This window comes from Shewanella sp. MF05960, assembly GCF_050849305.1.
In the GTDB taxonomy this organism is placed as follows: Bacteria; Pseudomonadota; Gammaproteobacteria; order Enterobacterales; family Shewanellaceae; genus Shewanella.
In genome coordinates this window covers 1-50,324 of the sequence record NZ_JBOZPS010000025.1, presented here as the reverse complement: position 1 = coordinate 50,324, position 50,324 = coordinate 1, and the positions used below count along the sequence as shown (strand labels likewise).

General features: G+C 40.8%; 40 protein-coding genes, 1 other RNA gene and 1 pseudogene. 17 read left to right on the top strand and 25 right to left on the bottom strand.

Translation table 11 applies throughout. From position 1 onward, the window contains the following. Window positions 1–120 precede the first annotated feature (120 nt). Window positions 121–393, bottom strand: a complete 273-nt coding sequence (locus tag ACROAE_RS18905; protein WP_432405166.1) for a hypothetical protein — start codon at window positions 391–393, stop codon at window positions 121–123. A gap of 440 nt (window positions 394–833) precedes the next feature. On the opposite strand from ACROAE_RS18905, the gene ACROAE_RS18900 reads away from it, so the two are divergent. Next, window positions 834–1,451, top strand: a complete 618-nt coding sequence (locus ACROAE_RS18900) for a hypothetical protein (protein WP_432405163.1) — start codon at window positions 834–836, stop codon at window positions 1,449–1,451. A gap of 21 nt (window positions 1,452–1,472) precedes the next feature. Here ACROAE_RS18900 and ACROAE_RS18895 read toward each other — a convergent pair whose 3' ends face one another. The 3 genes from ACROAE_RS18895 to miaE (ACROAE_RS18885) form a co-directional block, all read right to left on the bottom strand. Next, a complete protein-coding gene (locus ACROAE_RS18895) occupies window positions 1,473–2,084 on the bottom strand; it encodes a hypothetical protein (RefSeq protein WP_432405159.1) in 612 nt (203 codons plus the stop codon). Window positions 2,085–2,281: 197 nt separating this feature from the next. Further along, entirely contained in the window at window positions 2,282–3,046 is a 765-nt protein-coding gene (gene miaE, locus ACROAE_RS18890; protein ID WP_432405175.1) for a tRNA isopentenyl-2-thiomethyl-A-37 hydroxylase MiaE, read from the bottom strand. 228 nt (window positions 3,047–3,274) lie between these two features. Further along, window positions 3,275–3,418 carry a tRNA isopentenyl-2-thiomethyl-A-37 hydroxylase MiaE gene (miaE, locus tag ACROAE_RS18885; protein WP_432405156.1) on the bottom strand — a complete coding sequence of 48 codons (144 nt, stop codon included), beginning with the start codon at window positions 3,416–3,418 and terminating at the stop codon, window positions 3,275–3,277. A gap of 373 nt (window positions 3,419–3,791) precedes the next feature. Between miaE (ACROAE_RS18885) and ACROAE_RS18880 the strand changes: the two genes are divergently transcribed. Further along, the gene (locus tag ACROAE_RS18880; protein ID WP_432405153.1) at window positions 3,792–4,388 is read left to right on the top strand and encodes a Yip1 family protein; all 597 of its coding nucleotides are present in this window, start codon (window positions 3,792–3,794) and stop codon (window positions 4,386–4,388) included. Window positions 4,389–4,461: 73 nt separating this feature from the next. On the opposite strand, the gene glnS is transcribed toward ACROAE_RS18880, so the two are convergent. From glnS to ACROAE_RS18805, 15 genes are all read right to left on the bottom strand, one after another. Beyond that, a complete protein-coding gene (gene glnS / locus ACROAE_RS18875) occupies window positions 4,462–6,132 on the bottom strand; it encodes a glutamine--tRNA ligase (protein ID WP_432405150.1) in 1,671 nt (556 codons plus the stop codon). Window positions 6,133–6,349: 217 nt separating this feature from the next. Beyond that, window positions 6,350–8,662, bottom strand: coding sequence for a Fe(2+) transporter permease subunit FeoB (feoB, locus tag ACROAE_RS18870; protein ID WP_432405147.1), 2,313 nt, complete (start codon window positions 8,660–8,662; stop codon window positions 6,350–6,352). Beyond that, window positions 8,655–8,894: a FeoA family protein gene (locus ACROAE_RS18865; RefSeq protein ID WP_188739786.1), complete on the bottom strand. Its 240-nt coding sequence runs from the start codon at window positions 8,892–8,894 to the stop codon at window positions 8,655–8,657. Before ACROAE_RS18865 ends, feoB begins: the two co-directional genes overlap by 8 nt. 198 nt (window positions 8,895–9,092) lie before the next feature. Next, on the bottom strand, window positions 9,093–9,629 hold the full coding sequence (locus ACROAE_RS18860; protein WP_432405142.1) for a GNAT family N-acetyltransferase: 537 nt from the start codon (window positions 9,627–9,629) through the stop codon (window positions 9,093–9,095). Window positions 9,630–9,716: 87 nt separating this feature from the next. Beyond that, window positions 9,717–9,995 (bottom strand): peptidylprolyl isomerase, encoded by a 279-nt coding sequence (locus ACROAE_RS18855; protein WP_432405139.1) that lies wholly within the window; start codon window positions 9,993–9,995, stop codon window positions 9,717–9,719. A gap of 140 nt (window positions 9,996–10,135) precedes the next feature. After that, window positions 10,136–11,965, bottom strand: coding sequence for a DUF885 domain-containing protein (locus ACROAE_RS18850; RefSeq protein WP_432405137.1), 1,830 nt, complete (start codon window positions 11,963–11,965; stop codon window positions 10,136–10,138). A 254-nt stretch (window positions 11,966–12,219) separates the two neighbouring features. Continuing rightward, window positions 12,220–13,467 carry a tetratricopeptide repeat protein gene (locus ACROAE_RS18845; protein WP_432405134.1) on the bottom strand — a complete coding sequence of 416 codons (1,248 nt, stop codon included), beginning with the start codon at window positions 13,465–13,467 and terminating at the stop codon, window positions 12,220–12,222. Beyond that, window positions 13,467–14,087, bottom strand: coding sequence for an energy transducer TonB (locus ACROAE_RS18840; protein ID WP_432405129.1), 621 nt, complete (start codon window positions 14,085–14,087; stop codon window positions 13,467–13,469). The genes ACROAE_RS18845 and ACROAE_RS18840 overlap by 1 nt, the downstream gene beginning before the upstream one ends. A gap of 1 nt (window position 14,088) precedes the next feature. Next, complete coding sequence (locus tag ACROAE_RS18835) at window positions 14,089–14,493, bottom strand: ExbD/TolR family protein (protein WP_124016392.1); 405 nt, start codon at window positions 14,491–14,493, stop codon at window positions 14,089–14,091. Between the two features lie 13 nt (window positions 14,494–14,506). Next, complete coding sequence (locus ACROAE_RS18830) at window positions 14,507–15,034, bottom strand: MotA/TolQ/ExbB proton channel family protein (RefSeq protein WP_011638074.1); 528 nt, start codon at window positions 15,032–15,034, stop codon at window positions 14,507–14,509. Beyond that, complete coding sequence (locus ACROAE_RS18825; RefSeq protein WP_432405125.1) at window positions 15,034–16,389, bottom strand: MotA/TolQ/ExbB proton channel family protein; 1,356 nt, start codon at window positions 16,387–16,389, stop codon at window positions 15,034–15,036. The genes ACROAE_RS18830 and ACROAE_RS18825 overlap by 1 nt, the downstream gene beginning before the upstream one ends. Continuing rightward, complete coding sequence (locus ACROAE_RS18820; RefSeq protein WP_432405121.1) at window positions 16,389–17,171, bottom strand: DUF3450 domain-containing protein; 783 nt, start codon at window positions 17,169–17,171, stop codon at window positions 16,389–16,391. The genes ACROAE_RS18825 and ACROAE_RS18820 overlap by 1 nt, the downstream gene beginning before the upstream one ends. 391 nt (window positions 17,172–17,562) lie before the next feature. Next, a complete protein-coding gene (locus tag ACROAE_RS18815; RefSeq protein ID WP_432405119.1) occupies window positions 17,563–18,519 on the bottom strand; it encodes a class I SAM-dependent methyltransferase in 957 nt (318 codons plus the stop codon). 187 nt (window positions 18,520–18,706) lie between these two features. Further along, complete coding sequence (locus ACROAE_RS18810) at window positions 18,707–21,328, bottom strand: TonB-dependent receptor plug domain-containing protein (protein WP_432405116.1); 2,622 nt, start codon at window positions 21,326–21,328, stop codon at window positions 18,707–18,709. A 658-nt stretch (window positions 21,329–21,986) separates the two neighbouring features. Next, window positions 21,987–24,371 (bottom strand): DNA polymerase II, encoded by a 2,385-nt coding sequence (locus tag ACROAE_RS18805; RefSeq protein ID WP_432405172.1) that lies wholly within the window; start codon window positions 24,369–24,371, stop codon window positions 21,987–21,989. A 131-nt stretch (window positions 24,372–24,502) separates the two neighbouring features. Here ACROAE_RS18805 and dinG point away from each other — a divergent pair, with 131 nt between their 5' ends. The 6 genes from dinG to ACROAE_RS18775 all read left to right on the top strand — a co-directional run bounded on the left by dinG (window position 24,503) and on the right by ACROAE_RS18775 (window position 30,053). Next, window positions 24,503–26,578, top strand: coding sequence for an ATP-dependent DNA helicase DinG (gene dinG / locus ACROAE_RS18800; RefSeq protein ID WP_432405111.1), 2,076 nt, complete (start codon window positions 24,503–24,505; stop codon window positions 26,576–26,578). An 8-nt stretch (window positions 26,579–26,586) separates the two neighbouring features. Continuing rightward, window positions 26,587–27,360: a TSUP family transporter gene (locus tag ACROAE_RS18795; RefSeq protein ID WP_432405108.1), complete on the top strand. Its 774-nt coding sequence runs from the start codon at window positions 26,587–26,589 to the stop codon at window positions 27,358–27,360. Next, window positions 27,357–28,019, top strand: a complete 663-nt coding sequence (locus ACROAE_RS18790) for a primosomal replication protein (protein ID WP_432405103.1) — start codon at window positions 27,357–27,359, stop codon at window positions 28,017–28,019. The genes ACROAE_RS18795 and ACROAE_RS18790 overlap by 4 nt, the downstream gene beginning before the upstream one ends. Window positions 28,020–28,028: 9 nt before the next feature. Continuing rightward, window positions 28,029–28,739, top strand: a complete 711-nt coding sequence (locus ACROAE_RS18785; RefSeq protein ID WP_432405100.1) for a DUF2057 domain-containing protein — start codon at window positions 28,029–28,031, stop codon at window positions 28,737–28,739. Further along, window positions 28,740–29,666 carry a histone deacetylase family protein gene (locus tag ACROAE_RS18780; RefSeq protein ID WP_432405097.1) on the top strand — a complete coding sequence of 309 codons (927 nt, stop codon included), beginning with the start codon at window positions 28,740–28,742 and terminating at the stop codon, window positions 29,664–29,666. It abuts the gene before it with no gap. Window positions 29,667–29,750: 84 nt separating this feature from the next. Further along, window positions 29,751–30,053 carry a late competence development ComFB family protein gene (locus ACROAE_RS18775; RefSeq protein WP_188954750.1) on the top strand — a complete coding sequence of 101 codons (303 nt, stop codon included), beginning with the start codon at window positions 29,751–29,753 and terminating at the stop codon, window positions 30,051–30,053. A 100-nt stretch (window positions 30,054–30,153) separates the two neighbouring features. Here the strand turns inward: ACROAE_RS18775 and ffs are convergent. Beyond that, an RNA gene (ffs, locus tag ACROAE_RS18770) (signal recognition particle sRNA small type) lies at window positions 30,154–30,251 on the bottom strand. Window positions 30,252–30,728: 477 nt separating this feature from the next. On the opposite strand from ffs, the gene ACROAE_RS18765 reads away from it, so the two are divergent. The 8 genes from ACROAE_RS18765 (at window position 30,729) to panP (ending at window position 44,315) form a co-directional block, all read left to right on the top strand. Then, window positions 30,729–32,891 (top strand): OmcA/MtrC family decaheme c-type cytochrome, encoded by a 2,163-nt coding sequence (locus ACROAE_RS18765; RefSeq protein WP_432405092.1) that lies wholly within the window; start codon window positions 30,729–30,731, stop codon window positions 32,889–32,891. 281 nt (window positions 32,892–33,172) lie between these two features. Next, window positions 33,173–35,134 carry an OmcA/MtrC family decaheme c-type cytochrome gene (locus ACROAE_RS18760; RefSeq protein ID WP_432405089.1) on the top strand — a complete coding sequence of 654 codons (1,962 nt, stop codon included), beginning with the start codon at window positions 33,173–33,175 and terminating at the stop codon, window positions 35,132–35,134. Window positions 35,135–35,231: 97 nt separating this feature from the next. Then, a complete protein-coding gene (locus ACROAE_RS18755; RefSeq protein WP_432405086.1) occupies window positions 35,232–36,221 on the top strand; it encodes a DmsE family decaheme c-type cytochrome in 990 nt (329 codons plus the stop codon). Between the two features lie 12 nt (window positions 36,222–36,233). Next, on the top strand, window positions 36,234–38,321 hold the full coding sequence (locus ACROAE_RS18750; protein WP_432405083.1) for an MtrB/PioB family decaheme-associated outer membrane protein: 2,088 nt from the start codon (window positions 36,234–36,236) through the stop codon (window positions 38,319–38,321). 304 nt (window positions 38,322–38,625) lie between these two features. Then, window positions 38,626–39,780: a sugar diacid recognition domain-containing protein gene (locus ACROAE_RS18745; RefSeq protein WP_432405080.1), complete on the top strand. Its 1,155-nt coding sequence runs from the start codon at window positions 38,626–38,628 to the stop codon at window positions 39,778–39,780. A gap of 145 nt (window positions 39,781–39,925) precedes the next feature. Continuing rightward, window positions 39,926–41,284, top strand: a complete 1,359-nt coding sequence (locus ACROAE_RS18740; protein WP_432405077.1) for a GntP family permease — start codon at window positions 39,926–39,928, stop codon at window positions 41,282–41,284. Between the two features lie 16 nt (window positions 41,285–41,300). Further along, window positions 41,301–42,470 (top strand): glycerate kinase, encoded by a 1,170-nt coding sequence (locus ACROAE_RS18735; protein WP_432405074.1) that lies wholly within the window; start codon window positions 41,301–41,303, stop codon window positions 42,468–42,470. A gap of 198 nt (window positions 42,471–42,668) precedes the next feature. Beyond that, complete coding sequence (gene panP, locus ACROAE_RS18730; protein ID WP_432405071.1) at window positions 42,669–44,315, top strand: pyridoxal-dependent aspartate 1-decarboxylase PanP; 1,647 nt, start codon at window positions 42,669–42,671, stop codon at window positions 44,313–44,315. 135 nt (window positions 44,316–44,450) lie between these two features. On the opposite strand, the gene ACROAE_RS18725 is transcribed toward panP, so the two are convergent. Next, entirely contained in the window at window positions 44,451–46,328 is a 1,878-nt protein-coding gene (locus ACROAE_RS18725) for a methyl-accepting chemotaxis protein (RefSeq protein ID WP_432405068.1), read from the bottom strand. Window positions 46,329–47,387: 1,059 nt separating this feature from the next. Between ACROAE_RS18725 and ACROAE_RS18720 the strand changes: the two genes are divergently transcribed. Continuing rightward, entirely contained in the window at window positions 47,388–48,362 is a 975-nt protein-coding gene (locus ACROAE_RS18720; protein WP_432405065.1) for a GGDEF domain-containing protein, read from the top strand. 62 nt (window positions 48,363–48,424) lie between these two features. Here ACROAE_RS18720 and ACROAE_RS18715 read toward each other — a convergent pair whose 3' ends face one another. The 4 genes and pseudogenes from ACROAE_RS18715 to ACROAE_RS18700 all read right to left on the bottom strand — a co-directional run. After that, window positions 48,425–48,748, bottom strand: a complete 324-nt coding sequence (locus tag ACROAE_RS18715; RefSeq protein WP_432405059.1) for a hypothetical protein — start codon at window positions 48,746–48,748, stop codon at window positions 48,425–48,427. 274 nt (window positions 48,749–49,022) lie between these two features. Next, complete coding sequence (locus tag ACROAE_RS18710) at window positions 49,023–49,247, bottom strand: PspC domain-containing protein (RefSeq protein ID WP_432405169.1); 225 nt, start codon at window positions 49,245–49,247, stop codon at window positions 49,023–49,025. A gap of 124 nt (window positions 49,248–49,371) precedes the next feature. Next, window positions 49,372–49,623, bottom strand: a complete 252-nt coding sequence (locus ACROAE_RS18705) for a superinfection immunity protein (RefSeq protein ID WP_432405056.1) — start codon at window positions 49,621–49,623, stop codon at window positions 49,372–49,374. Window positions 49,624–49,904: 281 nt separating this feature from the next. After that, window positions 49,905–50,039 (bottom strand): annotated as a pseudogene (locus tag ACROAE_RS18700) (cobalamin-binding protein); the annotation flags it as partial. Between the last annotated feature and the right edge of the window lie 285 nt (window positions 50,040–50,324).

The window sequence follows — 50,324 nt, the reverse complement described above, 5'->3', positions numbered from 1 at the left end:
AACGATTATTCATTGCGAAGGTGAAAGTTACCGACGCAAAACAGCGCTCAATAAGAGCAAATAAAATTCGGTGTCAACCGGCCAAGATAATTGACGCGGAACCGGCCAAGTTAATTGACGCTAGATATCTTTGATTAAACGCACCATTTTCACCATTAAATCAGCACTGTTTTTTATGGCCGTATTAGCCACGAGCTCACTAGTGATGTCGTTCTTTTTAATATCACGATTTAAAAATGCCTCAACATCACGATCTTGACTGTATACAAAGTCTTCATAAGGCTTTGCCCAGGTAACGAGCACTTGCGCACTTTGTTTATCAATAGCGTATTTGCGGATCATCATCATGGCTGTTTGTGCCGCTTTAAGCTCATTAAAACAATAGGTGTGCATATTGCTACGCTTAACAGCTAACATAATGATATTAAATAATAAAATGTTAGATTCAAATTGAATAGGGAAGTTAAAAAAAATAGCTCGGTGCTTTTAAATATTACATTTTTCACGGGTTAAACTCTGTTCAACCGAATGAACAAATTTCGCATATTGGTATAATGAAATTGGCCTAATTTAAATAAAACAGCTCATAAATTAGGTCTATAGCTGTAATCCACACCCATTCAAAACGACATAAGCTATTGATAATATTTAAAATAAATTTTATCCTTATTTTTAAATAAAATTAACGAGCAACCTCAGTTTTTTGGGATTTTAAGAATACTTTATCACTTTACTCAAAAATATAGTGGATGTAGGATGATATAAATCAATAACTTGGGCAGCCGACTTTATCGGGTGAGCCTTTCATAAGCAGTTAACAATATGGTGGTTAAATGAAGATTGATGGCGTAATTGTTTCCTGCTGTTTTGCACTCGTTTTAGTCGGTGTTATCTTCGGAATTAATCTCAATGTGGAAAATGATGTATTGATAATAATCAATGGCTTTTCTACTACTCTTTCAGCCTTAGCAACTTTATTTGCAGCAATTGTAGCCTTGTATGGTCTTAATATTTGGCGAAATCAGTATGTATTTTCAGAACGATTTAAGGCATTTTATGAATTAGAAGAAATTGCTATAAATGCTCTTGATTTAGCTTCACGATATAATGGTATCTACTGGGATGAACATAGTACATTGAAAACACCACCAGTCTATAAAAACCACAAGCAAGAACGAACTTCTTTATCTCAAGAAATGCGAGAAAATATTTGTTCTTATTCACGGAAGGTAGACTATGCTAAATCATTACTCACCGAAAAAGAGCTAACCCAATTTAAGTACGATTTTATCGACTATGAGCGTAATGTATACGAATTGTTTCAAACCCTTGATAAAGCATATGAGACTGATGGGCAAGAACGAAGTAAACTAATCAGTGAATACCACAGTAATTATATTATCTTCTCTAAAGGCATAAAGAAGAACCTGAGATCAATCCGAGATTCGTAGGAAATATTATTAAAAAGAGAGTTACATATCCATCCATATTCCAGCACCTTCAGCAAAAAGTTGAATTTTGCCATTTTCACACTTGAATTGATGCACTTTACCTGAGTAGTTTGTATAACTAACTTGAACTGAGTAATTTGACTTACTCACGGTTCTGAATCTGGGTATATCATACATAGTTATTGCATTTATATTTGCTATACATGATTCTGCGGAAATGCTTGAAGTGTTTGTTGATTGCGTTGAGCTAGAATTTGGCGTTGGTGGATTATCATTTGAACCACTGAGAACATAACTAATTAAAACGAACGCACCTCCGATTGTCCAGAAAATATTCTTCTCAGACTTCCCTGTAATTGGGAGTTTAATTCTTTTACTTTTGTTACCATTTTTTACAAAAAGGGTATAAAAAAATTCGTAGGTTTTACTATCCATTGTGGCGGTTGCGTATTGACCAGTAGAAAATTTCAGCTCTATAAAGTGCTTTTTTCTTATAATCTCCAAAGTTTTTATACTAGTTATCTCTGAGATAGGAAGCTCTTCTGTTTTAAAAGTTCCGTAGACCAGCTTGTCATCTTCAATAGACCACTCTGATATTTTAAAATCACCTTTAATAAATTCCATTGATTTCATTTAAATTCCTTTTAAATCATATTGTTAAGTTCAACACAAGCTCTAGAGAGCATACTAAAAGTACTATATTTGGATGAATTTACGACCTACTACTCTTTAAAATAACGATATAAATCGATTTTAAGTCCATTGTGTCGGTTGTAGCAAAAGATTTTGCAAACTTTGTTCACTCTTTTTAACAAAAGAAACAGTTAAGATTAAATAAAAATAGGACTTCCAGAATGAAATTTAAAATCAAAGTCTGGTGATTGGATAAAATCAGCTTCAATTTCAGCGAAAAAGGCTATTCTCTCATCTATTTTTTTTCCTGCTATTTGCTCTGCCAAGTCCAGATAATCTTGAAAATGTCGGGCTTCTGAGCGTAATAAAGAAATGTAAAACTTACCAATTTTTGGCGGTAAGTTAGGTGCTATTTTCGCAAATCTCTCACAAGAACGTGCCTCTATGAATGCTCCAACAATCAATTTATCAATCAATGTTTCAGGTTCGTGATTGCGGATATGCTTGATCATAACTCTGGCATAAGAAGAAGCCGCTATGGTTTCATAAGTAAATTGATTATCTTCAATAATTTCTAAAACTTGATAAAAATGATGAAGTTCTTCCCTAATGAGTAAAACCATCTTATCAATCATATCTTGACCAAACTTGCAGTCTGGACGTGGTTCAAGGTTAATTGATAATGTATTTTTTGCCTTTAAAGTATCTAAACTGCCGACCAGCTTATAAGCATATTGATTGTAAGGGTCTATAAGCTTTGCAACTTGCCCTGCCCCATCATCATCTAATACATATCGTTTTAATAACAGAGCGGCACTTTGAGCAGCTTTTAACTCACAGATTAGGTGGTCGCGTAACAGGATTGATAAATTTTCAGGTTTTTTTGCTTCTTCAATCCAAGCTTCTGGTGTCGAACACTTTAAAAAAGCGTATATCGGTTCTAATAATTGTTGGTTTGTCATTTGTTGCATTCAGTCTCTTTGAGCATTAATAGAATTTTAACACGGAAAAAGTATAAATTTGTCGATAAAAAGTAAGGATTTTGGTTCAGATATTTTATCTTGTTATGCAGATATCAACATTATCTAACCGAGGCTGTGCAGTTAATGTGCTTTTGTATTGCACATATTGAGGTGGATAAAAAAGTCAATAGCAATCAATCGCTTACATAAACACGCTAATTATTCTGACTAAATTGAGTATTTTTTTCGCTCACAGTTGCAATGATCAATCAGTAAAGCCGTTAATTGTTCGGGCTGTTTAGCGAGCTCAATCCAACTGTTTGGGGTTTCACAGCCTAGAAATTGATTAATTGGCGCGAGTAGTTGCTGCATTTGTATATCGATCCGAGTCTAACATTGAGGTTCATTTTACCGTTTTGATGATCTTTTCTGAAGCTGAAATCGTAATACAACTTGACGAAAGTCTATTTATGTTCAATAAATAGACTTAGCATTGGGAATTTAACGAAACATTAACACTTTAATTGATGACTCCGTTAACCAATGTCTTCAATCTCCTTAAAGAGAACCTCTGGTTGGGATGAGGTGATAGCTTAGCAACAGACAGTAAACAGTTTTTATGTTTAGCTTTTATCAGTCTTTTGCAAAGTGTTGTGAGCTGATTAAGGCGATTGATAATGAGCTGTAGTCAGTTCGTCTGTAGTTTGGCGAGCTAGGTCGAAAATGCTAAACAAGGATAACTATAATGGTACTAAATCACTTAATGGGGCTTTACACTCATCCAAAACAAGAGTGGCAAACAATTGAAAAAAATCACGAAGCACTGAAAAGTAGCTTAAGTCATGTGTTACTTATCGCGCTAATTCCTGCAGTATGTTCATACTTTGCTACAGCCCATATTGGTTGGCATCCTGGTGTGGGCGAGCCACTATTTTTAACCTCTAAAAGCGCAATGTTTATGTCTATTGGGATGTACTTCGGCTTGATTGTTGGCGTATTGGCATTAGCTTATTTGGCATTTTGGATGGGAAGAACGTTTGATGCAGATCCCACATATACTCAAGCACTAGAACTTGCTGCATATACTGCTACCCCATTGTTTATGGTCGGGTTATCCGCTTTATATCCTGTTCTTTGGTTTATTATGGTGGTGGGGTTAATTGGATTGGCTTACTCGGTATACCTGCTTTACGCTGGGGTACCCATTATTATGAACATACCCGAAGAAAAAGGCTTTATTTACGCAAGCTCTGTAGTTACTGCAGGGTTGGTACTATTGGTCGCTTTAATGGCTTCAAGTATCATTTTATGGAGTGTGGGTTTTGGCCCTATGATGCAATAAAACCCTAAATTCTCGATATAAAAAAGGCGCTGCTAGCGCCTTTTTTGATCGTACTATTTATCAATTGTACTCACTATGCGAACGTATCGCGCAGTGGCACCGTTAAGTTAAAGACTAAATGTTCTGCACTTGAGTCTTTACTATCGGCGCAAAAGTAACCTTCACGTTCAAATTGATAGGCTTTTTCAGCTTCAGCGCTCACGAGGCTTGGCTCAACTAAACCATTCACAACAACTAAAGACTCTGGATTAATCACTTCATCCACTGTCTCAAATGCTGCTGGGTTTTCATTGGTGAATAAACGATCATAAAGACGGAACTCAGCAGGTTTAGCCGTGCTAGCTTCAACCCAATGGATAACACCTTTTACCTTACGGCCGTCTGCTGGGTTTTTACCTAGCGTGTCAGCATCGTAAGTACAGTAAATAGTTGTGATGTTACCTTCAGCATCTTTATCACAGCGTTCAGCTTTAATGATGTAAGCATTACGTAAGCGCACTTCTTTGCCTAAAACAAGGCGTTTGAAGTGTTTATTGGCTTCTTCTTTAAAGTCTTCAACATCAATAAACAGCTCGCGACCAAAAGACAGCTCACGCGTACCCATCGCTTCATTGTTAGGATGTGCTGGAGCCGTGATTTTTTCAGGCGAGGTATCAAGGTAGTTTTCTATAACCACTTTAACAGGTCTTAATACTGCCATTGCACGTGGCGCATGTTCGTTTAATTCTTCACGAATACATGCGTCCAACATACCGACTTCAATCAAGTTTTCTTGTTTAGTCACGCCAATGCGTAAGCAAAATTCTCGAATAGAAGCGGGTGTATAACCACGACGACGTAATCCAGCAATAGTTGGCATACGCGGGTCATCCCAGCCATCAACCAATTTGCGAGTGACTAAATCGTTTAACTTACGCTTTGACATCAAAGTGTATTCAAGATTTAAACGAGAAAACTCATATTGACGTGTGCGATTAGGCGCTTGGAAATCATCTAAATGATCGAGTACCCAGTCGTACAAACGACGGTTGTCTTGAAACTCTAATGTACAAATTGAATGAGTGATATTTTCAATCGCATCTGAAATACAATGCGTGAAGTCATACATTGGATAAATGCACCACTTGTCACCTGTTTGATGATGATGAGCAAAACGAATACGATAAATAATCGGATCGCGCATACACATAAAAGGTGATGCCATATCAATTTTGGCACGAAGCGCACACTCACCTTCTTTGAACTCACCCATGCGCATTTTTTCAAATAGCGCGAGGTTTTCTTCAGGGCTAGTGTCACGGTATGGGCTATTTTTACCCGGCTCTTTTAATGTGCCACGGTACTCACGTGTTTGTTCGCCATTTAAGAAGCAAACATAAGCCAGACCTTTTGTGATGAGCTCCACTGCATACTGATGCAATTGGTCAAAATAATTTGATGAATAACGAATATCGCCAGACCATTGAAAGCCTAACCAACGCACATCTTCCTGAATAGACTTAACATAGTTAATGTCTTCTTTTTCAGGATTAGTATCGTCAAATCGTAAGTTACATTGACCTTGGTAATCTTTTGCAATACCAAAATTTAAGCAAATAGACTTAGCGTGTCCAATATGCAAAAAGCCGTTAGGTTCTGGCGGAAAACGAGTATGAACTTGGCTGTGCTTACCGCTACTTAGGTCTTCGTCTATGATATTACGAATGAAGTTACTAGGACGTACTTCGGTGTCCACATGACTCATGGAATTCCTCTTGGCACACAATGGCAATATGAATAAAAAACAGATGATCCTACAGATCTTCAGCAGTTACAACTACTAGCGAGGAAAAAGATCGTCAGATAAACAAAAAACATCAAATCACTCCAATAGAACCTGATTAGAAGGCTGTTTTCTTTCTTGAAAAGTAAAAACCCAGCTAGGCTGGGTTTTTAGTTTAACGTTAACTGTCCGACAATGGTTATTCAGTCACAATACGGATCCCAGGAATAATCTGTTGAGCTTGTCTGCCTTTTTTACTTAACCACATGTAAAAAGCAACTAATGCCACCGCAAAGAATCCAATCCAACTGGCCGACTGTAAAGGATGCAGAGTAAACGTCGCACCCTGATAGATAACTGTAGCTGAGCCGTATGCTAATGAAAACGTCCAAATTGCTGCAAATCGAGCCCACTTAGCGCCAAACTCATTAACTAAAGCCCCCATTGCAGCCACACAAGGTGTATAAAGCAATATGAACAATAGATATGAAAAAGCGGCTAACTGGCTTTTAAAGCCACTCTGTAACGCGCTAAAGGTTGAAGTATCAACAGACAACTCTGCTGCAGCTTCATCTAAATCAGTAATACTCGCTATCGCAATAGATAATGGATCATCTGGCTCAATACCCAATAAATTGGTAGGGATTGTGGCTAGACCAACTTTAACGCTATCCCATATAGACAGCATTTCTTCTTCATCGCCATCAGCAGTGCTATATAAACTGTTTAATGTACCTACCACCGCTTCTTTGGCAAATATACCGGTAATAATACCCACAGTGGCTGCCCAGTTGTCTTGTTCAATGCCCATTGGTGCAAATAGCGGCGTAACTTGTTGGCTGGCGACACTTAATAATGATTCTTTACTGTCTTCATGGCCAAAAGAGCCATCTGTACCAATTGCATTAACGAAGTTAAGCAAGGTTACAACAATAATAATGGTTTTGCCTGCGCCCATAATAAAGCTTTTAGTGCGCTTTGTAGTGCGAGAGAACACCGCTTTGGTTTTAGGCATTTCATAACTTGGAAGTTCCATTACCACTGCGCTGCTTGTACCTGGTAATACTGTTTTACGTAATAGTAACCCAGTGCCAATAGCAGCAAAGATACCAATGATATACAGAAGGAACACTAAGTTTTGACCAGATTGCGGGAAAAACGCTGCCGCAAATAACGCATACACTGGCAAACGAGCACTACAAGACATAAACGGGGCCATCATGCCTGTCACGATGCGTTCCCGTTCACTGCCTAGGGTTCTGGTTGCCATAATTGCCGGTACTGAACAACCAAAACCGACAATCATAGGTACGAAAGCTTTGCCAGGTAAACCGATGCGACGCATTAAACCGTCCACCACAAATGCTGCTCGGGCCATGTAACCAGACGCTTCTAATACCGATAATGCTAAAAATAACGCCGCGACTACCGGAATAAACGTTGCAACAGTCTGAATACCTTGGCCAACCCCGCCAGCTAAAATGGTCACTAACCAATCAGGCGAGCCCATTGATGCTAATAACGCACCAAAGTGATCGACAAAAATTGACCCTGCTGTGATATCGAAGAAATCAATAAATGAGTTACCTACGTTAATACTGAATAAAAACATTAAGTACATAACGAACAGGAATACAGGAATACCCAAAACCGGATGCAACACCACTTTATCTAATCTATCAGAAGCACTGATGTGCTTTCCTTGGTTTACTGAAGATTCAAATACTTTTTGCACATAATCATATCGCGTCGTCGCGATCATAATTTCAATATCTTCGCCATTTTGCTCTGCACGTTGAGCACATTGCTGCACGGTCTCGTGTAGCTGTACTTCACTGGTACCACAAGCATTACCATGACAGTTAGCTAAAATAGATAAGGCTTGACCCCGGCTAAGCGTTGGTAGGTCTTGACTATCATTCTGGTTCTGTAACGCATTGATACTGGCTTCAATATCGTCAGAATATTGCAGGACTAAAGGTATTGTTGCCTCGTTGCTGTTTAATAAGGTCAATACATCTGATTGTAATTGCTCAACATCAGCTTGATTACGAGAACTGATGGCAATAACAGGACAACCTAAACGGCTAGACATATCTGCAACATTGATATTGATGCCCAGCTTTTTGGCCGCGTCAATTTTATTAATAACAACAATAATCGGAATACCGAGCTCACGCAGCTGAGTCGTTAGGTAGAGATGACGCTCTACGTTTGTGGCATCAACAAGGTTCATAATGGCATCAACTTGTTGATTGGCTAAATAGTTTTGAGCAATTTGTTCATCTAAAGAACAATCACAACTGTTGCCGGCTGGCAATAAATCATAGATGCCGGGTAAGTCGGTGAGAGAGATTTCAACGCCAGAGTAATTGAATTTACCGGTTTTCTTTTCGACGGTTACGCCAGACCAGTTACCCACTTGTTGATTGGCACCAGTGAGCGCATTAAAAAGGGTCGATTTACCCGCGTTTGGATTACCTACCGTGACGCAATGGAATTGTTTAGTCATTAGTTATTACTACCTCAATGATATCGGCTAAATCACAACGCATACATAATTTACTGCCACGTAAATCTAATTCAACCCCAGATCCCATCGGTGCTCGGCGAATAAAAGAAAAATGTGTATTGGGTGTTATGCCCATTGATAACAACTTACGCTTTACGGTTTGCGGTAACGTTAATTGACCGATTTCAGAGATAATGGCGCGGTCACCTGCTTTTAGTTCACTCAGCTTCATGTAACATATACCTTCAACAACATTATTAACGTCTGAAATTTTATCTGAGCTTAGCCGGCGAAACTCGAATCTAGATCAAAGTTTTACCTGCTAACGAGAATAGTTTTCACTTGTATTACGTATTATGTGACAAATGCCCAATAGAATACAGTGCATGATGCAATTTATTTTCTATTTATGCGTAATATGAATGCACAATTACAACCTTTGCGACGTTAATAAACCTAAGTAACAATCATCAAACCAAGTGCCATTTATGCAACTGTGTTGTCGTAATGTTCCCTCCAAAATAAACCCGACTTTCTCAAGAACGCGCTGTGATGCAATATTTTCACTGGCACAAATGCCAAAAAATTTATGCATGTTATATTGTAAAGATCCCCAATCAATAACAGCGCGTAAGCTTTCGGTGGCAAACCCCATACCTTGCTGGGATGGCGCAATCAAATACCCTACTTCTGCGCGCTTTAGCAATAAATCATCACACCTAAAACCTATTAACCCAACAAATTCGTGGGTATCAAGACGCTCAATGACTAAAGATAGCCATTCACCAGCCTCGAATGCCCAAGGCTCAATGCGCTGAGCAAAAATAGCTTTGATATTGTCTTCACTCTCTACTGGGCGAATGTATTGTTGTACTGATGTATCTAAATGCAATGATAGAAAATCATCCCAATCCGCTAAGGTCAAATTACGTAACACCACTTTATCGGCGTATAACATTGCTTGCATAGTTAGCCTTCATGATTCTAAAAACGATTTAACATCCATAAAAAATGGCAGCCTAGGCTGCCATTTCCTCAATTAATGCATTAAGCATTAACCACGACTAGTCACTTCAAGTAAGTGATAACCAAATTGAGTCTTAACTGGGCCTTGAACAACATTTAACGGGGCACTAAATACCACCTCATCAAACTCTTTGACCATCATACCTGGGCCAAAAGAACCCAAGTCGCCGCCTTGAGCGCCAGAAGGACAAGAAGAGTTTGTTTTAGCGACATCTGCAAAGTCCGCACCGGCTTCAATTTGTTGCTTTAACGATTCGCATTGCTCTTGCGTGCTAACGAGTAAATGTCTTGCTGTTGCTTGTACCATATAAAGGCTCCTAAAAAATATTCTCAATTAAAAAATAACACTAACATAATGACACTAAGATGACACCGCAGGCTTGTTGATATGTAAAGGTTAAATAACCTAGAAAATCAACAAGACCTTAAGCACTCTATTCTAAACCATTATTTGGCTGATTCGGTTTTTATCCAAGTCGCTATCTTATTTTCCATTACGGCCATTGGTAACGACCCCGTAGTTAATAGCTGATCATGGAAACCTTTTAAATCAAACTTATCACCTAATGCTTTTTCAGCATCGGCACGTAAACGTAAAATCGTCAATTGACCCACTTTGTATGACAAAGCTTGACCAGGGATCGCCATATAGCGCTCTACTTCAGCGACGATATCAGACTCAGCCATTGGCGAATTGTCTTTCATGTATTGAATAGCTTGCTCACGGCTCCAACCTTTTGCGTGCAGCCCGGTATCAACCACTAAACGCATAGCTCTGAGCATTTCATCAGAAAGCTTACCAAAATATTGATATGGGTCATTGAACACGCCCATTTCAATTCCTAAATATTCTGCATACAAAGCCCAACCTTCTTCAAAGGCAGTATATCCTTGGAAACGTTGGAACTGAGGCACATCCGTTAATTCTTGTTTGATAGCTATCTGGAAGTGATGACCTGGAGCGGCTTCATGTAACGATAGCGTTGTCATTCCCCATTTAGGCTGGGCTTTTAAATTATACGTATTGATATAAAAAATACCCGGACGAGATCCATCTACAGCCGGAGATTCATATGAAGCACCTGCAGCCGATTTCTCCCTAAAGGCTTCTACAGGTTTAACGATATAATCGGCTTTTGGCATTACATCAAAATATTGAGGTAAAACCGCATTAATCTGATCTTTAATAGTCATATAACCATCAATCAAATCTTGTTTATCAGTAAAAAAGTATTGAGGCTCAGAAGATAATGAAGCAAAAAATGCAGTTAGATCGCCTTTAAACCCAACCTGTTCTCTGACCTTGTCCATCTCTGATAAAATTCGAGCGACTTCAGACAAGCCTATTTGATGTATTTCATCTACAGGCAATGTTGTGGTTGTATGGCTATTGGCCAGTTGTTGATACCAATCTTTACCATTTGGTAACCCCCACCAACCATCTGATGCTCTTGCATTTGGCAAATATACGTCATTAACATATTGACGTAACTGAGCTAAAGCAGGCAGTAACTCTTTTTCAATCACAGTTTGATATTGTTGAGTCAGATCAGATTTTTCATCCGCACTAAAACTCTCTGGCATCAAATTAATAGGCGAATAGAATAAGCTGTTCTTCGCACCTTCCACTAATTGAGCATCTAACTGGGGAATGATTCTTTCAACTAACACTCGAGGAAGTACGACTTTACTTGCTATACCCTCATCCATACGTTGTTGAGCTAATTCTGTCCATTTAATGAATCCACGAAGCCTTGATAACCAATTTTTATAATCTTCTACCGTTTTAAATGGTTGTGCACTTTCACCCGTTCCCAATTGAACCATGGTAAACACGGTACTATAAAACTGATTAATGGGTAAAAAACGTTCTGGATACGTTTCGCCAATAAGCTCCATGTTGCGATCATACACAAACATGTCATAGCTTAATTTAAGCGGAGCAGATAATTGTTCAACATCTATTGATTTGGCTAAATCAAAATAACGGCTATTGAGTTGATGACGTTCGGTTAAGTATGCGTCAGTTAATGAACCACCAAATTGGTCGTTATAGTCGTTAACCCCAACAAAAGTAGCATAAATAGGTTCAAGCTTTAGCTGGTCATTAAAAAAAGCATCGACCATCGCCAAGTATTTTTCGGAAGCAGTTTGTTCAACAACCAAGCTCTTTGAAGCGCTTTGGGTATTGTTTACTTCAGGCGCAATAGTATTATCTGAACACCCTTGAGTGGCGATTAATAATGACACAGACAATGCCAACATCGTTTTTTTCATTGTTATTATTCCTTAACACATTCACACAGGGTTATAGGCTCACGCTGAAGGACACAGAATTAAGTCCATCTGTAAGCAATTTAAAAACTTGGATAAAATCATGACTACATTGTATCTATGCAGCGCATCACTTGAAACTAAACTTATTCAAATACACATAAATTAACAATTTAGTACACAATCCATGAGCAACCACTAAATATCAGGCAATAAAAAAGCCCCTAAAAAGGGGCTTTTTTTACTAGCACTAGTCGTTAAAGCGTGACGTTGTGAATACGCGCTTTTTCTTTAATATAAGAAATATAGCTTCTTGCACTACGTTCAGTCTTCTTATCATTGGCAGCAAGAACTGCACGATTATAAGCTGACTTGTACTTTTTCAAACTGAGGTATGCTAAAGCTAACTCAAACTGAGCTTCGCCAGGGTTATCAATCCCTGCATCAAGTGCTTTTTTGAGCACTGGAATTGCATCATTGAATTTTTGTTCTAAAGCTAAGATACGACCTTGCTTTAAGAATAAATCACCCTTATTGCTAACAGCAGCAGCTTTACCGTAATAGTAAGCAGCTTCTTTTAGCTCTTTAGCATTATGATAAAAACCAGCAAGAGTAGATAAACTCTTCTCGTTTTCAGCAATAAGACCTGACTTCATGTGCTTTTCAAAAATTGTTGCCGCTTTGTAAGGCGAACCTTTTTGCGCTAACAATTGAGCTAAACGAGTAATGTTACCGTCTGTCTCTAAAAAGCCATTTTTATAAGCCAAATCATAAGTTGCTAATGATTTATCATAATCTTCAGTCATTAAGTAAAACTGAGCTAACTGAACCCATAGACGCTTGTCGTCTTGGAACAAAGGAACCATAACTTCTAATACTTTTACGGCTTCTTTGTACTTTTTCTGGTTAAAGTAAGCAGTTAACTTCATCTGATACAGACCTTTATCAGGTGCTTCAGCTAAAGATAAACCCTTATCAGCTACTTGCAGTACTTTGTTCCATTCTTTCAGTTCAGTGTGAGCAATACCGATTCGGCGATACATTTGCGCATCAGCTTTACAGGTAAAGTCCATCCACTTGTAATAGTATGGAATCGCTTCTTTAAACTTTTTTTCCTGTAGTAATAAATCCGCATACAAACGCATTGTTGCAGCATGATCTGTACCACCAAGAATATCAGCGTTTACAGCAGTCTTTAAATACTTGATTGCTGTACCCATCTGACCTTTTTCAGCGTAGAAGTTACCTAACATACGATCAACATAAGCTTTGTCGAAATCGTTTTTAGCATTAGCTTCAAGCAATATTGAAATGGCTTGATCTAAATTACCTTCGGTATACGCTTCAAAAGATTTTTGTACTTTTTTAGCTGCACTTTCGCCTACTGCACGAGATTGACGCTTATCAATCTCACACTTTTCAGCTGCAAATGCAGAACCAGACAACATTGCACTTGTACAGACTGAAAGTAATAACGCTGTAGCGATACTAGTAACTTTACGCATTATCTACCTCCCTTCTCTAAAGTAAAATCAAGTTGTACTGTCATGCCAGCTTGTCTTAATGGCTTACCATCAACAATCTTTGGCTTATATTTCCACTTCTTCAATGCGCGAATCGCTTCACGATCGAATAAACGCTTAGGTTCAGCTTTGATAACAGATACATCATCAACACCACCTAGTTCGTTGATAGTAAAGGTAAGTTGAACCCAACCCTCTTTACCATCTCGAGCTGCAGCAATTGGATACTGAGGCTCAATACGAACGATAGGCGTAGCATCACCATCACGGGTCATCATATTGCCTAGCTTGAAACCTGTACTTGGACCACCAGATTCAATCCCACCCATATTGAACGCCAAGTTGGTGTCAATATTAGATGATGAGTCAGGCGGAGTAGTATCCGGCTTCGGTGGCTGCTCCGGTGGTGGAGGTGGCTTAGGTGTAACCCTTGGTTTTTTCTGTGCCTTCGAATCCTGTTTATCCATCGTAATTTCAATAACAGGGGATTCCGCTGAATCGCCGTTGCGCTGCGCACCGCCGCCGACTAGGAAAGCCATGAAAGCAAACAGCCCAAAAGTCACTGCAGCACCAATGATTATTGATACGAGTGCTCTTAGCATATTACTCATTCCCCGCTGATACTGAAATTTTGTCAATACCCGCAGCTTTCACGTTATCAAGCACTTTAACAACTAGACCATGTAAAGCGTCTTTGTCTGCTTGAATCAATACAGCTGCTTCAGGTGCTTCAGCTAACATACGTTCTACGTTAGCGGTTACACGTTCGATATCAACCTGACGGTTTTCCATCATAATGACGCCAGTTTTGCTGATGCCAATAAAAATGTTTGCCGATGGTTTAGACGTAGCCTGTGACGCTTTAGGCTTGTTGTAGTCTAAGCCAGATGGCTTAACAAACGATGTGGTTACAATAAAGAAGATCAGCATGATAAACACGATGTCTAGCATCGGGGTCATATCAATTTGAGCTTCCTCTTCCATACTGGAATGCTTCTTACGTGCCATGTTCAATCTCTCTCTAGTGGTGAGGCATGCTGTCTTTTAGCTTTTCTAAACTGATTCTCATTTTTGAGTCTAAACGAGTGCTAAAGAAAACACCCGATAGCGCTGCAACCATCCCTGCCATAGTCGGCATAGTGGCCATAGAGATACCAGCGGCCATTAAACGAGCATTACTCGTCCCCTGAACTGCCATCACATCGAATACTGAAATCATACCGGTTACGGTACCTAATAAACCAATCATTGGACAAATGGCTACTAGGGTTTTGATTAACAGCATACGTGCATTCAAATCTTGCTTCGCTTGGGATACCCAAGCTTCACGGATACGGTGAGCATGCCAAGAAGTTGTTTCTTCTCTTGCTTCCCATGAGGCAATTACTGCTTGATGTTGTTTAGGTGATATCCAATTTAGATACCAATAACGTTCAAGCATTAACACCCACATTAGGAATAGCACTGCTGCAACCAACCAGAGGACATCGCCTCCGGAGGCCATGAAGCCCCTGACGGAATCCCATACGTCCATCAGGATTAGCATCATTAGTCAGCCCTCTTCTCAGCATGTTCTGCAATAATACCAGCACTTTGTTCTTCAAGAACTTGAACAATAGACTTACTACGCGCAACAACGATTGCATGCAATAACATTAACGGTAATGCAGCGATAAGACCTTGAACCGTAGTGATAAGCGCCATAGAGATACCACCAGCCATCAATTTAGGGTCACCAGTACCGAATAACTGAATTGATTGGAAGGTTGCGATCATACCGGTAACAGTACCTAGTAGACCCATCATAGGTGCGATAGCAGCGATAACTTTAATAATAGAGATACGCGCTTCTAAAGCTGGCGTTTCTTTTAGAATAGCTTCATCCAGTTTTAACTCTAATGTCTCAACATCAACATCTTTGTTAGACTGGTAAACTTTCAAGATACGGCCTAGAGCATTGTTACCTGGGTTATCGATGTTCTTACGCTGACTATTCACTTTACCGCCAATAACAGTAAGTGTAACTAAGCGCTCAAGAGCAATTAATGCACCTAATGCAAGTAGAGCCAAAATAATATAACCAATTGTACCACCGGCTTCTAAACGGTCTTCAAGGCTAGCCTTGTTAGTGAAGATGTTTAGTAACACGCCACGTGCAGGGTCGATATAGAAAGGAGCATTACCAGATGTGGTATTTTCCCATGAACCGACTGCACTCACTTGGTAACCTTCAGGCTGTTGAGATAACTCTTGAATCAAGCTTAATTCTGGCTTGTAAACAACATATTTACCTTCAGCAGTTAAGTTAAACGGACCAACACGGTGAATAGAAGTATTCACAACGTTACCGTCGATGGCTGTAACTGCACCATCAAACTTAACGACTTTACCCGATTGAACCATTTCAAATAATTGAGCTTCCCAGAATTGTTCTAGTTCTTCAATTTTCGGTAATGATTTACGAGCGCCTAAGTCAGCAATAAATGTATCGCGACCTGGAAACTGTGCACTGATATTCGATGCAGCAAGTTTACCAGCGAAATCGCCAGCTTCACCTTTAACAACACCGAACATTTCACCCAAGTCACCTTGAGCAGTTTTTAAGTCTTCTTCTAACTGAGCAATTTTACGCTCGTTATCTAAGAAGGCTTGGTTTAAATCTTTACCGCGCTGTTTTTCAGCAGATAAAGCGTCTTTTTCACGCTTAAGTAGAGCAGCTTTATCGCCACGTTCTGCTTGGAATTCTCTTTCGCGTTTAGCGTTGGTTTTACCGTCATTTGCACGATCAACTTTAACTTGCTGTAACAGCTGGTCAATATTTTTCGGTGCATCAGCAGCAGAAACCATACCGGCTGTTAAAGAGAAAGTTGCAGCCACTAGCGCTGATGTAATTAACTTCTTCATTATTGTGCAGTCTCCGCAGCAGGAATTGGTAATGCGAATAGGTCTAGAGCGCCTTGCTTACGAGCAATACGAATACCTTTTGTAATATCGCGTAAGTAGCTGTCTTCTAACTTGTTCCAAGTTTTAGCGTCAGCGTCATACATCCATGCTATTTTCTGATCTAAGCTTTGTGCGTAAAGTGCAACACGACCTAGGTTGAAGAAGTCAACTAACACTTCTTTACCGTCTAAGCTTAATTTACCAGTGTGAACTGCAACGAAGCTACCGTATTCACGTTCAATGCTGTATGCATCAAGGATCAAACGGTATTTTTCAGCAAGAGTCACCTCTGCTGTATTAAGAATACTTTTTAGGTTTTCAACACGTGCTTTACGAACTTCAGTGTTGAATGGAAGATCTAGATTAACAAACTGATCTAGAGCCTCAACCATTTTAAACATTAATGGAACAACACCTTGGCGTAATTTATCAACGCCATTGATGTCAGTTTGAATTAAATCAAGTGTTTTTTGTTGATCAGCTACCAAGCCTGCAACGTAATCATTATATGATTTTAATGACTCACGTTCGTCAGCAACGCTGCCATACTCAAAAAGCATGTCTTGTGCTTGGTCAAAATATTTGTCGACTTTCTGTTGTGACGCGGCAGACGCAGCATTAAGGCTGCTATCAGCTTTTTGAACGTCAGCTAGAGGACCTGCAACAACGAAGTTGCTACCCGCTAAAGCCAGTGCGCCAACAAGTGCAGTAGCGATTTTTGTTCTATTGCTTACCTTGGACATAGTTCCCAACCAATTTGAAGTGAATTAAAAAGTTCTACTAAAGCGTAAATAACGAATGATAAAAATTTGTTATCAATGTTAATTCGACTAAGTGTGTCTTTTTCTTGTGATTGTTAGTTTTCTTCCCTTTTCCACGCCAGCTAAGGCGCAGACCCGTTGGCATCATTTCACAAAATGTTGACCTGTGTCAACATTTGCAAAGCGTAAAAACGAGTAGAAAGAGCTGTTAAGACTACCAATGTAAATGAAAGGTGAATAAATATACATTTTCAACATAAATCTGTAATAATAAAGCACTACAATTTAAGGTATAATCGTTTTAATTCAAAAGCATAGAAAACCCTAAATTATTGACCGCTTAAATGTATACCTATTTAATTAATCTACGAATTTACTTTTTTGTTGCATTTAAATACCAACTTAACACTTCATTCTGTTCATTTTTCAACACTTTAATCTCATTCAACTCAAGAAAATTTTGCTTAAAAATACTGATAAAATTTGCCAATTTATCTTCATCAAAAGAGGCGTTAACCAACTCCGAAAGTCTTAGTTTTAACGTATCCATTTGTAATTTAATGAATTCGATATATTGTTGTTTTTTTGCTAAAGGCCAAAATACCCCTTCTTTAAAAAACTGAGCAATGAACGTCATTAATTGGCTGTCCTGAGCAGATAGCTCATCATATTCAACTAAAAATTTAATCGATTGGTTGATTTTTATGCGCACACTTTCACAAACAGGATCTTGCTTTATTCGTGTAATATCATGTGCAGTTGTCATCGGTCCCATAGCAATTGCAATTTCACTTAAATATTCAATAAGCTCACTTGTTTGTGGTAAATCAATAAAACTTAATATTTTTTTATTTCTATTCAATATCATTGAATTATCATGATGGAAAACAATTGAAAATTGACCGTTCGCTCTAAGTACTCTTGAAGCTTCTTTTAGTGATAACTCGATAGCGGAGTATTCAAACCCAAACTGCGACATATAAAGGTCTACTGAATCATTTGCAAAAGGTAATGATTCACAGGCTGTATTTGATATCAATTCAATTTCAATTGTTGAATTTTCACTCTTATTATTTTCAGATAATTGCACTTCAGCAAGATCAACCCCATACACCTTGCCGACTATTGCGCTAGCCCTTAGTGATTCTCTTAATAATAAAGGAACTGAACCGTTACCTGTGCCGACATCTACCGCTATAAAATCAGTTTGCAAGATAGAAAAGGTATTCTCCCAAACGGACTGTAATATACCTTCATAATTACTAGATAATGAATCACCAAATGATGTTGTATGCCCTTGCCGCCAATACTCAGTCCAATGTTGAGTCACACTAAATTTTCCTTATAAAAGTTTCTATTATAATTTTTAGGATAAATATCATCGATATGTGATATATCAATCAAAAAAGTTCATTCTGATTAAAGTTTTGCATATTAGTTTTACTTTTTTAACCTAAAAAAAACACTGATTAATAAAATTAACCAGTGTTTTTATTATCTAACAATATTGATTAAGATTAGAAGTTCCATTCACCTGCTAGTGTATAAGAACGACCAATATGTCCTGAACTATATAGGGCATCATAACCATTACCGTATTGACCATTACTATCAAATACTGGATCTTCATCAGTGATGTTACGAGCACCTAGGGTATATTTACCATAAGCACCTGCATCATATGAGTAAGTCAAGTTATGGGTCATAAAGCTATCATTAGAACCATTAGTAGACAATGAACCAGTTAAGTTACCGCTACTGTCAGAGGTAGGCGTTTCATAGCTACTTGTAGAAGGAATATAATCAATGTTCCAAGCAAGTGAGTGATCATTCATCATCCACGTTGTTGTAAACTGAGTTTTATATTCTGGCTGTAGTGAGAAACCACCTTGATCTTGCACTGGTCCACCAACATACGAATCAGAATTATATTCAAAGAAATAGTTGGTACTAGAATTAAATCTAATATCACCGATAGAAGATGTTTCTAATAAATACGTTACGTTTACATTAGTACCAGTAACTTCCAAACCAGGACCATTAATAGTCGAAGTTCTAAATATAGGTTGACTAGCTCCATCAGTTGTACGATCAACAGTAATCTTAGCTGCATCTGGGTTAGCAGAGCCTAATAATTCCATCATGACAATATCTTGAATTGGTACAAAACGAATAGCATTATCAATTTTAACGTTATAGAAATCAGCGGTTACACTAAGTCCTTCTACACCACTCCAAACTACGCCGAAGTTAATTGTTTTAGATGTTTCAGCATCTAACTCAGCGTTTGCTTGACGAGTAGTATCGTATTGTAATTCAGGGCAGTCACCATCCGCGATACCTTGAGATCGGCAGTAAACATAGTCATTGGCATAGTCAGCAGCAAAGCTATCTGCTTGAGAAAGAGTTTCCAATGCAGGTGCACGGAACCCTTCACCGTATGATGCTCTTAACATCAAGTCATCTATCGGCTTGTAAGTCAATGAAACTTTAGGCGCTAAATTGGTACCAAAATCTGAATAGTCATCATAACGTGCAGCAATACCCAGTTCTAATTCATCCGTTAGTGGGAATACACCTTCATAGAATACAGCCCATGTATCACGGTCTCTACCAGATGAATTACCGGCTGAGCCCCCAACTAAACCGACCTCAGATTGTGCATCAACTGTAGATGAATATTTAATGTTTGCAGCTTCAGCCCCAACATAATGACCAATCGCACCACCAGGTAACTCACCACCATCAAAACTCACACCTACATAATATTGGTCTAGGGTATAGTCATCCTGTTGTAGTGTTGTTGTCTTCATATTGTCAACACCGTCACCTAACGGGATATCCAAATACAAGTTTGTATATAAGCCTGCATAGCTTAAATAATATTCACCGACTGATTTATTATTAGTGTTACTGTGATGATAAAAAGTTTCCCATACGGCAGTTTCACCAAAGTCACCTTCTAATCCAACCATATAATCTTGTGTCAAATCAGTAACATTACCATCACGGTTACCAAGCTGATACCAACGAAAACGTCCGTCAGTAGTATCATCATATGGATTATGTAATGAATTTGCAGGGATATCATCCCACCCAGCTGCTGCTGGAGCATAACGACCAAATGACTTGTTTTGCGTAATCATTGCACGAGACTTCATACGAAGATCATCAGTTATTTCATAGTTAGCGTTAACAAATATAGATTGACGATCAGTTGAAGCTTGGTTAGCTGACACACCAGAGTATGCAAAACCACAATATTGGTTAGCTCCAGATTCTAAAACACCAACAAAACCATCAACAGTATTGGCTAGATTTTCACACTCAGGCGAAGCCTCCCAAAGACCTGTATAAGGGTTTTTGATACTTGCTCCATAAGAACTGATACCTACTGAAGAATTATAGTCTAAAATACCATTACCATCAGCGTCTTCAGCAAAAGGAGCTGTATATGGACGGTCACGATCAAAAATAGGCTCTTGAACTTGTTTTTCAAAAGAGAATGTAATGTTGCCTTTATCACTACTGATACCTGTAGTGACAGAGAAATCATGTCCATCACCACCTTCATCATCAGGACGGGCGACACGACCAGTAATATTCAGACCTTCAAAATTCTTTTTAGTAATAATGTTTACTACACCAGCGATTGCATCTGAGCCGTAAACCGCTGAACCACCATCTTTAAGAATTTCAATTCTTTCTACAATAGACATTGGTATTTGGTTAATGTTGATAGCTGCGCCTGAAAGTGTTGGTGAAGCAGCTAGGCGAACACCATCTAACAAAACTAGTGTTCTTGAAGAACCTAAACCTAGTAAGTTAACACTAGCTTGAGATTGAGCACTACTACCTGAAGAAGGAACTAAAGAACCAAAACTATTGAATGTAGAAGAACGCAAGGCATCTGCAACACTATAGCGTCCCATGTCATTAAAGTCTTTAGCGTTAATTACTTCAACAGGTGATGCATTTTCGATATCAACTCTACGAATTCGAGAACCTGTAATTTCAATTCGCTCTACTTTTGCACCATCTTCTTCTGCTGCAATAACAGCAGGTACACTTAACGCTGCCGCTGCAGCACCACCGATCAGTGCTAAACGCACCGATTTAGCTAGAATATTCTTATGCATTGTCTATCTCCCTGGACTTTTATATCTTTCTTATAATACTAACTACCTTTTTAGGTGTTAGTTCTATGAGGGGATGTAACAAAAATCATCACAACCACTCATTTACGTATGCAATAAAATCACATTTGATACAACTAATCAACAATTGAAGTACCGTAAGCGCAAAAGTTAATCAAATGTGATCTCCATTCCTGTTAACTAAAATGGACACTAAAAAATAAAAACATTTAAAAGCATAGGTTTATAGAACTTTTGTTTTATTTTGATAAATTAGGGAACTTAAAAATAAAAAACTTAACATCCTGTTTTGCAGACTGATTTTTTATGCTAGGGCTGATTTTCTAATGGTGTTGCAAGCAATGAAAATTTAACATTTATAACAATAGGGTTTGTCGATAAGTTGTTAACAATTACATTTAAGATACAAAACAAAGGAGATTGAGGTACTTTTTCGGTCGGTATTTAGGTGAATAATTGACCTTGATGATGGTTTGTTCGACTCAATATAAGTATAGATAATGCTGCGGTATTGATTTTGCATATTTACATATAGAGTATGCATGTCGCTTTGGGGTAAACATAAAATCGCACAATGTTTGCGATAGGAAAGTGTGACGAGGGTACAATGCCATATTACCAGTTTCGACATTATTAAGTTTTAAATTAGCGAGAGTTGATCATTGACTAGCGCATCAAATCGTTGCCCACACAACTGTAAAATAGGTTCAGCAATCGGCTGTATTTGTTTACTAATGTAATATTCGTAATCAATATTATTGGGTTCTGCTTCGACAGGTTGAGCGCCTGTTGTCGTCATCCAATACCTGATTTGATGCCCTCTCCTTGTTGCTTTAGATGTACCCTGTATTTGTGCCAATTGTTTTGCCGCTTTGACATGGGGAGATGATTTTGCAGTGTAGTCTTCAGCATGACGACGTAAACGTTTTTTAAAGATGAGCTCAGAGTCTCTTTCACCTTTTTTTAGCGCGTCTAACTCTTGACGAAGGTAATCGATAACATCCTCACCGTTGAAAAACATCTCGTATAAGTCAAATTGCATCTTACGGGCGATAGGGCTCCAATCACTTCTCACCTGCTCCATGCCTTTGAACGTCAATTTAAGCTTACTGTCCGCCCCTAATGAAGCACCGACATAGCGTTTTTTACTGCCTTCATCAGACCCTCTTAACGTCGGCATAATGAATTGATCAAAGTGAGTTTCAAATTCTAACTCTAGAAAACTGTCTAATTGATATTCAGTCTCACACCAATCACGCCAGCGTGTTGTTATGCTGGTTGCGAGTTGCAACCCCAAGGCATTAATGTCTTTAATCCCATGATTTTCGCCAAGCCAAACAAAAGTGGAGTCGGTATCGCCATAGATAACTTGATAACCTGATTCTTCTATCCATTGCTTGGTCAATTTCATAATTTGATGACCGCGCATGGTAATTGAACTGGCTAACTTCGCATCATGGAATACACACCCTTTTGAGCCTAATACACCGTATAAAGAGTTCATGATAATTTTTATCGCTTGCGATAACGGCGCATTTTTTTCTATTTTTGCCATTTCTCTTTGCGCTGCTAGGCTGGCAACTAAACCAGGTAAAATTGCGTTATCTCGCGCAAAATGTGCACCTAAATAACCTGGCACGGTTGAAGTATTATCACCTTGTTCGGCCAAGCGTAAGCCTTCCACTAATCCTTTGGGGTCAATTAAAAAAGTCCGAATTATTGATGGGTACAAACTTTTAAAATCTAAAACTAATACGTCTTTGTAATGACCAGGGACAGATGACATGACATAACCGCCGGGGCTTTCAAGGCCTTGACTGGCAGGATGTGCTGGAGCAACAAATCCATTGCGATGTAAGTGAGGTAAATATAAATGATAAAATGCCGCAATCGAGGCACCGACACGGCCAAACTCTAAACCTGTCAATTTTGCTCGTTCAATCGCAAAGTCAATCAACTGGGTTTTTTCAAAAATATCCCACACTAAACGGCTGTCGGTGATGTTATAAAATGCCAGTGCATTTTTATCGGTGTGAAATAACGTGGTAATTTCTTGGCCGCGATTCTCGACATGTTCAATAGCCTTACCTTCATCGAGCAGATTTCTTGATACAAACTCTAATGAAAAACTATCAAATTGATAAAATGCCGCTTTTAACCAATCAATGCCGTCAAGCACCACGCGCCCGGGTAACGAGAGTGTTTCGGGCCTAAATTTATCCGCGACCTTCCAGCTTAATTCTGTGCCACCTCTGCCTATTAATAATGGGATATGATGTACAATGCAGCGACGATATAATAAAGCTAAATCAAAAGTGACCACTGCCCAACCAATAATAATGTCAGGGTCGTATTGCTCAAACCAGGCAATCAGATGACGGATAAGTTCGACCTCATCGTTTACCCACACAATAAAATCATGGCTATCATTTTGCGGTTCGCCAACCATAAACACACATTGGTATTGCTCGCCATATAACCCAACTGAATAGAGTTCGCCATCAAAGCTGCATTCAAAATCTAACGATATTACTGATAAACTAATCTCAACATCGGTTGGTTCAGCTACGGGTTTTCGAGCCCGTTCCAGTGACATTAAAGGCAATAAGGTATCGTGATTTGTACTGTGATACTCCCCCACACATTCAATATCAAGGGCAATAAAGCGCTCGATTAAATAACGCTGCTCGGGTCTAATATCGACTTCAAATAGCGTAATGCCGACATCATTAGCCACCCTAGTCAGCCCTTTTAATTGGCTGTTAGATTTTAAATACAGCGCACAGACGGGTTCATGCGCAAAACTGGTTAACCCAATAGACTCTGCCTTGAGCGTAAAATCGACTTTGTGAGTTAACACATCCAAATCTTGCTGACGACAAAAACAAATCACCTCACTGTGATGCAACTCAACTAAAATTGGCCCATTTGCGGTTTTTAAATAATATTGCAACACCAGCTGACCCTGACGATATATCGCATGGCGAGTCAATACTCTGCCCTTCACTCGCGGCAATGCAGATATGCTTTGACGAGCATGGGTAGAATGTTTTAATTGCGGCTGTAAATGTTTCAATGTTATTTATTACTTCGTAGCATGCTAATTCACTGTTATTATGTACAGCATAATTCAGACCACGCAGAAATCATACTTCTATGCTACCGGATACGATAAAAAGTCAAATTCGCACCATTTATAAAGAAATTGCTAATGCTATGCCGCAATTTCGTTCTCGTCGCGAACAAAACTACATGGTAGCTGAAATCTCAAAAACCTTAGCGGGAGAGTATGACAAAGATCGGCGGATTATTGTGGTTGAAGCAGGTACCGGGATTGGTAAGTCACTGTCGTATATTCTTGGCACCATTCCATTAGCATTAGCCAGTAAGAAAAAGGTCTGTATTGCCACTGCAACGGTTGCATTACAAGAACAGTTACTCCACAAAGATTTGCCGTTTTTTTTACAACAATCTGGCGTTGACTTTAAATTTGGTCTAGTTAAAGGTCGGCAACGTTACGTGTGCTTGGCCAAACTTGAAGCCATGATAGGCAATCAAGACAGCTCACAAATGGCCATGTGGCAAACAAAGCCAGATCAAAGCCAAATAAACGAACTGCAAAAACTGCATCAAGATTTCCATCAAAAACGTTGGAACGGTGAAATTGACACCCTGCAACATCCCATCCCAGACTTTTTATGGCAGCAAATATGTTGTGACAAGCACAGTTGTCATCGACAAGTATCAGCACATCACAACTGTCCATTTCATAAAGCACGTGAAGATGTTGATACCTGGGATGTGCTTATTGCTAACCACAGTTTGCTTTTTGCTGACTTAGAATTAGGTGGTGGAGTTATTTTACCTGATCCAGAAGACATGTTTTATGTTATCGATGAGGCACACCATTTACCGATTGTGGCAAGAGATTTCTCCAGCGCACAAGCCACGTTACGCGGGGCTTGTGATTGGTTAGAAAAAGCATCTAAAACCTGCTCTAAGCTGCAAAATCAGCTTAAAACAAATAACATTATTGCTCCTGTGCAAGCCATGCTTGATCACACAACCGATTTAACCAACTTATTAACTCAAGTCGCGCATTATTGCGATACCCAACCTCAATTATTTGCCAACCCAGAAAGCCGACTGCGCTTTGAGCACGGGCAATTACCACAAGCGCTATTAATTCAGGCAGAAAACTTAGCCACGGCTTCTGGCGCTGCTGTTAAACAGTTTAATAAAGTGGTGTCGGTGCTAAGTGAGGCAATAAAAGACGGTGAAGTGCCTAAGCATCAATCTGAAGGGTTATTGTCTGAAACAGGCTTTATTTTACAACGCTTAGATAATTTGCATAAGCTGTGGAAAATGATGGCCAAAGAAGACAGTAAAAAAGGCGCACCAATGGCACGCTGGGCAGAGTTAATCACCGGAAAGCAGCAGGATTACTTATTTTGCTCATCGCCAATCGAAGTCGGTTTTATGCTCGAGTCTATGCTATGGCAAAAAGCGGCTGGCGTTGTATTGTGCAGTGCAACATTACGAGCACTAAACAACTTTAACCATTTTGCTCATCAAGTCGGATTAGGCATTAATGATGGCACTCGATTTTTAGCCTTGTTGTCGCCCTTTGATTACGAAAATAACGCCACGCTGTTTATTCCACAAATGGTTACAGAACCTACCGATGATAACTATACGGCCGAGATTGCTGAGCACATTGTTGCATTAGTGGATGGCGAAATGGCCACACTCGTATTATTTGCATCTTACTGGCAAATGGAAAAAGTGGTCGATTTGGTCGAGGGCAAAATAGCCAAAGATCAGTTATTTGTTCAAGGTGAAATTCCAAGACAACAAATTTTAGAAAAGCATAAGCAGCGTTGTGACGATGGTTTACCCAGTATTATATTCGGCACTGGCAGTTTCTCCGAAGGTCTGGATTTACCGGGCGACTATTTAACCAACCTAATTATTACTAAACTGCCTTTTGCTGTACCAACATCACCGGTAGAACAAGCCCATGCGGAATACGTGAAAGTAAAAGGTGGTAATCCCTTTTTACAGCTGACAATTCCTGACGCATCGCGTAAATTAGTCCAAAGTTGTGGTCGCTTGCTGCGTAAAGAGCAAGATTACGGACGAGTGACTATTTTAGACCGCCGCTTAGTAACCAAACGTTATGGCAAATCATTGATTGATGCCCTTCCCCCTTTTAGACGTGTTATTGAATAGGTATTGAGTTGGATTTATTATTAGACCCTAGCCATTGGGCAGTATTAGCGGTCATCGGAATTATTGCAGGTTTTATTGATGCCATAGTGGGTGGTGGTGGTTTATTGTCGATACCAGCATTGCTAACAGTAGGCATTCCACCTCATTTAGCCTTAGGCACTAATAAGTTAGCGGCATGTTTTGGCTCGTTAACCTCAAGTTTTACCTTCTATAAACAGCAATTATTTAACCCTGCATTATGGAAAGCCAGTTGTTTTGCCACCCTTATAGGCTCTGTCTCAGGATGTATTCTGGTTTTCCTCATTGACCCTACTTGGCTAGACAAAATCTTGCCGCTATTAATTATCGGCATTGCCATTTATACCTTATTCAGTCCCAAAGCCATGGGTGATAACAATGTCAGCCTCCCCATTGAACGTTCGTCTACTGGCAAACAAATCTCGCAAGGTTTTATACTCGGCAGTTATGATGGCTTTGCCGGGCCGGGTATTGGCGCATTTTGGACAGTGTCATCAGTATCAATTCACAAACTCCCTTTGTTGCACAGCTGTGGCTTAGCAAGGGTGATGACCTCTGTGAGTAATGTTACTGCGTTAATTATATTTGCCTCTATGGGACAAGTGCAGTGGATGCTAGGGTTATGGATGGGTGTTTGCATGATGGCCGGCTCTTATATTGGCGCACGAAGCGCAATTCGATTTGGCATTCCTTTTATTAAACCTATTTTTATCGTTATGGTATTGTCGATAGCCATTCACCTAACTTGGAGTGCTTGGGGATGAATACCCAACAACTGGTTTTAATGTTAAAGCAGCAACTGACTCAACTTGAGCAAGATGCCCTAATGCATGACCAAAATTTAGCACCCAACCAGCGACAAACCTTGCAACAAACCGAACGATTTAACAGCCAACTTTTCGCTCAACAAGGTGGTTTGCTGAGCCCATGTATTTCACAACTTCGCCAAGACATTCAAAAACTAGAAAAACAATTATTACTTAAGCTGAGTGGTCCTGTTATTCAACTCAGTTGTGATCGCATACAAGACCGCTTTATCGCGCTAAAAAGAGCCTTGCTCACCACCGACATTAATTTAAAAGCCGAAGCACAACGTAAAGCCAGTAATCGGGCGCGTTATGCAAAAAAACAACAGCAAGCGGTGCAAGACAGTGGATTTGGTTGGATAGCCAGTAATGTGATGCAAAACAGTCATCAACTATATGCCGAACTGAACAAACATCTCAACTGGGCGAAAAAAATTGAGCAAAAAATACAACAAATGGAAGCAAATCTTGAATTCTGTCATAGTGATGACAAAATTCAATTGCAAAATGACATACTTTTGATGCATCGTCGCTTAGGAAAATGTAAACAAGCAACAAGTTATATTGAAGAGCGCATTCAATTATTTGAACGACCTCGCCAAAGTTACCCTCGTTAAGGAGCAACAATGAAATCTGTATTCACCACTAGTGCGCTGTTAGCATTTTTAACTTCATCATCAGTATTTGCAGCTAATTTAACTATTCCCATGTCTTTTGAATATTTAGCTCTTGATGGCGAAGCAATTGAAACAAGTATGTTTAAACATCAATCCGACTTAACATTAGCCAATGGCACCCATAAAATCGCTATCCGCTATCATGATGTGGTCGATGACTCGTTCAGTGACAGTCAATCATTTGTAAAATCCACACCGTTCATTGTTACGCTAACGGTAGATGGTGATTATCAATACAGCCTAAAACCGGCTAATGGTGATGTCATCAAAAAGCCAAAAGCCTTTGCTAAAGCGCCACAAGTCGAAGTGAGCCGTCAAGATAACGGCTCTGTCTCTTATAGTGTTGAGCAAACCAATTTTGCTGAAGAGACCTTTATCACTAACTTGTTTAAAACCAATAAACAACAAGACTTTGAGAGCTTGTCTGCCTCAGCGACGGGAGATGGCAAAACGGTTGTCACACAGGCACCGGTGCAATCAGACATTGCTGTTGCAACCAATATGGCACCCGTGGCGGCTGTAACGTCAGTAACAACCAAAGTACCCGCTGGCAAAGCAACAACCCCAGCACAAGCTGAGCAAATGTTGCAGTATTGGTGGTTACAAGCCGATGAAAAAACCCGCAAAGAGTTTATGGGTTGGGCCATTAAGCAACTTTAAATGTTAACAGCCATTCCCTTTGTGTATCACGCCAGCTATTCTCGGCTGGCGTTACCTCACACCCATCGATTTCCAACCACAAAATATCAACTGCTATATGAATATGCACTTGAGCAACAATTACTGCTTGAGTCAGCAATGCATACTCCTGCCCCCATCAACATCGAAACACTTTACACTGTGCATTGCCCGCAATATGTTAATCAATTCACCAACGGATTGCTCGAGCATAAAGCGCAACGACGTATTGGGTTTCCCTGGAGCGAACATCTTGTCACCCGCACCTTACATGCCGTCAATGGCACAGTATTGTGCAGCCAATTAGCATTAGAATATGGTTTTGCGGTGCATTTAACCGGCGGATATCATCATGCTCATTATGATTTTGGCAGCGGGTTTTGTGTCTTTAACGATTTAGTTCTTGCGGCAAAATCAGCCATCGACAGCGGTAAAGCAGATAAAGTACTGATATTTGATTGCGACGTACATCAAGGTGATGGCACAGCGACATTAGCTCAGCAGTATCCCAATATTATTAGCTGTTCAATCCACTGCGCGCAAAACTTCCCCTCACGCAAGCAACATTCAGATCATGATATTGATTTAAACAAAGGCTGCAGCGACCAAGAATATATTGAGCACATTCAACAAATACTGCCTTTCCTTATTCGGATGCATCAGCCTGATCTTATTATTTATGATGCCGGGGTAGATATTCATCAAGACGATGATTTAGGATACTTCAATATTTCGACCCAAGGTATATTAGCAAGAGATACCCAAGTGATATCAATAGCCAAAAGCCACAACATCCCCCTTGCAGCTGTGATTGGTGGAGGCTATAGTCGTAATGAAGCCGAGTTAACTCATCGACATAGCCAACTACTTGTGGCAGCAAATGAGTTATGGTTAAGCAAAGGCGACTAATCAACATAGCTCGTGTAGCAAACGCTTACACGTAATATATTCGACATAGACGTCGACAACACACTGGTCTCAATGGAGCATATAATGCACTTAGATATTCGTAACTATTATGAAGTTCTATTAATGGAAATACTGAGAGATGAAGGCTTAATGGAAGAGCTGCCTGAAGAATACTTGGCCGATTTATGCTGCGTCACGCTTAATCAATTACCCGTGCGTTACATCCGTCACTTAGTCGATACCTATTTTTTTGAAAATTACCAAGAATTGCACATGATGAAAACCGAGATTTACGATGCGCTTGAAAAGTCTCGTCAATTTCTTAAAGCCAATTTACAAAAACGCTTAAAAGAAGAAGCAGAAATAGCAGCGGCACAGCAAATTTAAAGATAATTATTCGAGGGTATGCGTAGTTTACTGCCCTTTTAGGCAACAAATTAAAGATAGATGAACTAGTGAAAATGATGTGGGGATAAATTTGGAGGTTCCCCTAGAGCCGACACCCCGGCACACGAGTCGCTTGCTGCGGTTGCTCCCTTCCGGGTCTGGCCGAGTTCACAAGTTATCATTGCGGGGGGACCCTAGGGTCACCATTGACTTCTGATAAACAAAGCTTGTTTTTCAGAACGAGGCGATTATCCCCTAACCTATTGGCTTGATCAAGCCTTAATCTTAATAACTGTGTAATCACTAGTTTAGTTGCACAATACTTATGCAAATTCAACCAATATGCATTACATCAACTCGCTAAGTGAACGCCTTGATTCGATTTCTTTGTATAATTATTTGTAATCAAGCTTATGCCCGCCAAAGTTGTTCTCAATCGCTACTCTCAATTAGGCAAAGATTAACTTAAGCTAAGTTAAGGACAAAATTTTGGTTTTAACTGCTTGTGAATGACATTCATTATTTACTCCCAAAGGAATAGTCAGATCTTAGTCACAACTCTACACTTATTTCGATGAGTAACTTGCAAAGGTTAGCTAATATGAAAATTGAATAAAATCCGCACACTGTTAACCCTTAGTGAATTGCGCGATAACTAAAAAATGCAGGGAATAGATGATGAAAACAATTACCGTTCGTCCCGTAACAAAAGCGGTGCTAAGTGCAGGGCTAATCGCTTTGGCACTATCAGGCTGTGGAGGCAGCGATGGTGCCAATGGTGAAGATGGCCCAGATGGCATTATCGGTGTCAGCATTGACAGCGCATCAACACTAAAAGCCACAATGACAGATGCAACGGTGACAGACGGTAAAGTCAACGTCACTTTTAGCCTCAAAAACGGCAATGGTGTAGCTGTACTTGGGTTAACAAAAGATCATGATCTTCGCTTCGGTATTGCACAATTAACGCCTGTTACCGAAATGGTCGGTGACACACAAGTCGATCGCGGCTATCAATGGCAGTCTTATATTAATGTGTTAAAACAGCCGAATACCAGTACGATCCCCGATGGCGAAACCAATATAGCCCCCTCAGCTCAATACCAAGCAGAAGTAGAAGCCGCTTCTGCTTGCGATACTTGCTTTATTGATAATCAAGACGGGACGTATCAATACACATTCCAAACCAATGTTAGCCAAATAACAGAACCATTAACGATTACCTATAATCAAGATAATACCCAGCGTATTACCCTTGAGTTAAAACAACCGCTCATTACTGCAAATGCACATTATGACTTCCAGCCATCTACTGGGTTAACCGAAGATATCGCCTCACGAGATGTGGTTTCAATTGAGGCCTGTTATACCTGTCACCAACCAGATAGTCTTGAATTACACGGTGGCCGCAGAATTGATCTTGAAAACTGCGCATCGTGCCACACGGCTACATCTGGGGATCCAGAAACCGGCAACAGTGTTGACTTTGGCTACATGATCCACGCTATCCATAAAGGCCAAGACCGCGTAACACATACCGCAACAACGGAAGAAGCTGCGCCGTATAAAGTCATTGGTTATGGCGGTGGTGTACATGATTATGGCAATGTGATGTATCCACAAAAACCTGCTGCTGATTGCAGTGCATGTCACGTTGAAGGCGCTAATGCCCCTCAAGATGCCGCATTATTTAACGCCAATAAAAGCGACACAGCTTGTATTGCTTGTCATACAGAATCAGCCTCTGAACATCATGTTGGTTTAAGTACACAATGTACTTCATGTCATATTGAAGAAGGTTACGCTCGCAGTGCAAAAGAAGCTCACGGCGATGTGATGAAGGCCTATAACGAAACCCAAACCATGAATGTCGTCTTTAGCGATACTACCGTTACTGCTGAAGGCAAATTTAGTACGACCGTTAAATTTACCGATGCATCGGCAAATGTCATTGCTGCTGAATTTGTCGACACTGGCAGTCGCATCGTGATGGCATGGGACAGCAACATAGATTACCCAGCTTATAACGATGCCAGTTACAGCAACAGACGTATTAAACTCAGTGAAGGGATTGCAAACGCAGACAATAGTTGGACCTTAGTGTGGAATAACGTCACGCTACCCACTGACTATGTGGGTAAAACGTTTGAACTTTGGTCAGCGGTAACCGCGTGTTACAACAATGGCGGCTATGGTCGCCCAGAAGTGAAGTTAACCGCATGCTCTGCCGATGATGTGAGAAAAGTTGAAATAAAAAGCAGTGCATATCATTTTGTCATGGCGGCAGCGGCAGTAAATACTAGCCAAACCGCGGCATCTCGCCGAAACATAATCGATACAACAACTTGTCAAGGATGTCACAACCAAGAAGTATATCACTATGACAATGGCGTCAACTGCCAAACTTGCCATACCTCGGATAAAACGCTAAAAACTGATGCAACCTATCCAGGCGGTAAAAAATCGACCAGCTTTGCGTTTAAAGCACACAGTGCTGAAGGTCACTATCTTAAATATGCGGGTGTTGAATCAGGTACAGTGTTAAAGACTGACTGTAAAACATGTCACACCACTGACGGCATAACGCTAGGCCGTGCAGAAGATAGAGTATGGCGATACGCTGATACCGAAACAGGTGCTGATGTTTGGGTGTCATCTGACACTGGTGCATGCTTAAGCTGTCACCAAAAGTACATTACTGATGCCACCGTGTCGCACATTGAAACCAATGGCGGTATTACTGACGGCATGAGTGAAGATGATGTGCGCACACGTTCAGCAGAAATGTGTTCAACCTGTCACACACCAACACGTATTAATGAAAGCCACGGCTTTTAACGCCAATACACGATAATCTGTCGTAATGATTAAAAGACCCTAGCTTTTGCCTAGGGTCTTTTTATATTACGAACAATTAATATGCTTTAAGTCCGTATTTTATATACCTCTTTATTAATAGCCTGATCACCATCACACAATTGCGTTCGCTTTACAGACGTCTTGTTGTTTGTAAAGTAATCTTGGTACTGGGAAACCTTATTCCAACATCAACTTAACTGAATTAGATATTGCAGAACATACTGCCAGTAAGTTAGATGGATGACCTTTGCAGGGAAAAGATGATGAATATAACACACACAAAAATTGCATTATTACTTGCTATGTCAGCATCAATGACACTGGTAGGTTGTGGCGGCGGCAGTGACGGCGAACCAGGTAACCCTGGCAATCCAGGTGGTGAGCCAGCGGTAACCATTCAAGTGCTTAACCTTGATATTACCGATGTGACCTACCAAGACAACAAGCCAACAGTCACTGTATTTGCGACCAATGAAAATGATCTGCCTATCGCAGGATTATCAGCATTAGAAGTCAAAAAAGTGGTTCAGTTAATTCCTGCCGGTGCTAGCGGTGCAGGTAATTCAGCCCAATGGCAATACATAGGTTCGGAAAAAACGTTTACCGATTTAGGCAACGGCAAATACACTTTTACCGTGAATGTTGAAGGGTTTAATCCAGAGCTCACACAACGTTACAATGTCATATCAAGCGCATCAACACTCCTTGATGGCGTCTCAACATCACCCAGAGCTGAAATCACAGAAGACTTTGACGGTGAAGGCTATAGTGCTAAATACACCAAAAATATTGTTAGCGATGCCACCTGTAATACTTGCCACGTAAAAGGCGAAAGCATTTATCACAGCTATACCGACTTAACGACCTGTGTAAGTTGTCACACCAACGAAATGGCAATCGAAAAAGACAAAGTACAAGTCGACTTTAGCCACCTTATACATAACGTTCATAACAACGCAAAAATGTACGGACGTAATCTCGATAAAAGCGCAGAAGCCGCGCACGCAATCGTGCAAGACAACTGTACAACGTGCCATGTTGAGTCAGAACAATTAACTGAATGGAATAACTGGACACGCATTCCAACCATGGAAGCGTGTAGCAGCTGTCATACCGACATTGACTTTAAAACAGGCCAAGGCCACCCGCAACAAGTTGATAACTCAAACTGTATCGCTTGTCATAATGCAAGCTGGACCGAAACCTTACATACCTCAGCCTTTGGCGAGAAAAAAGCCTTTATCAACCAATATGGTATGAGTGCGACATTGGTCGCCAATAAAGCCACAGCAGAAGATAAGTCAGCCACGTTATCAGTAACCATGTTAGACGCTGCTGGCGCAGCAATTGATGCAACTTCACTTGTGAGCAAAATCCAACGTCTTGAAACCATCACTAACGTTGGGCCAAACTTCCCTATCATGGGGTACAACGCCAGCCCAGGCAGTGGACTTGCTAAAGTGAGTAAAGACTTTATTAAAGTGGGTCTGTTGCAAACTGATGTAACCATTGCAGATGGCAAACTAGTTTACAGCATCGCATCGCTACCTTTTGGTAGTGGTGATACCGACACAGCCTTTAGCTTTATTGGCCTAGAAATGTGTAACGACGGGAGCCAAGCAATCGATTGTGCCGATGGCGTCGCCACCACCAGCATGAAAGCAGAACTTGCCCATGCAACCTACTCAGGTAATGCCCCTAGTTACCGTCATATCGACTCAGTTAATTTTGCTTCTTGTGAAAGCTGCCACGGAGAAACCTTTGAACTGCATAAAGGTTATCATGCTGGGTTTATCATGACTGAACAATTGGGCCGTGAGCTAAACGGTGAAATGACCGTAGGTGTGGATGGATGTGTCACTTGTCATACACCAGACGGAACCTATGCTTCTGGCGCAAACCAAGGCGCACTTGAAATGAAACTTCACAGTGTACATGGCGAGCAAGGTATTATTAAAGACTGTACTCAATGTCACGACGACTTCAACCTAGATGCATTTAAAGTGAAAGGTGCCCTTGCCACTTCAGCGGGCTTATACACCACACCTATCACAGCAACATGTGCATCTTGTCATGGCTTTGATGAAATCTCGCAACATGCAACCAGCCAGGGCGCTATTGTCAACGGAAGCTACCAAGAAGCAAACGATGCTGCGCAGTTAGAAACTTGTTTCTACTGCCACGCACCTAGCATTGAAAATCACACTCAAGTAAAACTGTAATCTGTTCATTGAGAGAGAAGCCAGGCTTCTCTCTCAAGCTGTGACATACATTATCAGACTGTTGATCATCACAATGGACAAATTAGGAAGTCTACTTATGAAGACCACAAACCAAATTAATACCCTACTACTCGCCCTACTTTGCTTGACGGCATCAACCGTATTTTTGTCAAATCAAGTACACGCAGCAAAGTGGGATGCCACCATGACACCGGCTGAAGTTGAAGCCACACTCGATAAAAAGTTCGCCGAAGGAAAATACTCCCCTAAAGGCGCAGACTCATGTTTAATGTGTCATAAAAAATCAGAAAAAGTCATGGACCTCTTTAAAGGTGTCCATGGTGCAATTGACTCATCAAAAAGCCCAATGGCAGGCCTACAGTGTGAAGCGTGCCACGGCCCATTAGGCACCCACAATCGTGGCGGCAAAGAGCCGATGATTACCTTTGGCCCGAACTCAAGCCTCGCAGCGGATAAGCAAAACAGCGTTTGTATGAGTTGTCACAATGACGACAAACGCATGACATGGGAAAGCAGCCATCATGCAAATGCAGACGTAGCCTGTGCTTCTTGTCACAGCGTTCATGCCGCGCACGACCCTGTATTATCAAAGCAAACCGAAATGGACGTTTGTACCAGCTGTCACACTAAACAAAAAGCCGACATGAACAAACGGACAAGTCATCCTATGAAATGGAACCAAATGACCTGTAGCGATTGTCATAATGCCCATGGCAGCTTAAGTGATGCAGATCTTGTTCAACCTACTGTTAACGAAACTTGCTATACCTGCCATGCAGAGAAGCGCGGCCCAAAGCTGTGGGAGCATGCACCCGTGACAGAAAATTGCGCAAATTGCCATAACCCTCACGGGTCGGTTAATGATGCAATGTTAAAAACGCGTGCTCCACAATTATGCCAGCAATGTCACTCAGGCGACGGCCACACAAGTAGTGCCTACCTTGGCAACACCGATATGGGTTCAACAGTAACTGGCAATGCATTTACTGGCGGACGAAGCTGCTTAAACTGTCATAGCCAAGTCCATGGATCAAACCATCCATCGGGCAAGTTATTGCAGCGCTAAGGAGATAACGACATGAAAACAAAATTAAACATCATCACCTTAGCGTTATTATCAAGTTGTAGTTTTGGCTTATTCGCACAAGGCTATGGCTTAATGAATGCAAAAACAGACAGCGTTAAATTCGATGCCTGGCAATGTAAAGGTTGCGTGGTTGAAACTGGCACAACAGGTTACGTCGAAGCAGGCATAGCCTATAACGGCGAAGATGATATTCAATCTGCCAATGCATTCAATAGCAGTAACCAAGTAGCAGGCAAAGTAGACGCGGATATTCGCTATAAAGGCGAAACAGGTTATCAAGCGAATGTTGAGGCTCACAATCTCGGTATGGATAATGGCCGTATCGATATCGATGTCGGTAAACAAAGCGTATATAACATCAATGTTAACTACCGCTCTTTTGCCCACTATCAATCAAACAGTGCGTTAAGCCCATATCAAAATATTGGCAGTGATTACCTATCACTGCCAGACAATTGGGTCACAGCAGGCTCAAGCCCTGACATGCCAATGCTCTACAGTAGCTTAAATCCTGTAGAACTATCATTAACGCGTGACCGTACAGGGCTTGGGTTTGAATACCAGACAGAATCGCTGTTTACCACTTATGTGAATTTTCAACGTGAAGAGAAAACCGGTACTAAAACCACATCAGGCAGTTTTTATAACCAGTCTATGATGTTGGCAGAGCCTGTCGATTACACCACCGACATCCTCAATGCGGGCATTAAGCTTCGCGGAGACAATTGGTTTACCAGCGTAAATTACACTGGCTCAGTGTTTAAAAATGACAATAATCAACTCGGTTTTGACAGCGCATTTAATCCAACGTTTGGCGCACAAACGACGGGCTATATTGCACTAGATCCTGATAACGAAGCCCACACAGTGTCTTTATTAGGTCAATATAATATGGCCATGACGAACCTAAGTGGTCGCTTACTGATTGGGCAAATGACGCAAGATCAAACACTCACGACTATAGGTTACGGATACCCACTCCCCGCAAACAGTATTGATGCAAAAGTGGATATCACCGGCGCGACCTTAAAGGCGGTGACACGACTTAACCGCGCTTGGCATGTCAGTGGCAGTTATGACTACAACGACCGAGATAATAAAACTCAAATCGAACAATGGACCCAAATCAGTATCAACGATGTCACCGGAGAAGCTGCGTACAACACGCCGTATGATCTCACCACTCACCGCGCCAAATTATCAAGTGACTATCGTATTACCCACGGTATAAAGCTTGATGGCGGTTACGACTTTAAGCGCGAAGAGCGTAGCTATCAAGACCGTGAAACCACCGATGAAGACACCTTATGGGCGCGGGTCAATGTTAACAGCTTTGACATGTGGAATATGTGGTTAAAAGGCAGCGTGAGCCAGCGTGACGGTTCACAATACAACGCATCGATGTCATCGTCATCAGAGCAAAATGCACTATTACGTCGTTACTATCTTGCCGATCGTGACCGCAGCCAACTAGAAGCACGTTTCAGCCACACGCCATTAACCGATTTAACCGTCGACTTTGGTGCGCGCTACGCATTAGACGATTACACTGAGACCGACATTGGTCTCACCAAATCAACAGACACTTATTACGATATTAATCTGCATTACATGGTCAATGCTGATCTATCGCTAAATGCATTTTACAATCATCAAATCATTGAATCTGAACAATCAGGCAGTTCAAGTTTTAGCGTCGCCAACTGGCAAGCTGACATTGAAGACACCATTGATTATGTCGGTGCAGGGATGAGTTACAGCAACTTAATGGACAGCCGACTAAAACTGGGCCTAGATTATTCCTACTCTGATTCAGACAGTACCACTCAAGTGAGCCAGGGGATCACCGGCGATTACGGCGATTACTTTGCTAAAGTGCATAACATCAATCTATATGGCCAATATCAAGCCACAGACAATATGAGCATTCGTGTTGACTACAAAATGGAAAAATACCTTGATAACGACGACGCCAACGACCTCAACCCAGACACCATCTGGAACGTAGTCAGCTTTGGCAATGTAGACCATGATTACACTGCACATATGATTATGCTGAGCATGCGCTATAGCTTATAAAGACTTATAAACGATAGTGTTAACGATAGTGTTAACGATTAAATGCCAACATCTTTATGTTGGCATTTTTATATTGTGGACAAAAAACTTGCAACACCACCACATTTAACATTACATTAACAAGGTGAATACCTTGTGATTGAAATTTGGGCAAAAGGATGTTGCCCACATTTTATTGTTATTTACCCTGCCTCTCCCTCCTCAAATGCATTTTTTAACATTGACTGCCACTATCAACACACATAAGTTATCATGATCTCAATGGCGGCGTTATTGCCACACACGATGGAAGTTCGAGGGGATCATGCTTCAAATTGATACAGATATTGCGGGTAAAATTGTCGACCGCACAATGAAAATAATTGGCCACAATATCAATGTCATGAACGCACAAGCTGTCATTCTCGGTTCAGGTGAAAAGCACCGTATCGGCACCATTCATGAAGGCGCTTTACTTGCCATTAGCCAAAACCGTAACGTCGAAATAAATCACACCATTGCCGCTAATTTACAAGGCGTAAAACCTGGTTTAAACCTTCCCCTGCACTACCAGGGGCAAGTTGTTGGCGCAATTGGCATCACTGGCGAGCCTGACACTTTAAGCCATTATGGCGAATTACTTAAAATGACGGCTGAAATGATTGTCGAGCAAGCTAACTTGCAAGAGCAGCTACAGTGGCAAAATCGCCAAAAAGAAGAGTTTATTTCACAGCTTATTCTTGCGAGCGAAGCAGAACTGCCGTCACTAAAACAGTGGGCATTGCAATTAGGTATTGATTTATCCGTACCACGAGTTGCAGCCATCATTGAACTCGACAGCCATAACGCGGCTTTCCAGCAAGACAATCAAGCACTCAAACAAGTGATGTACTTGCTGCAACACCCCATGCGTGACAATTTAATCGCTATGACATCGCTCACTCAATTAGTGATCCTTAAACCGGCATTTCTAGACGGCAAGCAATTTGACCCCGAACTTGAAAGCCAGCGCATCGATAAATTACTCAAACGCCTGCCAGCAAACATGCAATTGCGTTTACATATTGCATTAGGCCATTATTTTAGTGGTGATTTAGGCATTACACACTCTTACCGTACAGCCCAAGAAACCCTCGACATTGGCAAAAAATACCACCCAGAAAAAAGCAAATACCTTTATCAAGACTACAGCTTACCGGTGTTACTTTCGGGCTTACGTCATCACTGGCGAGGTAATGCACTTGCAGCGCCTTATCAAAAGTTAATTGAAGCTGACAATAATCAACAATTACAAAAAACCTTAGCGGCATATTTACAGCACATGGGTGACTTACAAGCGTGTGCCAACAGCTTGTTTATCCATAGAAACACCCTTCGTTATCGCCTTGATAAAATTCAAAACGTGACCAATATTGATTTGCATAATTTCAATGGCTTACTCAGTTTGTACCTCGGGCAACTTATCCATCAGCCAGAATAAATTAACCAGCACAATGAATTGTGCATATGCACAACAAACAAAACAAACTACCTACGCAGTTAATGCAAATGAACAAAGCAATTTTGGCCTAATGATTTACTATTGTTGAGTGTTTTTACCCTCAAACAATAATAATGAGTAACCTATGGGCTTAATATTGATCCTACTCGGCGTTATCGCGTTTATCGTGGTTGCCACCTCCAAATTTAAACTACATCCGTTCTTAACCTTAATCTTAGCGTCATTTATTGCCGCTTTTGCTTACGGCCTGCCAAGCCAAGAAATTGCCAAAACCATCACTAACGGTTTTGGAGGCATTCTTGGTTACATTGGTTTGGTGATTGTCTTGGGGACAATTATTGGAACCATTTTAGAAAAAAGTGGCGCGGCCATTACCATGGCAGAAGTAGTCATTAAGCTTTTTGGACAACGCTTTCCAACCTTAACCATGTCGATTATCGGCTACCTGGTATCAATCCCGGTTTTTTGCGACTCAGGCTTCGTGATTTTAAATTCGTTAAAGCAATCAATGGCCCACCGTATGAAGGTGTCTAACGTGGCAATGAGTGTTGCGTTAGCGACGGGGCTTTATGCAACCCATACATTTGTACCGCCAACGCCAGGGCCAATTGCCGCTGCAGGCAACTTAGGCCTAGAGTCACAATTAGGCTTAGTCATTGCTGTCGGTGTCTTTGTGGCCGCTATCGCTGCATTTGCAGGCATGCTTTGGGCTAATCGCTTTAAAAACGAAGAACCTGACGGTGAAGGCGCAGAAGAGTTAATTCAACAACTTGATCAACTCGATGACCTTAAAAATGCATACGGTAAATTACCAAGCCCAACTAAAGCATTTGCGCCGATTTTTGTACCCATTGCGTTGATTTGTTTAGGCTCTATCGCCAGCTTCCCGTCAAAACCACTTGGCGAAGAAGGCATATTTTCAATATTGGTGTTTTTAGGTCAACCGGTTAATGCCTTAATGATTGGTTTGCTGCTGTCTTTATCACTTTTAAAAAGTGATAAAAAAATTGCCGAGTTCAGTGAGCGGATCAGTCAAGGTTTAGTGGTTGCTGCACCTATTTTACTGATCACGGGTGCCGGTGGCGCATTTGGCGCAGTGTTAAAAGCAACAGAAATTGGCGCATTCCTTGGCAGCAGTTTATCGGCATTAGGCGTCGGGATATTTATGCCCTTTATCGTCGCCAGTGCATTAAAGTCAGCACAAGGTTCATCAACGGTAGCTTTAGTGGCCACTTCAGCATTGGTCGCACCATTATTGGGTGATATCGGTCTTGATTCTGAAATGGGCCGCGTACTAACAGTGATGGCAATTGGCGCTGGCGCAATGACAGTATCGCATGCTAATGACAGCTTCTTTTGGGTTGTCACCCAGTTTAGCCGCATGAGTGTTAAGCAAGCTTACCGCGCACAAACGGCAGCTACATTAATCCAAGGTGTCACCGCCATGATTACTGTGTACCTCCTCAGTTTATTTTTACTGTAAATTATCAGGGCCATATATGAAAATCGTAATTGCACCAGACTCGTTTAAAGAAAGCCTTAGTGCACTTGAAGTGGCAAACGCTATTGAGCAAGGGTTTAAGCATATTTTCCCCGATGCGCAATATTGTAAAGTTCCCATGGCTGATGGTGGCGAAGGAACAGTACAAGCTATGGTGGATGCAACCGGTGGACATATAATAGAACGTCGCGTTACAGGGCCGTTAGGCACTCCGGTAAAGGCATTTTATGGCATTCTTGGACAACCTGATGCAAACGGTCAGCATACTGCCGTCATTGAGATGGCGGCAGCATCAGGCCTTCATTTAGTGCCACCAACACAACGAAACCCGCTATTGACCACCAGTTTTGGTGTCGGCGAATTAATCGCCGATGCACTTAATCAGGGGATCAGGCACATCATTTTAGGCTTAGGTGGCAGCGCGACCAATGATGCTGGCGCCGGCATGATGCAAGCGCTTGGTGCAAAACTCACTGATATTGCAGGGACCAATATTAAATTGGGTGGTGCAGCACTTGCGACATTGCACAGTATAGATATTCAATCACTGCACCCAAATATCAGTGATTGCACAATAGAAGTCGCCTGTGATGTAGACAATCCATTATGTGGGCCTCGAGGGGCTAGTGCCATTTTTGGTCCACAAAAAGGGGCAAGTCCTGCCATGGTAGAACAACTCGACCAGGCATTAGCCCACTTTGCCAATGTGATTAACCGTCAACACACACCACAGATTACATTGGATTGTGAACATCAAGCTGGAGCGGGCGCGGCGGGTGGAATGGGATTTGGCGTAATGGCACTTTTAGCCGCGACCTTAAAACCTGGAGTTGAAATTGTCACCCAAAGCGTTGAGTTGGCAAAACATTGTCAAGATGCAGATTTAGTCATTACAGGCGAAGGGCGTATTGATGCTCAAACTGTCTATGGCAAAACCCCAATGGGTGTGCTCAATGTGGCCAAAAGATACAACGTGCCCACAATTGCGATAGCCGGCTGCTTAGGTGATAACGCTGATGCGATTATTCAACATGGAATGAAAGCCATCTTCCCTATTATTCCTGCGGTACAATCTTTAGAACAAGTCTTGTCTGATGCTCAGGTAAACCTAACCAATACGGCGCAGAATATTGCCGCGGTATGGTCGCTCTCATTCAAGCAAAACTAAGTGTAAAGTGAGCCACCACCAGCGCCTAATACTCAATCGTGTTAGGCGCTTTTTAATGCGTAAGTAGTATAAATACTTGAAGCTAAGCAAGGCTTACAGTAAAGTTAGCACCCTCTTTTCGTCCTGTAGACATAGCGCGTATTTTAACGCATTGATCATCGTCTATAGGATGCAGTTCTCACCACTACGGCAAGCACAATGACCTCAAAAATTCCGCGTCAAGCACAGGCTTCAGCAGACAGTTTATTGCGGATTTTTACCGCACCTGAAGATGCTTCATCGACGCTAAGCATTATTGAACAGAGGTTATCGCAAGACTTAGCCGGATTTTTAGGCAATAGCATTGCGGCATTAGAAAAACCGTTATCAGAAATCGAAACTGACTTTAATGCCCATCAAATTCCAGTAGACCCCACTTTTGTGTCTGACTACGCTGACGAAATCATGCGTAATTTAGTGGCCCACTCCGTTCATACTGCGGCGCCGAGCTTTATTGGTCACATGACCTCAGCCCTGCCATATTTTGTACTGCCGTTGTCTAAAATGATGGTCGGATTGAATCAAAACTTAGTTAAAATTGAAACATCCAAAGCTTTTACCCCGCTAGAGCGTCAGGTGTTAGGCATGATGCACCACCTCATTTATCAACAACCAAGTCACTTTTATGACCAATGGATGCACAGCGCTAATCATTCCTTGGGTGCATTTTGCTCTGGTGGCACTGTCGCAAACATCACCGCATTATGGATTGCCCGTAACCGATTGCTCAAACCGCAAGATGACTTTAAAGGCATCACCCGCGAAGGCATGCCAAAAGCGCTGCGGTTTTATGGATTTGATGATTTAGCCATTTTAGTGTCTGAGCGTGGCCATTACTCTCTTGGTAAAACCGCTGACTTACTCGGTATTGGTCGCGACAACATTGTGAGTATCCCAACTGATCATGACAATAAAGTCGACGTTGAGGCAATGCGCGCAGCCGCTAAAAAATTAGCGACACAAAATATTAAAGTGATGGCCATTGTCGGCGTTGCAGGCACAACCGAAACCGGCAATGTCGACCCATTGACAGAACTGGCTCAACTTGCGGCAGAATTACAATGCCATTTCCACGTTGATGCTGCTTGGGGCGGCGCAAGCCTATTGTCGAACAAATACCGCCATTTACTCAAAGGCATAGAACTTGCTGACTCGGTCACCATTGATGCTCATAAACAGATGTATGTGCCAATGGGGGCCGGCATGGTGATGTTTAAAGATCCTGAGCTAGCACAAGCCATTGTGCATCATGCTGAATATATTTTACGTGTGGGCTCTAAGGATTTAGGCAGCCAAACACTAGAGGGCTCTCGCCCAGGCATGGCTATGCTAGTACATGCGTGTCTGCAAATTATTGGTCGCGACGGTTATGAGATTTTAATTAATAACAGCCTAGAAAAAGCCCATTATTTTGCATCGATTATTGAGCAACACCCAGAGTTTGAATTAGTGACCAAACCTGAGTTGTGTTTACTCACTTATCGATATATTCCCAGCACAGTTCAGCAGTTACTTAACGAAGCAGTAGCAAGCAATAACGAGCCTTTGGTTCGTAAAATCAATGAGCTTCTCGACGGCTTAACCCAATTTATTCAAAAGCATCAACGTGAACAAGGTAAGTCATTTGTCTCTCGTACCCGTATTAAACCAGCCAAATATTTCAGGCAGCACACCACAGTTTTTAGAGTGGTATTAGCTAACCCTCTCACAAACGAGCAAATATTGCATGACGTGTTGACTGAACAAGTTGAGATAGCCGCGTTGGACAATGAATTTTTACCACAAATCATGGCATTAATGAATTAAGCTGAGTGAGCTGAGTGAGCTGAGTGAGCTGAGTGAGCTGCAACTTAAAAAAGCCTATTTACTATTGAAAAATCAACAGTAAATAGGCGTTATCAACCAAAGTCATTTGCAAACCACATGTAAAAAGATCAACGCTTAAAAAGTGAACACCTCTACAGACTTGTTCAATTGCGCAGAAATACCTTTTAACTCAGTCGCGGTATGGCTGTTACTTTGTGCACTATCAAACGTGTCTTTTGCCAAATCATTAATCGCCACAATACTTTGATTAATTTCTGCCGCTACATGGGTTTGTTCTTCAGCAGCGGTGGCAATTTGGTTATTCATATCTAAAATCAACGACACTGACTGCAATATAGCTACTAATGCTTCGTTTGCACTGGCAGAACGCGCCGCAGTACTTTGGGCATTTTTCATATTCACTTGCATCAAACTCACCGACTCTTTTGCTTCAGTCTGCAATTTGCTGATCATATCTTGAATTTCACGAGTACTTTCTTTAGTACGATTAGCCAAGTTTCTGACTTCATCTGCCACCACAGCAAAACCACGACCATGCTCACCCGCTCGCGCCGCTTCAATAGCAGCATTAAGCGCTAAAAGATTGGTTTGTTCCGAAATGCTATCAATCACTTCCAAAATGCCGCCAATGCGCTGAGTTTCTTGCTCAAGTCGAGTCGTTACTGATACCACTTTATCTAACCCGCCCACTAGGATGGTAATTTCAGTATTCATTTCATTCACGATTTGGATACCGCCTTCTGACGACTTTTGCGCTTCATCTGCGGCCGTCGACGCCTGTAAAGCATTACGAGCAACTTCATCGACAGTAACCGTCATTTCATTCATGGCGGTCGACGTTTGCTCTAACTGCAACATTTGTGATTCCGAACTTTGACTCACATTTGATGCTGCTGAAAACATTTTATCTGAAGATTTCATTAACTCAGTACTTGCGCTATTTATGCGCTGCAGTGTGGAGGTGAGTTGCTTCACCATCACTAACGTAGCAGCGTACACGCCGGTTTCATCGCCAGTTCCAATCCCTGCAGCAGATAAATCCCCTTTAGCGACTCGTTTAACAATTTCTTCAATATCGGTTGGTTCACCACCAATTGGGCGGTACATAAGCCGTGTCACTAATACATACGTTAGCGCCAATGACGCCAATAATGCCAACACAGCAATACCTACGCTCAGTATTAAGTTGGTTGTTGATGCGGCATTAATATTCTGCCAACGATCCCAAGACCATACACTCCAACCTAAGGCGGCTAACTTAGCATTGAGTGCAAAGTAATCCACGCCAGCCTGTTGGTAATTTATCCCTGTTGAATCACTGTTTTTAAATGGGGTAAAATCAGGTTGTACATCGAATAAGTTTTTACCAATCTGGTCTGGATACTTAGAAGCTAAAATAAATCCATCTTCTCGGCTCACATACAACTGGCCACTTTCAGACAATCCAGCAATGAAATCGGTAATCGATTGCACTCCAATATTAACGCACAATACCGCTATTGTTTTTCCTCCACGGATAACAGGAACGGCAACCGCCATTACTGGTGTTCCGGTACTACTAATATAAGGAGTAGTGACAATGTATTGTTCACCAGCAAAAGCCCTGACATACCATTCACGCTTAAGCTCTACTGCATTAAAGTTTGGAATTACGCCATTAGGTAAATACGTTTCACCATTTTCCAGGCCAATATAGGCTTCTAACACACCGAGATCTTTCTCTACATGAGCCAACTGTAGCTTAATTTCATCAATATTAAGTTGCCCCTCATCTATTGGCATATTTGCAGCGACTAACGACAAGCTGTCAAAGTAACGTAGCATTCTTTGTTCTAATGCATCCGCGATCAGATGAGCTTCATTACCTAATTTTTCACTGTAATCATGTACAGATGATGCTTTAAAATTTAAGTAACTCACGGTAGTGATCAATACAATTACGGCAGCAAATAAACCACCAATAAAGCTGACCAACTTGAATTTTGCGCTCATTGCCACTCCTAAATTATTGTCATACTTTGAATCATAGTTATTTTTGAGTAATTGATCTTTTTGAGTAATTGAACTTTTGAGCCATGTTATTAACAGATATAGCAACTTAATATGTATAACTATAAGCCACTGTGGAGATTTGGTGAGACTTTATAAAGTGACTAAATACTTTATCGGTTCAAAACCATAAAATTAAATAGCTGCACGGCATAAATATGCCGAAAACAGTATTCATCAAAAAGACATGCGAAAAATCAGGAGCGAATAGATCCCAGATAGCGCTATAACTATAGTCAGTCGTCGTATCATTGATTTGAGAGTCAGCAATTATTTAAAACAGGCTTGAGTAACCTTGAGAGCAAAAATCTTCTGCCAGACCTGCACGATTAATGGCCAGCAAACTAAATCATTAACATAAATGTTGAGTGATGCAGACAAATCAGAAGCTGCGGAGCTATCTATTTAAGCGAGCTCAGGGTTTCGCTTAAATCACATCTATAAAATACTCCATAAACTCTAATTTAGTTGACTGTCTGTCCGGCCCAAACATTACGAAGCAAGGTATTGAATCCATAAAAGACTTTTAAAATCTTTCCCATATCAACGATCATTAACATCCAAATCAATGAATCACCGACTGAGGTAGACAACTGGTTTAAAGATGAAGCCAGTATGAGTAAACAAATTACCACCATCAGGATTGCTCCAGAGAAAGCAGCGAGTAAATTTGCGATCTGATCAATAAGAACATCATATTAGGCGTAAACTAGAGGCGAGTTGGCAGGGTCAGAACGGAGGAACAAGGGTGCAAGACGACGAAACTACGTGATCTCATGACCAACGTAAATGATGCCGCAGTGCAAATATAAATATTTACTCTGTTCTTACTAAATTCTGATTGTTAAAAAGACTACCCTATGTAGATTATAGGTAAGAAAAAATACCCTATTATGTAGTATTCTAGAGCAAAAAGACTGGCTGGATCCTCAAGCAAATAATGCATTTGTTAATTAAACCAGCTTGATAAGTATCATAATTCACTTTACTACGAGTAACGTCATGATTAATCAGCTACAAGAAAAATATCAACTGTCGTTATTGTTGCTACTCAGTGCTGTCGCTGTGTTAGGCGTTTCCCCATTTGTAGTGATACGTTATTTGGCTGGAAACTTCACGGCGACTATCATTGATACAATACTTATCCTAGGGATTATATCTTTAGTCACATACGCGTATTACTCGAAAAAAATCCGAATGGTAAGTGCGGTGATAGCAGTATTTATTAATGCAGGTGTTGTCATCATCGCAATCGCTAACGGAGTCGATAGTTTTTTGTGGGTTTACCCCGTCTTCGCAAGCACTTTCATTTTGGTAAAGCCAGTTGAAGCCTTTTGTATAAATATTATCGCCGGTATTTCGGTAGTTGAACTATCTGATATTTTTAACACTATTTCAGAGGACTCTTTCATTATAACAACGTCAATGTTGTCATTAAGTGCCTTCGTTTATGCCAGCCATGGGTTAAAGCAATTTCGTTTACTTGAAACACTTAATACGGTGGACGTATTAACGGGTGCCTTTAATCGTCGAGCAATGAGTTCAGATTTGAAAGTCGCTCTGGCTAACGCCGAGCATAACGATATTAAATATTTTTTGGTCATACTAGATTTAGATTATTTCAAAAAAGTTAATGATAAATTTGGCCATGCTGTTGGTGACAAAATACTGCAAGACTTTGTCACCATTACCACATCGAATATTCGTAAATATGACAAACTTTACCGATTTGGTGGGGAAGAGTTTGTACTCTTAATTCCCGAGAATAACGATAGACAACATACGTTTTTTGATGACCTTCGCACAACGATTAAAAAGGAGTTAACAACACCAGATGGTGAAGAGGTAACGGTGTCATTTGGTGTTGCTCATTGGGTACCAGGTACAACCGAAGACACTTGGTTGCAACGTGCCGATGAAGCACTTTATCAAGCTAAAGCAAAAGGTCGTGATTGCGCAGTTTTTAGCCACAAATAGTGTTATTAACGCATAACGGTGAGATGTCATTATTCACAAAAACTTCCCCGTCAAACAAGACGTTATTTAGCATTTTGGTTAACTTGTATTTTATTTAATTCTTGAGACAACATGTTTTCCATAGCGTCGTGTTGCGGCAACTTTTTTTCAAGGATATCAACGAGTTCATTATATTTTGGCGAACCACCTAATTGTGGCAATATTATCGTGAAAAAGACTAAGAAAATAGCCAGATAGGTAAACTGTTCATGAGGCAAAACACCAAACAACATGGCGATTAAAAGGCCAACTAATATCATGAATAACACGGGCTGCATCCACTTACTTTTATTACGTGATGTCATAGCAGCTTTAATCACTGCGATTTCCTTTTGAGACATATCCATTATCAAATATCCTTAAAAAATGCGTTAACACTTATTCGTAAGGCGGTTTTCAAAACATCAATCACCTATAGGATTAGATCGATATCCCATCTACATTCTGCTATAACGTTTTACAAAAATAAAATACATTAGAGCTTTATGCTGGCTCACGAAGCAATACATCAATACCAGTCGCCAGCCAAAATGATTAACAGATTGAACCGTATGATCTGATGACACCTTATTTTAACAAACCAGTGCGTTAATACTCTGCTTTAAATTCTTTGCAGTTAGCTTATTTTCTTTGTCGCTTTTTTCGCCGTAAGTCACGGGCCATGGCGTCTGTCGTTGGGTATTTTGGTAACACTAACCATAAAACAACATAAACGAATATTGGAATAGCAAAAAATAGGCTAGTTAACAAAAATACTAACCTGATGCTGTTTTTTCGCAAATGATAATACTCTGCAATGCCCGAGCAAACGCCAGCAATAATTGCAGATTCGCCACGAGTTAGCACTTTTATATTATCTAGACTTTCCAAGCCGTTGATTTCCTCTTGGTCTGGTGTAACGAAGCATCATGACGTTAGTAACCGTAGGCCATAAAATTAACGCTACGGTGCTTAATGCTCTGACTATTTGTTAAGTTTCCTCTTTGATTTTGTTAGCATATTTACCAAAGACTTTACCTGTGGTGGCCCATACCATCACGCCGCCCCAGGCGATAAAAGACAGACCTGCTGGGATACAAGCCAATAGAATGTATTTGAAGTGTTTTCTATTAAAAATTAACGAAAGAAGTGCTGGAAGAAACCAAAGAATAAGCCCGCCTATCACTAACGCAGCCATAAACATATAGTTGTCACTTGCCAACATTTTATCTATAAAATCCATTTACTTAATCCTTTTTAAAATTGATAAATCTTACTCATATTTAGACATAACGCAGCAAAGAGAAAATCGTCATCTGCTCGTTTTGTTAGCTCTTTGCCATGCACGTTCACATTGAAATTACACCAATATAAATAACAACTCGGTAACATTACAATAGTCATTGCTGAATATGCAACTAAAACAGGCACAAGGCATTGTTTAACATTTAGATACTGAAAGTAAAAAGGAAAGTGCAAATACACGGTACAAAACGATCATCCTGAAAAAAGGTTACTTGTTATTTAATTTCGTACTTTATCCAACGCCCCGCAAACGGCATTAACGCCTTGAATCGCTCTTGGGGTTGCACGGTGCAGTAAGTCTGCATCGAACTGATATATATGCTGGTTTTTTACTGCGGGAAGTTCTGGCCAATCGGCCAGTTCAATTTAGTGGCATCAGGGTAAACATTTATAAAAACAGTTCAAAATTTGTCCCTTAAGCTAATTTCTGTCGGATAGGCGACACCTGTTACCAAGTGCCGCCCTCCTAAGAACCGTACGTGCAACTTTCACTGCATACGGCTCAAGCCTCCGCTAAGGCGTGTTCTGTTACCCAGCACCCTATATCGCAGCCAAGACGGGTTCGAACCATGAGTTTCTACCTTCCTTTGCCCGCTTGCGCGTACCTAAGTAAGCTGCATATTCGGGGTCGTAAGGTGT

Bases quoted from the DNA above. Each gene is read 5' to 3' on its own strand.
- ACROAE_RS18895 (WP_432405159.1), bottom strand. From the start codon at position 2,084: ATGAAATCAATGGAATTTATTAAAGGTGATTTTAAAATATCAGAGTGG.
- ACROAE_RS18825 (WP_432405125.1), bottom strand. From the start codon at position 16,389: ATGAAGAAGTTAATTACATCAGCGCTAGTGGCTGCAACTTTCTCTTTA.
- ACROAE_RS18905 (WP_432405166.1), bottom strand. From the start codon at position 393: ATGCACACCTATTGTTTTAATGAGCTTAAAGCGGCACAAACAGCCATG.
- panP (WP_432405071.1), top strand. From the start codon at position 42,669: ATGACCTCAAAAATTCCGCGTCAAGCACAGGCTTCAGCAGACAGTTTA.
- ACROAE_RS18780 (WP_432405097.1), top strand. From the start codon at position 28,740: ATGTTAACAGCCATTCCCTTTGTGTATCACGCCAGCTATTCTCGGCTG.
- ACROAE_RS18880 (WP_432405153.1), top strand. From the start codon at position 3,792: ATGGTACTAAATCACTTAATGGGGCTTTACACTCATCCAAAACAAGAG.
- ACROAE_RS18855 (WP_432405139.1), bottom strand. From the start codon at position 9,995: ATGGTACAAGCAACAGCAAGACATTTACTCGTTAGCACGCAAGAGCAA.
- ACROAE_RS18735 (WP_432405074.1), top strand. From the start codon at position 41,301: ATGAAAATCGTAATTGCACCAGACTCGTTTAAAGAAAGCCTTAGTGCA.
- ACROAE_RS18830 (WP_011638074.1), bottom strand. From the start codon at position 15,034: ATGATGCTAATCCTGATGGACGTATGGGATTCCGTCAGGGGCTTCATG.
- miaE (WP_432405156.1), bottom strand. From the start codon at position 3,418: ATGCAGCAACTACTCGCGCCAATTAATCAATTTCTAGGCTGTGAAACC.
- ACROAE_RS18900 (WP_432405163.1), top strand. From the start codon at position 834: ATGAAGATTGATGGCGTAATTGTTTCCTGCTGTTTTGCACTCGTTTTA.
- miaE (WP_432405175.1), bottom strand. From the start codon at position 3,046: ATGACAAACCAACAATTATTAGAACCGATATACGCTTTTTTAAAGTGT.
- ACROAE_RS18740 (WP_432405077.1), top strand. From the start codon at position 39,926: ATGGGCTTAATATTGATCCTACTCGGCGTTATCGCGTTTATCGTGGTT.
- ACROAE_RS18865 (WP_188739786.1), bottom strand. From the start codon at position 8,894: ATGAAGCTGAGTGAACTAAAAGCAGGTGACCGCGCCATTATCTCTGAA.
- glnS (WP_432405150.1), bottom strand. From the start codon at position 6,132: ATGAGTCATGTGGACACCGAAGTACGTCCTAGTAACTTCATTCGTAAT.
- ACROAE_RS18845 (WP_432405134.1), bottom strand. From the start codon at position 13,467: ATGCGTAAAGTTACTAGTATCGCTACAGCGTTATTACTTTCAGTCTGT.
- ACROAE_RS18745 (WP_432405080.1), top strand. From the start codon at position 38,626: ATGCTTCAAATTGATACAGATATTGCGGGTAAAATTGTCGACCGCACA.
- ACROAE_RS18775 (WP_188954750.1), top strand. From the start codon at position 29,751: ATGCACTTAGATATTCGTAACTATTATGAAGTTCTATTAATGGAAATA.
- ACROAE_RS18715 (WP_432405059.1), bottom strand. From the start codon at position 48,748: ATGGATATGTCTCAAAAGGAAATCGCAGTGATTAAAGCTGCTATGACA.
- ACROAE_RS18835 (WP_124016392.1), bottom strand. From the start codon at position 14,493: ATGGCACGTAAGAAGCATTCCAGTATGGAAGAGGAAGCTCAAATTGAT.
- ACROAE_RS18860 (WP_432405142.1), bottom strand. From the start codon at position 9,629: ATGCAAGCAATGTTATACGCCGATAAAGTGGTGTTACGTAATTTGACC.
- ACROAE_RS18725 (WP_432405068.1), bottom strand. From the start codon at position 46,328: ATGAGCGCAAAATTCAAGTTGGTCAGCTTTATTGGTGGTTTATTTGCT.
- ACROAE_RS18755 (WP_432405086.1), top strand. From the start codon at position 35,232: ATGAAGACCACAAACCAAATTAATACCCTACTACTCGCCCTACTTTGC.
- ACROAE_RS18705 (WP_432405056.1), bottom strand. From the start codon at position 49,623: ATGGATTTTATAGATAAAATGTTGGCAAGTGACAACTATATGTTTATG.
- feoB (WP_432405147.1), bottom strand. From the start codon at position 8,662: ATGACTAAACAATTCCATTGCGTCACGGTAGGTAATCCAAACGCGGGT.
- ACROAE_RS18785 (WP_432405100.1), top strand. From the start codon at position 28,029: ATGAAATCTGTATTCACCACTAGTGCGCTGTTAGCATTTTTAACTTCA.
- dinG (WP_432405111.1), top strand. From the start codon at position 24,503: ATGCTACCGGATACGATAAAAAGTCAAATTCGCACCATTTATAAAGAA.
- ACROAE_RS18750 (WP_432405083.1), top strand. From the start codon at position 36,234: ATGAAAACAAAATTAAACATCATCACCTTAGCGTTATTATCAAGTTGT.
- ACROAE_RS18760 (WP_432405089.1), top strand. From the start codon at position 33,173: ATGATGAATATAACACACACAAAAATTGCATTATTACTTGCTATGTCA.
- ACROAE_RS18810 (WP_432405116.1), bottom strand. From the start codon at position 21,328: ATGCATAAGAATATTCTAGCTAAATCGGTGCGTTTAGCACTGATCGGT.
- ACROAE_RS18840 (WP_432405129.1), bottom strand. From the start codon at position 14,087: ATGCTAAGAGCACTCGTATCAATAATCATTGGTGCTGCAGTGACTTTT.
- ACROAE_RS18850 (WP_432405137.1), bottom strand. From the start codon at position 11,965: ATGAAAAAAACGATGTTGGCATTGTCTGTGTCATTATTAATCGCCACT.
- ACROAE_RS18765 (WP_432405092.1), top strand. From the start codon at position 30,729: ATGATGAAAACAATTACCGTTCGTCCCGTAACAAAAGCGGTGCTAAGT.
- ACROAE_RS18820 (WP_432405121.1), bottom strand. From the start codon at position 17,171: ATGTCCAAGGTAAGCAATAGAACAAAAATCGCTACTGCACTTGTTGGC.
- ACROAE_RS18720 (WP_432405065.1), top strand. From the start codon at position 47,388: ATGATTAATCAGCTACAAGAAAAATATCAACTGTCGTTATTGTTGCTA.
- ACROAE_RS18790 (WP_432405103.1), top strand. From the start codon at position 27,357: ATGAATACCCAACAACTGGTTTTAATGTTAAAGCAGCAACTGACTCAA.